Below are 56675 nucleotides of genomic sequence, written 5' to 3' on the forward strand. Positions count from 1 at the left end.
CGTTCAGTTTTCAAAGAACTACTTAGTCGCTCATTTGCGACTTCCTTATGTTAACATCTTCGTTTTTCGATGTCAACTAAGTTTTTTAATTTCTTTTTTGTCGTTTTCTGCGTTTCTGCATCAGCGACGTTTATTAATATAGCATGCAGAAAAACGAAATGCAACATCTTTTGAAAACTTTTTTTAAAACAACTACATTTCTTTTTTAATATCATATACTTAAACGAAATATCTCTTTCATTTCTAAGTAATTCCTACATATATTCTATAGAAAGTCACTCTGTCCAAAAACGTTTCTTTCTATATAAACGTTTTATTCATATACCATATCATACAAGGAGGAATATACATGGACTACACCGATTTATTAATAAAACTAGGTCTCTCCGCTATTTTAGGATTCGCTATCGGTTTAGAACGCGAATTAAAACGTAAACCACTCGGTTTAAAAACTTGTTTAGTTATTTCCATTATTAGCTGCCTCTTAACCATTGTTTCTATTAAAGCAGCTTACAATTTACCACACACTGACCATATGAATATGGATCCACTTCGACTAGCGGCTCAAATTGTGTCAGGAATCGGTTTTTTAGGTGCTGGTGTTATTTTACGAAGAGGAAATGATAGTATTGCAGGACTAACTACCGCAGCTATGATTTGGGGTGCTTCTGGTATCGGCATTGCCGTCGGAGCTGGCTTTTATCTCGAAGCCATTTTCGGGATGTGTTTCCTTATGATTAGTGTAGAACTTATCCCATTAGCTATGAATTTTTTAGGCCCCAGGTCATTACGCCAACGCGATATTGCCGTCAAACTTGTTGTACGAGATATGGACAACATCCCTATTGTCATTGAGGAAATAAAAGCAATGGATATAAAGGTTAAAAATATGAAGCTCAAAACATTAGAAAGTGGTTCTCACTATTTACATCTTAAATTGTCTATCGATCAAAAAAGACACACTGCCGATGTTTACTACGCCCTGCAACACCTCGAAAGTGTTCAACAAACTGAAGTCGAAAGTATGTAACATGAAACGAACTCTCTTTTTAATTAGGGAGTTTTTCTTTTTTCTATAATGGTAACAATGAATGTAGTCCTGCAAAGTAAGGAGGAATACAAAATTGAAATCGCGCCCGAACTTAGTAGATACATTTCGTGATTCCATTATTTTTCGTTTAATTTGTTTTATTATTGTACTTACTACTTTCTCTGGTTTTCTTATACATACACTAGAGCCCACTCACTTTATTACATGGTTCGATGGGGTTTGGTGGTCAATCGTTACAATCTTCACCGTTGGCTATGGTGACTTTGCCCCACATACAACGATAGGGAAACTTATTGGAATAGGCATTATTTTATTAGGAACTGGATTTTGTTCTTATTATATGGTTCTATTTGCTACCGAAATGATTAGTAAACAATATATGAAGATTAAAGGAGAAGAAGCGGCTACTTCTAGCGGACATATGATTATCGTTGGTTGGAATGAACGTGCCAAACACGTTGTGAAACAAATGCATGTATTACAACCAAATCTTGATATCGTTTTAATTGATGAAACACTCTCTTTACTTCCAAAACCATTTCATCATTTAGAATTTATAAAAGGCTGTCCACACCACGATCAAACTTTACAAAAAGCAAACATTACAACAGCACACACAATATTAATAACGGCTGATAAAGAAAAAAATGAAAGCTTAGCAGATACACAGTCCATTTTAAATATTTTAACTGCAAAAGGACTTAATCCAAACATTCACTGTATTGCCGAACTACTTACTTCAGAGCAAATACAAAATGCAACGCGGGCTGGCGCTTCAGAAATTATAGAAGGAAATAAATTAACGAGCTATGTATTTACCGCTTCCCTTTTATTCCCTTCTATTTCCGGTGTATTATTTTCGCTCTACGATGAAATCTCTGATAACAAATTACAACTGATGGAACTAGCTCCATCATGTATAGGACAAACTTTCGCTAATTGCAGCTACACTCTTTTAAAACAAAATATCCTCCTATTGGGTATAAAGCGTGATGAACAATATATGATTAATCCAGTTCATTCTTTTATTATCATTGAAAGTGACGTACTCATTGTTATTCGCCATTAAAAAAATGCTTTTCTAGTTCTTGTACTAGCACTTTACCAATATCGATATACTTTCTTTTCACATCTCCATCTGGATCTTTCGGTTCAGCAAACTGATCTAAGCTCGTCCCAGCAGCTAACGTATTTACTTCATTATCTAGTTCGTCTTGATATACGTGCGAAATAATATACGGTGTTTCAAGACGAACTACTACACCAGGCACATCTAGCTCTCCATCCACAGCCGTAAATGGCACTCGTAAAAATTGGTAACCATCTTCTTCGTCAATTTTGTAATCAAAGCATCCTTTATCATAATCCCAATTGCCACCAATACTATATCCAAGTGGCTTCATAACCTCTTCTAACTTATATAACGCATATGTACGCCCTACTAAATTTGATTGAATCGGAATCAAATCAATCCCTCCTAGACCTTTCCTTTAGCATACCCATTCCATTCTGAATATATATGAGATTCAATCCGGAATGTCGGCTACTCGTCAAAAAATCCCATAAAAAAACTGTTGGGGCTCGTCCCCAACAGTTTTTTTTATTTTAAACGCTCTTCTAATTCTGCTTTTAGTTCTTCGAATCCTGGTTTTCCAAGTAGAGCGAACATGTTTTTCTTGTATGCTTCTACTCCTGGTTGGTCAAATGGATTTACGCCTAATAGGTAGCCGCTCATCGCACATGCTTTTTCGAAGAAGTATACAAGGTAACCGAATGTATACTCGTTTAGTTCTGGAATGTTTACGATTAAGTTTGGTACTCCGCCGTCGCTATGTGCAAGTAATGTACCTTCGTATGCTTTTGTGTTTACGAAGTCTACAGTTTCACCAGCAAGGTAGTTTAATCCATCTAAATCGTTGTCATCTAATTCGATTTTTAGTTCATGTGTAGATTTACCTACTTTAAGAACTGTTTCGAATAGATCACGGCGACCTTCTTGAATGTATTGACCTAATGAGTGTAAGTCAGTTGAGAAGTTTGCTGAAGATGGGAAAATACCTTTTTGATCTTTTCCTTCACTTTCACCAAATAACTGTTTCCACCACTCAGAGAAGTATTGAAGTGCTGGCTCGTAGTTAACAAGCATTTCAATTGTTTTCCCTTTATTGTATAGAGCATTACGAACTACTGCGTATTGGTAAGCTGGGTTTTCTTCAAGTTCTGATGTCGCGAAGTCATCATGACCAGCAGCTGCACCTTTCATCATTTCTTCAATGTTTAGGCCACTTACTGCGATCGGTAATAAACCTACTGGTGTTAATACAGAGAAACGACCGCCAACATCATCTGGAATAACGAATGTTTCGTAACCTTCGTTATCAGCTAATGTTTTTAAAGCACCACGCGCTTTATCTGTAGTTGCATAAATACGTTTGCGAGCTTCCTCTTTGCCGTATTTTTCTTCTAATAATTTACGGAAAATACGGAATGCGATTGCAGGCTCTGTTGTTGTACCTGATTTGGAAATAACGTTAATAGAGAAGTCTTTACCTTCTAGTACGTCCATTAAATCTTTCATGTAAGTGGAGCTAATGTTTTGTCCAACAAATAGCACTTGTGGAGTTTTACGTTGTTCTTTAGAAAGCGTGTTGTAGAAAGAATGGTTTAACATTTCGATTGCTGCACGTGCTCCCAAGTAAGAACCACCGATACCTACAACAAGTAAAATGTCAGAGTCATTTTTAATTTTTTCTGCGCATTTTTGAATGCGAGCAAATTCTTCTTTGTCATATTGAAGCGGAAGCTCTACCCACCCAAGGAAATCGTTCCCAGCTCCAGTTTTTTCGTGGATTGCATGGTGTGATACTTTTACTGCATCACGTAAATAAGTTAGTTCATGTTCACTGATGAAGGATAACGCTTTAGAATAGTCGAACGTTACATGTGTACTCATCTTTTTCCCTCCAATTATGTATATGTATTTCTGTATTCACTTTAGCGAAACTAAAGTTGTAAATCAAGCGATTCAACAATTGTAAACGTAACCATTATTTATTTTTTAGAAAAAGTTCATTTTTTGCATAAAAATTCGTATTTTTCGGTATAGATGTATATACATCCTTTTTTCGTACATTTTTTATGTATAAAAACACCAAAACTACACCATTCTATAAAGGAGTTACATTTTCTTATTAACTCTTCGCTTGCTCATGCTTCACATTAAGGGGGGCTTTTTCATGAGTACTCTGCAACGTATCGCATTAGTCTTCACTGTAATCGGTGCTGTGAACTGGGGACTAATCGGGTTCTTCCAGTTTGACTTAGTGGCTGCCATTTTCGGTGGACAAAGTTCAGCTCTCGCACGTATTATTTATGGCATCGTTGGTATTTCTGGGCTTATCAATCTTGGTTTACTGTTTAAACCATCCGAAAATCTTGGCACTCACCCAGAAACAAATGAAATTCGATAGTCAGTATGTCTTTTTCATCTCCGACATACGAATATGATTGCATGCAATCATATTTGCAAATATATATCATAAGACAAAGTAAAAGAGGAACGCTCATATGCGCTCCTCTTTTACTTTGTTAACTCTGATTCTTCAATCCATTCCGTTAGCTTTTCACGCAGCGTATTGAACCCTTTATCGGTTGGCTTCGGTATAAGAACCCTTCCTTGTTTTCTTTTCGCCGCTTTTAACGATAAACTCATTTTTCTGTGCTCTTCATCAATTGAAAGTACTTTTACTTCTACTGTATCGCCGACCTTTAAAAAGTCATGAATATCCTTTACATATCCATTTGTAATTTCAGATATATGCACAAGTCCTTGTGTTTCTGCATCTAACGCTACAAATGCACCGTAATCTTGAATTCCAGTCACTTTCCCTGTTACAACCACTCCTGTTGTATATTGTTCTGACATATGAAACACTCCCATACGTTTACCATTTTCTCTACAATTGTAGATAGCAAAGCAGATGTATTTATTGTTAAATATCCGATTGGTTAGTACTTATCCTCAGTAAAGCAATCTAGAATAAGTACACCTTATATTAGTAAATTATACCACTATGATAGAACTCATTCAAAATTCATGAAGAAATTTCCTATAATACGTATAATTCTCCAATATTGGGATAGAATACTAACACATGGCTTTCTAGTATTCCCCCCCTTTTATGGACAAAACGTATTATGTTTTGTCCTTTTTTTATTCTCTATGAACCGTTCCATCCTCTTCATTGCTTCCATAAGTTGCTCAAGCGATGTCGCATATGAACAACGAATGAATCCTTCACCACTGTCTCCAAATACACTTCCGGGGACAACAGCCACTTTTTCTTCTAATAATAACTGTTCTGCGAATTCTGCTGAAGATAGTCCAGTTGAAGCAATGGAAGGAAAGACATAAAATGCTCCGCCCGGTACATGACATGTTAAGCCCATTTCATTGAAAGATGTCGTCATAAAGTTGCGACGCTTTTTATAACTATCTCTCATTCGAATTACTTCATCATTTCCTGCACGCAATGCTTCAAGTGCTGCGAATTGAGACATCGTCGGTGCACACATCATTGAATATTGATGGATTTTGAGCATTAATTCTGAAAATTGAACAGGGGCTGCAATCATACCAAGACGCCATCCTGTCATCGCAAACCCTTTTGAAAATCCTGAAATTAAAATCGTATGCTCACGCATATCTTTTATACTCGCGAAACTTGTATACGCTTCGTCATATACGAGCTCTGCATAAATTTCATCAGATAATACGATTAAATTATATTTCTCCACAATGACTGCTAGCTTTTCTAATTCGGATTTATTTAACATTGCACCTGTTGGGTTATTTGGAGAACAAAGTAAAATCGCCTTTGTTTTTGCTGTAATAGCTGCTTCAATTTGATCTGGTTGTACTTTAAATTCATCTTCTAATGAAGTCGCTACTGGAACCGGGACTCCGCCAGCCAACGTAACAAGCGGTGCATACGAAACGAAGCTTGGTTCAATAATAAGTACCTCATCATCAGGATTTACAATAGCGCGCATTGCTACATCTAACGCTTGGCTCGCTCCAACTGTAACAATGATTTCATCATTGGGATCATAAGATACTGCAAATTGTTTTTTTAGATACTTTGCTATTTCTTGACGGAGCTCTAATAATCCTGCATTAGCTGTATATGCTGTATATCCTTGCTCTAAAGAACGGATACATGCCTGCCTTACATTCCAAGGTGTAACAAAGTCAGGCTCTCCCACTCCAAGTGAAATAACACCTTTCATACTTGCCGCTAAATCGAAAAACTTTCGAATGCCGGATGGTTGTAAAGATTCTGCTACTCTAGATAGTTCAAATTGCTTCATGGTGTCACCACAATTCTCTTATCATCATCAGTTTTTTCATAAATAATGCCCTCATGTTTATACTTCTTCAAAATAAAATGAGTTGTCGTAGAAACAACGGATTCAATTGTTGCTAATTTCTCAGAAACAAACATCGCTACTTCGCCCATCGTTTTTCCTTCTAACGTAATAGAAAGATCATATGTACCAGACATTAAATAAACTGATTTCACTTCTGAATAGCGATAAATTTGTTCAGCAACCGCATCAAAACCAACGCCACGCTTCGGTGTAACTTTCACATCAATCATTGCTGTTAAACCAGTATGTTCTTTCACTTTTGTCCAATCGATATGTGTTACATAGTCCACGATAATTTTTTCACTTTCTAATTTCGCAACCATCTTTTTCGCTTCTTCTACATCTATACTTAACAGCTTCGCTAATACTTCTACAGATAAACGACTATTTTTTTCAAGGCAAGCTAACAATTCTAATTCCTTTTCAGTCATCATATAACTCATCCTCTCTTTTGTTTGTGTCTAAATTATACAAATAGCCTTTCCTGTTTGAAAAGAAGATTTTTTTAGAGAATTATGTAAAAATAAAGTGAAACTTTAATCAGTGGGAGGTTCATTCCCACTGATTATTATCCCGCACCAATCGGGATAAAGATGAAAGGGGATGGAACCGTGAAACCAAAAGTATATATTGCTGAGCCAGTTCCAACATTTGTAGAAACTTATTTATCGGAACACTGCGATTACGAAAAATGGGATCAAAATGAGAAAGTACCTCGTGATGTTTTATTAGAAAAAATAAAAGATAAAGATGGATTACTTAATTTCGGCTCAGCCATAAATGAAGAGTTGTTACAAGCCGCTCCTAACTTGAAAGTAGTGAGCAACATTTCTGTTGGTTACGATAATTTTGATTTAAAAGCAATGCAAAGTCGAAATGTCATCGGAACGAATACACCATACGTATTAGATGATACGGTAGCTGACCTCGTTTTCGCTCTTATGTTATCTGCTGGTCGCCGCGTGTGTGAACTCGATTCATATGTAAAAAACGGTGAATGGAATGCTGAAATCGGAAAAGAACACTTCGGACTAGATGTGCACCATAGTACAATCGGTATTATTGGAATGGGGCGAATCGGAGAAGCGGTCGCAAAACGTGCGAAATTTGGATTTGATATGAACGTTCTTTACTATAATCGTCGTCGTAAGGAAGACGCTGAGCAAAAATTTGACGCTACATATTGTGATTTACAAACGCTAATCAAACAATCTGATTTTATTATTCTTCTTACTCCATTAACAGATGAAACGTATCATCTTATCGGAGAAAAAGAATTTTCATTAATGAAAGAAACAGCAATCTTCATTAATGCCTCTCGAGGGAAAACAGTAGATGAAACTGCATTAATTCATGCATTAGCAGAAAAGAAAATATTTGCAGCTGGTATCGATACATTTACACAAGAGCCTATCCAAAAAGATAATCCGCTCTTATCATTGCAAAACGTTGTGACTTTACCGCACATCGGATCTGCAACATTAAAAACAAGACAGCAAATGGCAATGACAGCTGCCGAAAATTTAGTGGCAGGATTACAAGGAAAAACACCACCTAATATTGTGCGTGGATAATAAAGTGAAACTTTAATCATTGGTGGAGTTGTCCATCCACACTGATTATTAGCACGACTCCCACAAATAGCGGGATAAATAAATGTAAGGCAAGATGGCATAGTCATCTTGCCTTTTTTTGTTAACATATTTTTTTCTTACTTGGAGATGATATGAACAAAAATCAATGGAGTGACAAAAAATGAACCATGAATGCAAATGCCCTTACTTCACTTTTTCCACTCGCGGTACTACTATTCATTACGAATTGTATGAACATAATAATATTAATAAAGGGCGACCTACTTTCGTACTCGTTCACGGCTTCCTATCTTCCTCATTTAGCTATCGACGCCTCATTCCTTTATTAATGAAAGAAGGTACAGTAATCGCCCTGGATTTACCTCCATTCGGAAAAAGTGATAAATCTCATCTCTTTAAGTATTCTTATCACAATTTAGCGGCTATTATTATCGATCTGATAGAACATCTAGCTCTCTCGAATATTGTATTAGTTGGTCACTCTATGGGTGGACAAATTTCACTCTATGTAAACCACCTACGCCCTGAATTAATTTCAAAGACGATTTTACTATGCAGTTCTAGTTATTTAGCACGCGCAAATTTGCCTTTACTGTACTCTTCTTATTTACCGTTCTTCCATTTATACGTGAAGAACTGGATTATTCGAAGAGGCATCGTTCATAACTTAATGAATGTCGTTCATGACCATTCATTAATTGATAATGAAATGATGGAAGGCTACGCCGCTCCTTTTTATGATAATCGTATATTCCCTGCCTTAACTCGAATGATAAGAGACCGTGAAGGTGACTTATCTTCAACTGAATTACAAAAAATCGAAACGCCAATATTACTCATTTGGGGTGAAAAAGATCGCGTCGTCCCTTTACAGGTAGGACGTCGCTTACACAAAGATTTACCTAATTCAACATTTATCTCTTACGAAAATACAGGTCACTTACTACCTGAAGAAAAACCCGAACATGTTTATGAAGAAATCATGGCATTTTCTGCGCGATAAAGCGGGGTAAAGTGAAACTTTAATTAATCCGAACGAACTAAAATAAACAAAAAGGCTGTCGGAAATTCCGACAGCCTATAATGAACAACTTCCGCCTTCTTTTAGTACAAGTAATTCCACAGCTAACTTCTCACATTTTTCAAGCGCAGGCACTTCCTCAAAAGACATAAAGTATATATGTTGAATCTTCTTTGCGATATATTTCGGATCGTCAAACACACTTGCAACGTTCACAACATCGCTCGCTTCTGTTTCGTAAAACTCCGGTCCCATTTGAAACGGATCCCAATTTTTCACAACCTCTATCATCTTTTCATATGCACCCATCTGCTTCCCGCCTTTTCACTTTTTAATGCTTTTCTTTATCGTATCACATCCGCTATTCTATAAGAAGAGAGAGAACTTTCATAACTTAACGGTTTTACAGAAGAAAGGGGAAAACATATGCAGCTATTTCATAAAACGGTAAATCGTCGCGGAACACATAGTACAAAATGGGATACATATAAAAACGAAGAACTCATTCACGCTTGGATTGCCGATATGGATTTTGAAGTACCAAAACCAATTCAAACTGCATTACAAAAACGGATAGAACATCCTATTTTCGGCTATACACTTCCTCCCGAAAATATTGGAGATATTATTTGTGATTGGGCACAAAGCCAATACAATTGGGATATACAAAAAGAGTGGATTGTATTTAGCGCAGGCATCGTTCCAGCTCTTAGTACGAGCATACAAGCTTTAACGAAAGAAGGAGAATCCGTACTCGTACAACCTCCTATTTATCCACCATTTTTTGAAATGGTCACAACGAATAACAGGAAATTATGTGAAAGTCCATTACAGAAACAAAATGGCACATATGCGATAGACTTCGAACATTTAGAAACGCAATTTCAACAAGGTGTAAAGCTGATGCTTCTTTGTAGCCCTCACAATCCTATCGGACGCGTTTGGACGAAAGAGGAACTAACAAAGCTCGGTACGTTATGTACAAAATATAATGTAACCGTTGTTGCGGATGAAATTCACGCTGATATTATTTACGCAGGTCATACCCATACACCGTTTGCCTCTTTATCTGAAGAATTAGCAGCGCGCACAATTACTTGTATGGCTCCGAGCAAAACATTTAATATCGCCGGGTTACAAGCATCTATCATTATTATTCCGGATGAAAAACTCCGTAATGCCTTTACGTCTATTCAATATAGACAAGGATTCCACGGATTAAATATATTTGCTTATACAGCAATGCAAAGTGCATATACAGAATGTAATGATTGGCTAAGTGAAATTCGATTATACGTTGAAGAGAACGCTCGATTTGCTTGTGAGTATATTCAAAACCACATACCAACTCTTTCTGTAATGAAACCAGAAGGTAGTTTTTTACTGTGGATTGATTGTTCACGCTTGAACCTTTCTCAAAATGAGCGAACAACATTACTCGAAGAGAAAGGAAAAATCATCGTTGAACCTGGTGAGAAATATGGATTGGGTGGAACTGAGCATATTCGAATCAACATCGGCTGCCCAAGGTCCGTCTTAGAAGAGATTTTAAACAGACTTCGCAATACATTTTCATCGTAATATAACAGAAGCTACCTTAATGGTAGCTTCTATTTTTTCTTCATTTCTGACGCTTTTTTAACAATAACACCGCAAGCAATTCGATTACCAGATTTTCCTGCTGGTTGTGTCATACCATCATCAGGGTTTTCTGTAATTATAATAGACGCTCCATCTTTTCTATGAATCGTCGTTTTCCCTTCTTCAAGTGTTATATGCGGCGCGTCGATTTCCGCTTTAATCTTTCCAGAACCGTCTGCAACTATGTTCGGTAAATCACCGTTTTCTGCACCTTTCGGATTGAGGAGTCCGTGCTTTTTCTTATCTGGATTAAAATGATTCCCAGATGATTCAAAACGAGGTGCTTTACACTCTCCAATTTCGTGTACATGTATTCCATGCGGACCTGGTGTAAAACCTTCCGCTTTAATCTTAATCTTCACTCCACTTGTTTGTTGAACGACTTTTGCAGTCCCAACTTCATCACCTGAAGCATTATGTAATTTCACATCAATTTCTTTCGGCTTTCCTTGGTCACAACCCGCCATCAGAAATAACAAACAACAACTAAAAAAAAGCCGTCTTTTCATTCTATTCCCTCCAAAATACATTCTGCCCTTAGATTGTCCGAGCATAGAGGGAAACATACAAAAATGAATTAGTGTTTCTTCTCAGCTAAAAGCTTCTCTTCTACTTTCTGTAATCGCTCTGCTTCTCGTTTTGATACACGAATGAACATACGCCACGTAGCAACCGCACCGATGATAAATAGAACGCAAACAATACCTGGAATAATATATTCTGTTTTATCTTCCGGAAAATATAAAGGCATCATATGGAACACTCCTTATCAGGGGATTCATAAAAATCAACATCAGAATTTTCTGTCATATTATTTTAAATTATAGTTGAACCCATTCATATTCTCAAGGACATTCCGTGAACGAATGATTTCTTTGACTCCTTCACGCACTTTCCTTACTATTAATTTGAGGTGAAAAATATGAGAGAAACATTTGAAATTGGTGAAATCGTTACTGGTATTTATAAAACTGGAAAATATATCGGCGAAATTACAAATAGCCGCCCTGGCAGTTACGTCGTAAAAGTATTAGCTGTTTTAAAACATCCAGTGCAGGGTGATTTACATAATGTAAAACAAGCTGATGTACCATTTTTCCATGAAAGACGCGCTTTAGCTTTCCGTGAACAGACGAACATTCCAGAGCAAATGGTGAAAAAATATGAAGGAGAAATCCCGGATTATACAGAGTCACTAAAATTAGCATTAGAAACTCAAATGAATTCATTTTCTGAAGATGATTCACCTTTTGCAGGGCGTAGTCTAGAAACACTTCAACAATTGAAGCAAGATTACAAACTCTAAAAAAACAAAACGACCAAATTACATATTGTGCAATTTGGTCGTTACTGTGTACTGACTTTCTTTAACACTTTCGAAAAATCAACAAGCTCCCCTAATGTTGGAGGTGCTGGTTTGACTAAATACTCTTTATCTTTTTCTACTAACTTAAAAATATTATATGTCGTCATCGCATCATCCAGCGCACAATGATGCTTTCCTGTTCCTACTTTTCCATACGCCTCAATCGCTTTCCACAACCCTGTTTGATTTCGCTCCCCAAAAAACTTCTTATACTCAAGCGATAAATCACGGAACTGTCCGAAGAATGGAAATGCTACTCCCGCCATTTCGCAGTTATGCTTCAATACTTTCATATCCATATTTCCCCACGTTACAATTGTCGGTTTGCATCTCTTTTCATATTCGGCAAGTTTCTCAACAAGTTCATGAAAAGAAATTCCTTTGTCCACTACTTCTTGTTTAATTCCTAAAAATTTTTTACATCGATCCGTTAAGGACGGAAATGTTTTTGGCCTGACATGTGACGAATACGTATCCTCCACCTTACAACCAACAACTGAAACGAGTCCTACCTCAATAATTTCTGGGAAAAAACCTTTTGGTTTTTTTCTATGCTGGGGCATCGTAAACTCAAAGTCTAAAAATAAAAATCGTTGTTCATCCATACGATCCCTTCCTTATCATTTTTGTCATTCCTTTCTATTTGGGACTCCTACACGAACAAGCTCGAACGCTGATTCCATTTTAAATATTCGGATTGGATGTATCTTATATATATGTCAAATGCCCGCAAATATTTTAAAAAATAAGAAAAAATGACCTATGCAGAAAATATGACAAAATAGCTCCTTTCATTTACATCCGCCATTTTCCTACTTTATAATGACGTTATGTGTGTTTCTTCTAGAACATTTTTGACACACTAAGAAAAGTGAATGAAAGGAGATGAGAGTTTTGCACGAAACAACGCAAGAGCTCGCAAACTGGCAGTATTATTTTGCTATCGCAGTCTTTTTAATTACATATGCCATTATTATTTCTGAAAAAATTAACCGCGCTGTCATCGCACTTCTTGGTGCAGCACTCATGGTAATTGTGGGTGTCGTTGACTTACACAACGCCTTTACGAAACATATTGAATGGGGAACTATTACGTTACTCATCGGTATGATGATTCTAGTAAACATTACAAGTAAGTCAGGGGTCTTCCAATACGTTGCCATTAAAGCTGCAAAAGGAGCACAAGGAAATCCAATTAAAATTTTAATTTCACTTTCCTTACTTACCGCGCTTGGCTCCGCATTTTTAGATAACGTTACAACAGTACTTCTTGTTGTTCCAGTTACTTTATCTATTACGCGCATACTGCAAGTAAATCCTGTTCCATATTTACTTTCTGAAATTATTTTTTCAAACATCGGAGGAACAGCAACATTAATTGGTGATCCACCAAATATTATGATTGGTTCTGCAAATAAGCATTTAGATTTCAATGCTTTCTTATTAAACTTAGCACCTATCGTAATTATTATCATTGCTGTTACAGCGACAATGCTTTACTTCATGTACCGTAAGCAATTAATTGCTGATCCTGTACAAGTTAAAAAATTAATGAGCTTAGATGAAAAACAATACATTAAAGATCCAGTATTAATGAAGAAATCTTTAACAGTACTTGGACTTACTATTTTAGGTTTCATGACTCATTCCATTTTCCATATTGATGCAGCTATCATTGCCTTAACTGGCGCTACTGTACTTATGCTAATCGGTGTGAAAGAACATGAAATTGAAGAGGTATTCGCTAGTGTAGAGTGGGTAACAATCTTCTTCTTCGCGGGACTATTCGTACTCGTTGGAGGACTTATCGATATCGGTCTTATCAAAATGTTAGCTCAAAAAGTAATTGGAATAACAGGTGGAGATATTTCTCACGCATCTATCCTTATTCTATGGGTATCTGGTATCGCCTCTGCAACAATCGATAACATTCCATTCGTTGCAACAATGATCCCACTTATTAACGATATGGCAGTCGGGCTAGGTTTATCACCTTCTGACGCACAAATCGACGTACTATGGTGGGCATTAGCATTAGGTGCTTGCCTAGGTGGAAACGGAACATTAATCGGGGCTTCCGCTAACGTAATCGTAGCCGGTATCGCTAGCCGTGAAGGGCATAAATTTAGCTACATGGACTTCCTAAAAGTCGGTTTCCCAATTATGATCGTTTCATTAATCATTTCTCACATTTACATTTACTTACGCTACCTTATGTAGTAGAAAAAGCGCCCTGCCAAGCAGGGCGCTTTTTTTCTGGAACAAAGCTCAATATATAAGCGCAATTTCAAATATATCAGCTATTTTCTCATTATATCGACTTATCAACAAAGAATGACAAATCTACTCGTTATACCTCACCGGCTCATTTCGAATAATGAATAAATGAATCGGCAAGAACACCGAAAATGTAATTGTATGAATGATAGTAAATAGTATGGCATTCGTTCCGTATCTATCTAAAATAGCGTAGATGAGATAAATAGACAGCACAATCGACACAGCCATTGCTAGCAAACTTATAATTGGTACATAATTAAAAATAAAGCATGCAACATATATGCCGAATACTTTCCATCCTGCTTCTTCTTTCAAGAAATCCGGCAATTTATCTTTCGCTAAGTCCCCCCACGTCTTACTATTTAAAAAAGGAATAAACGCAAGAACACCATCAGTTGCACCATCATTTTTCGCCATCGTATAAAGTGCAAAAGCCGTTAACAAATACGAAATAATGATCCAAAGTAAAACGACAATAATAAACGCAAAACTAAGAGCAAAGAAACCTGCTAGTACGCCTTGATCTTCCATCTTATCCTCTCCTCTCTCTTCTCAACATATTTCATTAACCTACAAGTTATGTTTTAAAATTCATCCAAACTCTCTGTATAATAATATGAGAAAGATAATAAGAGAGGAGAACGTACTTATGCATCCGTTTGTAAAAGCATTACAAGAGCATTTTACAGTTCATAAAAATCCTGAAAAAGCAGAACCGATGGCACGTTATATGAAAAATCACTTCCCATTTCTCGGTATTCAAACTCCCGAGCGAAGACAATTATTGAAAGACGTCATTCAAATACATACTCTCCCAGATAAAAAGGACTTTCAAATTATCGTACGTGAGCTTTGGGACTTACCAGAACGTGAATTTCAAGCTGCCGCACTCGACATACTACAAAAATATAGAAAACATATAAATGAAACTCATATCCCCTTTTTAGAAGAACTTATTGTTACAAAATCTTGGTGGGATACTGTCGACGGCATCATCCCTACATTTTTAGGTGACATTTTTTTGAAACATCCAGAATTAATTTCCGCATATATTCCAAAATGGATTGCATCAGAAAACATATGGCTACAACGTGCCGCTATTTTATTCCAGCTGAAATATAAACAAAAGATGGATGAAGAACTCCTTTTCTGGATTATCGGACAACTGAACTCATCAAAAGAATTTTTCATTCAAAAAGCGATTGGCTGGGTCCTTCGTGAATACGCAAAAACAAGGCCTGATGTAGTTTTGGAATACGTTCAAACTAACAAACTCGCTCCGTTAAGTAAACGTGAAGCAATTAAGCACATTAAACAAACTTACGGAATAAATAACGAAAAAATAGGCGAGACTCTATCATAGATAGGCACGTTCCTCTATTGTGATTTAAAAAAGAACGTGATAGAATATGTTCATTATTATTAATATAAGTAGCGATGACGGACTTATAAGTACTTGCACAAAAGCGATTCAGGGATAGTGAAAGCCTGAAACCGCAAGGAAACGGCAGTCTCGAGCAATACGTGATGAAAGTGGATGTGCGAAATGCGCATCAACTAGGGTGGAACCGCGGGTATATACAAGCTCGTCCCTAGGCAAAATTGCCTAGGGACGAGCTTTTTTGTATTTAATTTAAAAGCGGAAGCGGCTCGTTCAAAATGTGAGGCGGAAATAGCTCGTTTCACAAGTACCCATCACGTCATCGCCAATACGTTAACTTTCAAAAGGAGGATTTTATTATGTATTCAATGGAACAAGTTGTAAACTTAGCGAAACATCGCGGTTTTGTTTTCCCTGGTTCTGAAATTTACGGTGGTCTTGCAAACACTTGGGATTACGGTCCACTTGGAATCGAATTAAAAAATAACGTTAAAAAAGCTTGGTGGAAAAAATTCATTCAAGAATCTCCATACAACGTTGGGTTAGATGCTGCTATCTTAATGAACCCAAAAACTTGGATCGCTTCTGGTCACGTTGGTAACTTTAATGACCCAATGATCGACTGTAAAAAATGTAAAGCTCGTCACCGTGCTGACAAATTAATTGAAGATGCATTAGATGCAAAAGGCATCGAAATGGTCGTTGACGGTCTTACTTTCGACCAAATGGCTGACTTAATGAAAGAACATGAAGTAAAATGCCCAGATTGCGGTAGTCAAGAATTCACGGAAATCCGTCAGTTCAACTTAATGTTCAAAACATTCCAAGGTGTTACAGAGTCTAGCACAAACGAAATCTTCCTTCGTCCTGAAACAGCACAAGGTATTTTCGTAAACTTTAAAAACGTACAACGCTCTATGCGTAAGAAACTTCCATTTGGTATTGGCCAAATCGGTAAAAGTTTCCGTAACGAAATTACACCTGGTAACTTCACATTCCGTACACGTGAATTCGAACAAATGGAACTTGAATTCTTCTGTAAACCTGGTGAAGATTTAGAGTGGTTCGCATTCTGGCGTGAAACTTGTAAAAACTGGTTACTTTCACTTGGTATGACTGAAGAAAGCATGCGTCTTCGTGACCACGGTGAAGAAGAGTTATCTCACTACAGTAATGCAACAACTGATATTGAATTCAGATTCCCATTCGGTTGGGGCGAACTTTGGGGCGTTGCATCTCGTACAGATTTCGATTTAAAACGTCACATGGAACACTCTAACGAAGACTTTAACTATATTGATCCACAAACGAATGAGCGTTACGTACCATATTGCATCGAGCCATCTCTAGGTGCAGACCGTGTAACATTAGCATTCTTATGTGATGCATATGAAGAAGAGCAATTAGAAAATGATTCTCGTACAGTTCTTCGTTTCCACCCTGCTTTAGCACCATACAAAGCAGCGATCTTACCATTATCTAAAAAGCTATCTGAAGGTGCTACTGAAGTATTCGCAGAACTAGCTAAAGACTTCATGGTAGACTTTGACGAAACTGGTTCTATCGGTAAACGTTACCGTCGTCAAGACGAAATCGGTACACCATTCTGTATCACATATGACTTCGACTCAGTTGAAGACAAAGCTGTTACAGTACGTGACCGTGACACAATGGAACAAGTTCGTATGCCAATTAGCGAACTAAAAGGTTTCTTAGAGAAGAAAATCCAGTTCTAATTATAAAAAAGAGGCAGCTCATAAGAGCCGCCTCTTTTCTATTTTTCACGTTTTTCTTTAATTGCTACTGTACATCTTGAAATACATAATAAATCGTCATTTTCATCAATGATACGAATATCCCAAACCATCGTTGTTTGTCCTCTATGTATCGGTGTTCCGATCGCTGTTACAATTCCATCTTGCTTTGAACGAATATGATTTGCATTAATTTCTAATCCGAAACAAATACATTTTTCTTGATCAATTAAATTGTATGAACCAACACTTGCCACAGTTTCTGCTAAAGCAACAGATGCACCGCCATGTAAAAAGCCAAACGGCTGATGTGTGCGTCCATCTACCGGCATCGTAGCAACTACCTTATCTTCTGTCATTTCTAACAACTCAATTCCAAGCGAATCCATTAAAGTTTTTGACATATCGTTTCCCCCTTCTCTCACTTTTAATTAAATGTATATTTTTACCTATTTACTTTCAAACTACCTATAACACTTATATAAGGAGGTTTCACCTAAATGAAACAAAAATTTTGTATACTACTGCTTATGTTCTCCTTGCTGACTATTGTACCAAATTGTATGCATGCAGCCAAAGCATCCAACCTGACAATTGATGTTAAGACTGTAACACAAAAAGGTAAGAAACCTTATATAGAATATCAAATTAATAGGCCTTCTTTTCACAATTTTTCTGATTCACAATTTCAAAATAAGCTGAATTCCTATTACAAAAATTCTACTGATAAATTTAAAAGTAAGTTAGAGAAAGAAGCGAAGAAATATTATAAAGAAACAGAAGGATCTAGCACACCTTTTCATCCATACGTTGCAAATGTTGACTATAAAGTAGCTTTAAACAAACCACCTTTTCTCAGCCTATATGTGAATTACTATCAATATACAGGCGGAGCGCACGGACTTTATAAGTGGAAGGCAAATACATTTGATTTGAACGAAAAAAAATTATTACACTTAGACGATCTATTTCAACAAGAGGATAAATATAAAGAAATACTTCGTACAGAGATTGTAAGACAAATTAAACAAAATGAAAGCATTTATTTTCCTGACGCAGCCGAAAAGGTAATGAGCGCTGAAAAGTTCCACTACTTTTTAGAACCAGATAATCTCGTTATTTACTTCCCTTTATATGAAATTGCTCCTTATTCAAGCGGAATCCCGCAATTTCGTATTCCATATACATTGCTGAGAGACTATTTAAAGTCTTCTTATCAAAATATTTTGATTGACAACAAGTAAATATTTTCGCTACGATATTGTTAACCTAAACACAACAGGAGGTTAACAATATGAGGAGATTTCATGTTTTAGATCTAGCGTTGGCTGCCATGTTCGTCGCTCTTATGGCTATTGGTGCAAATATTGTATCTTGGGCACCATTCCTACAAATAGCGGGCGTTCCATTATCTATGCAACCATTTTTCGCAATTTTAGCAGGGCTTCTTCTTGGAAGTAGACTTGGGGCATTATCAATGACTGTTTATATGCTTGTTGGAGTAGCAGGTGCGCCAATTTTCGCTAACTTCAAAGCTGGATTTGGAGCACTTTTAGATCCTACTGGTGGTTTTATTATCGCATTTATTATCGTTGCTTACGTATCAGGAAAACTAGTGGAACGAAAAGAAAGACCAACATTCAGCACCTTTGCAATTGCTTCTTTCGTCGGAATCATTTTAACGTATATTATCGGTACTACTTATATGTACGGGGCAGTCAATATTTTCATGGGCGGTAATATGAGTTATAAAGCCGCTTGGATGATTATGATGTGGTTTGCAGTAAAAGATATTGCATTTACAATTATCGGCGCTATTATCGCACCTCGCATATACTATGCTGTACGCCGTTCAGCCTATCAACATTCTCATTCGACGATTTCATAATAAAAAGGAGTTGTTCCCATAGGAACAACTCCTTTTTATTATATTAAGACTCTTGCTTCGTTTGCTCATCTAAAATTTTCTTCATCATGACAAGCATATCATCACGTAATTCTTCGTGCTGCAATGCCATTTCAATTGTTGTTTGAACAAATCCTAATTTTTCACCAACGTCATAACGCTTTCCTTCGAAATCATACGCAAATACACGTTGAATTTCATTTAAGCTTTGAATTGCATCCGTTAACTGAATTTCGCCACCCGCTCCAACTTGCTGCTGTTCCAAGAACATAAAGATTTCAGGAGTTAAAACGTAACGTCCCATGATTGCTAAGTTTGAAGGTGCAGTACCTTGCGCTGGTTTTTCAACGAAATTACGAACTTGATAACGACGTCCCTCTTGCTCTAACGGATCGATAATTCCGTAGCGATGTGTTTCTGCCTCAGGAACAGTTTGTACACCAATAACAGAAGAAAGTGTTTTGTCATACTCGTCCATTAATTGACGTAAACATGGTGTTTCAGCTTGAACGATATCATCACCTAATAATACTGCAAATGGCTCATCACCGATGAATTTACGTGCACACCAAACAGCATGTCCTAGCCCTTTCGGTTCTTTTTGACGGATATAATGAATATCTACCATTTTAGAAGAAGCTTGCACTTTCTCAAGTAGTTCATATTTTTTCTTCTCTAATAAGTTTTGCTCTAGTTCAAATGCGTTATCAAAATGATCTTCGATAGAGCGCTTTGTTTTACCAGTAACGATAATAATATCTTCGATTCCTGATTTCACTGCTTCTTCTACAATGTATTGGATAGTTGGTTTATCTACTATCGGTAACATTTCTTTTGGCATCGCTTTTGTTGCTGGTAAAAAGCGTGTTCCTAATCCCGCTGCCGGGATAATTGCTTTTCTCACTTTTTTCATGACAAATACCCTCGCTTTTCATTCTAATTCTCTTAGTAAGGTGCAAATTTATAACATCAACTCTTAATAATCCTCTACATCATACAAAACTATAAGAAAAGAGGAGGTCGTTCTCCGTTCTCCTCTTTTCTTATCAGTAGTACTCTATTCTATTATAAACGATTCATAATGTCTTCTTTAATAGTAAGTAACTTTTGTTCACTATTTTGTAAGGAATCATCTTGTACACCAAAGTAGAATTTAATTTTTGGCTCTGTGCCAGATGGACGTAAGCAGAACCAAGAACCATCTTCTAATTTATATTTTAACACATTTGATTTCGGTAAGTGAATCTCTTCCTTATTTCCATCTTGTAAAGTTGTAATAATGCTTGCCTTATAATCCTCAACCGCAACGACTGTGAAGCCAGCTACTTCTTTCGGAGGATTTTCACGGAATGTTGCCATCATCTCTTGAATCTGTTCCGCACCGTCTTTTCCTTTTAACGTTAACGATACAAGATCTTCACGGAAGAAGCCATACTTCTCGAATACTTCTAATAGACCATCATATAACGTTTTTCCTTGCGCTTTGTAGTATGCAGCTACTTCACATGCAAATAAGACAGATTGTACCGCATCTTTATCACGGCAGAATGGACGAATTAAATAACCATAGCTTTCCTCATAACCGAATTGGAATTCATATTGTCCACTTTCTTCATACTGTTTAATTTTCTCACCAATAAATTTAAATCCAGTTAACGTATCAACTGTATCCAAACCGTATGCTTTTGCGATTGTGCGGCCAATTTCAGACGTTACGATTGTTTTTAGCACAACACCGTTTGCCGGAAGAGTTCCATTTTCTTTCTTTTGTGATAATAAGTAATCGAGCATTAATGCACCTGTTTGGTTACCAGTTAATACTTGGAACTCACCATCGTGATTACGAACTGCTACGCCTAGACGGTCTGCGTCAGGATCAGTTGCGATTAACACGTCTGCGCCAACTTTTTCACCGTCACGAATTGCATACTCAAACGCTGCATGCTCTTCTGGATTCGGCGATTTTACTGTAGAGAAGTTTGGATCTGGTAACTCTTGCTCTTTCACAACCGTTACATCTGTAAATCCAACTTCTTCTAGGCCACGGCGTACAGAAATATTTGACGTTCCATGTAAGGGAGTAAAGACGATTTTTAAATCTTTACCAACTTTTTGTACCATTTCTTTATTAATAATGACATTGTTCAATTCTGCTGCATATGCATCATCTACTTCTTGTCCAATTATATGTAATAAACCGTCAGCTTTTAATTGCTCCACATCAGCAACTTCAACTGTTAATTCATCTTTCACTGCATTTACGTAGCTAATTAACTCATCCGCTTCTTTTGGAGGCAACTGCCCACCATCTTCACCATATACTTTATAACCGTTATATTCAGGTGGATTATGACTCGCCGTAAGAACGATTCCACTTACTGTATGTAAATGACGAACTGCGAAAGAAAGCACTGGCGTTGGACGTAAGCTTTCAAATACATATGTTGTAATACCGTGTGCACCAAGTGTAGCAGCTACTTCCATTGCAAATTCAGGTGATTTATGACGAGAATCATACGCTACAACAACACCGCTTTTTTTCGCTTCTTCACCTAATTTTTCAATAAATACTGCTAATCCTTTTGTTGCTTTACGAACTGTATATACATTTAAACGATTCGTACCAGCACCAAGTTCACCGCGCATACCACCTGTACCAAACTCTAAGTTTTTATAGAAGCTATCTTCAATCTTCTTCTCATCTTGTCTCATGTTTTCTAGCTGTTCTTTTAATTCTACATCTAATTCTGCATATGAAAGCCATCGACTACATTCTTGTTTCCAATTCATCCTTCTATCCCCTCTCACGTGTCATAACTTCATTATATGAAAAAAACAACCTGTATCTCAATATTTTTTAAACTCCAGCAGGATTTTACTATAAATATTTGTATACACTATGGTTAAATACTCCACCAAAGGGAATGAGGATTATGCATGAATGGGGCTTGTCAGAAGAGCTCAAAATAAAAACAAAGCAGATGATCGAAATTGCCGAAAAAGAATTATCAAATATGAGACAAGCAATCGATAAAGAAGATGAATGTATTTTATGTAAAATGGAAGATATTCATCATATGTTAACGAACGTACAGACGTTAGCGGCTACATATTATATTCAAGCATACTTATCACCTTATACGGAAAGTTCGCATTTTATCACAACAGCTGTTCAACATTTAAGCACCCGAAAACACGGTGCTCTTATTGTTGTGGAACGAAACGATATTCTTGATTCTTTCATTCAAACTGGAACGACACTAAACGCACACTTAACCGCTCCACTACTCGAATCGATTTTTTATCCAGGTAATCCTCTTCATGACGGAGCCGTTCTTATTAAAAATAATCATATTGTCTCAGCTGCTAATATTCTTCCGTTAACAACAAGTACAGAGATTGATTCTGAGCTAGGAACACGCCACCGAGCCGCAATTGGTTTATCAGAGAAAAGCGATTCCCTTATATTAGTTGTCTCTGAGGAAACAGGGCGTACTTCATTCGCTTTAAATGGAACTTTATATACGATTTCTTTATAGAAAATGCAGAACACTATATGTACCTATAAAATAAAAAAACTGTTCCGCAAAGATCAATTATGTCATGACCTTTGCGAACAGCTTTTTTCATACTCTTTATTCTTCTCCGAAACGTTCAACAAGTGTTGCAAGTGTACGAACCATCGCACCTGTTGCTCCAGCCGGGCCTAAATCATGCGCACCTGTTGTTTCAGATGTTCCAGCGATGTCTAAGTGCACCCATGGTGTCTCTTCTGCAAATTCACCTAGGAATGTACCTGCCATAACCGCATGTCCTTCACGACCTGGTGAGTTATTTAGATCAGCAAATTTACTGTTTCGAACACGTTCTTTATCACGCTCAAAAATCGGTAATTGCCAAATCGGCTCATCCGTTTCCATTGATGCTTCTAACACTTGTTCAAACAACTCTTCATCGTTCGTCATTGCACCTGTTGTATGATTTCCAAGTGCAACAATTACACCACCTGTTAACGTTGCAACATCAACAAGGTAATTTGCACCAAGTTTCTTCGCATACGTAATGCCATCAGCTAATGCTAGACGACCTTCTGCATCCGTATTTAATACTTCAATTGTTTTTCCGCTCATAGATGTAATAACATCATCTGGCTTAAATGCTGTACCACTTACAACATTATCAGTTGATGGAATCACAGCAATTACATTTTGCTCAGGGCGAAGTTCACCGATGATTTCCATCGCACCAAGAACTGCTGCTGCACCACCCATATCTCCCTTCATACCAACCATGCTTTCACGAGGTTTTAAAGAGTAGCCGCCTGTATCATATGTAATCCCTTTTCCAACGAATCCAATTACATCCGTCCACTCTTCTTTTCCTTTATAAATAAGAGCGATCATTTTTGGTGGCTCTGTAGAACCTTGGTTTACTGCAAGTAATGCACCCATACCAAGCTCTTCCATCTCTTCTTTCTCAAGAACTTTATAGTCCATATCGTATTTTTCAGCTAATTCAACTGCATACTCAGCAAGCTTTGTCGCTGTTAATACGTTTGGCGGCATATTTACAAGCGTACGAGCTGAATTCGTTGCACGTCCATGCACATATCCAACTGTTAATGCTGCTTCAATTTCTTGCGCATCTTCTGCTGTAATAGCAGTAAGCTTTTCTAGCTCTACACTTTCTTTTTTATCCGTTTTATATGTTTGTAATCCGTATGTGCCAAGGCAATATACTTCAGATGCAATATGAGCTACATCAATCGCGTCTAATTTCTCCGTTACGAAAGAATCAAGTAAGATTGCTGCATCTTGTACTTTTGCCACTTGTAACGATTTAAATGCTTTACTAAGAGCTGCACGTAACGTTTCTGTTGTGTATGACTCTTTCTTACCTAAACCAACAAAATAATAACGTTTAACATTTGTTTTTCCTAAGCTATGTACTTTTGAAATGGCTTTCTTCTTAGTAGAAAGTTCTTTTTCTTCTAATAAAACTTGTAATTGTCCCTCAAACGCTTTGTCCAGCTCTTGTACAAAACTGCTCGTTTTATCTTCTTCAAATAAAGCAACAATTACTGCTTCATGACTTGCTAATTCTTTTTGTACTTGAAACATGTTCAGACCCCCTAAATTTCTCTACGTCTATTATAACTGTATTTTCGATAAAATGCGATAATTCTAACTTCTGTCATCTCATATAAAGATGCTACCTCCAATATATTCTATGGTAAAATAAGACAAGAAAAAAAGTCTAGTGTTATTGCCACTAGACTATCTTTGTTTTAAATATTGACCACGAAACACCTGCATCGTTTCATCTTGGTTTAACATCGTTAACTGTTCTTCTGTAAACTTGCCATCTCCGACTTTCACTACATATACGTTTACTTTTTTCTTGCCCCATTGACTATACACATCTTGAACCGTATCGTAATACAAATCAAGCCTATTTCCTTTAATAGCGCCGCCTTTATCCGCTACAACTCCATATCCGTAACCTGGTACAAATAAAATTGTTCCAATTGGGAATACACGTAAATCAGCAGCTATCGTAGAATATAAATCTCTTTTCGCTTTGACACCTGAATATGTAATACCATACTCTGGATGCCCCGGCCTCTTACCCGTCGACTCAACACCTGATGTATAGCCTGTTGCAGTCATTTCTATAACACGATATTTAGACCAGTCATTTGCCTGTTCTAAAGCATTTATCACTTCTTTACTCGGAGCAACTTTTTTCTCAATTTCTGCTGCATGTACTTCTTTTGCACTCGTTTCTTCATATAATTTTATAATTTCTAATAAAGAAACTCCTGTGAAAGCCTTCCATGTTACGCATAATGCGAATGCAAGTAAACAAGTCATCATAATGCGAATACAATATCGTTTTAACATTTTTATATTCCACACTCCTTCATCGTTAATCATTCCCTATACGATAAAGAAATATGCAAAAGAAAATCCCCAATGAAATTGGAGATTAAAACATTTGATACCCACTTTTCCGAAGTTTCTTTATTACAACTCCCGCTAAAGCTGCTCCTACTAATCCAGTAGATAAAATAAACATATCTGCTTGTCCTAAATGCGATACACTCGTTCCAAATGAAGAAAATGTTTCTTTTGGTTTTGAAAAATAATCCCATACACTTGCTTTATTAATAATAAGCATACAAATAATTGGATAAACAATAACCATTACCCATGTAGCCCGCAAAATCATGTTGAGTAAAAATCCAATGCCAAAAAACAAAATAAAGAATAACATCATTGAAATAAGTAGTACCGGTATACTCACTTCTTCTCCCTCTCCTTCGCATACGCCGTAAACACATGATAAGCCGTGTAACCAAATTGCTCTCCTGGATTTAATGTTTTATCCATCTCAAGATGCGACTCTGCTCTTCCTTCTAATAAATATTTAATGAGTACAGAAGTATTTTGATCATCTGCAATATTTTCTGGACGTAAAAAAGCTACTTCCGACAATTCTTTCTCCTGTACAATAACGTCTTCTCCCTCTGGCTCTAAAAGAAAAATAATCATATTATCGCTAATTTCATTACGAATGACACCCGAACGAATACCGATAATCCCCTTTACATGAGCAACAATGCCTGTCTCTTCTAAAATTTCACGTTTCACAGCTTCATCAACAGTCTCACCTTCATTAACAAAACCAGCTGGTAAAGACCACTGCCCTTTCAATCCACCGTATTTCTTCTTAACGAATAGCCATCTCCCATCTTTTGTAGCTACTAAGCCACTGACAGCTAACCACACTTTCCCTCGCTTCCCCATGACGTAACCTCCTCCACCAAAACGGACAGAATATTCTTTCTTTTTTATATATTATACTATATTTTTAAATACACTGTGACTTTTCCTTTCTTAGAGCATAATATCCCCTTCCATATTTTTGATATAACGTTAATAAAGAACTATACGGAAGGAGAAGCACATATGAAGAAAACGAAACAATGGCTTCACGAATCTGCATTTTCTTTCTCTGGAAACGTAATTATTCTATATGTAATTTCTTTCGCTTCCCTTCAAGCTGGACTCATTTTCGGATTCAGACATTGGATTCATCCACTTCATGACACAACAAGCCTTGAAGACAGTATTGCACCAGTCTTTCTTTCTCTTTTCATCCTCTTTTTATTACTATATCGGAAACGTGTATTATACAAAAAAAAGCAGAAACAGCTCATAGCCGTTTCTGCTTTTTCTACTATACATTAAAAGAACTTTAATTTACCTTTTTTAAGAACTAATAAAGGTCCGCCAAGTAAGAATAGGTAACGGTTATCGATTACTTTCTTCATGAAGGAAGCTTTCCAACCTGTTAACTTTTTACCCATAACAACGCCCATTGCATCGTCATGACCTAATGAACATACAGATCCTTTATTATCAAATGCGAATTTTTTCATTTCACCTTTGCCACGAACTAATACAGTTAAGTTGTGTGCGATGTTATAACCTTGTTGAATTGCAATTTGTGCTGTTGGTGGGTATGGACGGTTAATCTCTTCATTGATGATTAACGCTGCGTCACCAACCATGAATACATCTTCATGACCTGGAGCATGCATAAACTCATCCACTTTAATACGTCCGCGCATTGCTTCAAATCCAGACTCTTCTACAATGCCGTTACCACGTACACCTGCAGCCCAAACTACAGTTTCAGATTTAAGAAGTTCAGAATCCTCACCGTTTGCAACGATAATACCTTCTTCAGTTGCTTCTTTAATTGCTGTACCGATGCGGAATTCTACACCTTTTTTCTCAAGTTGTTTTACGGCGTATTCTACTAGTTCTGGATCAAAACCAGGAAGTGCCGTTGGAGCAGCCTCTACACAGATGATGCGTGCTTTTTCACGTGGAATATCGTACTTTTTGCAAAGTTCAGGAATACGATTTGCAAGCTCACCTACGTACTCGATACCAGTGAATCCAGCACCACCAACAACGATTGTTATTAACTCATCGCGTTTTTCAGTCGCATATTGAGCGAATTTTTCTTCCATATGCTCACGAATTTGACGAGTTGCATTAATGTTAGTGATTGAGAATGCATGCTCTTTTAATCCTTTAATTCCGAACGTTTCTGATTCGAAACCAAGTCCGATTACTAAGTAATCATACTCTAATTCACCATTTTGTAAGATAACACGTTTTTCAGCAGCTTTAATTTCTACTACTGTATCTTGTACAAAGTTTACTTTATTTGTATCGATAACGTCTTGAATATCTAGACAGATTTTATCATCCTGTAATGTACCAGCTGCACTCTCGTGTAACCAAGTTGCTTGGTAGTGATAGCTGTTGTTGTTTACTAACGTAATTTCAGCTTCACTTACAGATAATGTTTTTTGCAGACGAACAGTCGTAATCATCCCACCATAACCTGCACCTAAAACTACGATTTTTGGAGTCTTCACCAAATCACAACCCTTTTCTTTATATAATAGTAATGAAAAAATAATACCAAGTACTAAAATCTCTATTTGTCAAGAATGTGGAATTTATCACATTCTATATCGTAACAAAACGCAGTCAAAAAATCGTACGAAATTTGTCATAGAAAATTAACATAATACTTCCCTATATTAGTCGGTTTTATTCTAGAATTCAAGCATCTGGGGAATTATCAATATTTTAAAATAACATAGCGTTTTCAAGGGTTTTCCATCCTTTTTTTCATGTATTTTCCTTTCGCTATATTTTATACAATTCTAAAACGTCTATGCATAAACTTACTTATAATTCAGTCGTTTTCAGAAGTATTATTAACTGAAGTATGCTATCATTTATTTTGAAAGTGTCATCATTTGCAGGATTTTCGTGTACATATGAACAATATATGAAATCAATATTAATTTTCCATCTATAGGGGGAATAAAAGTGACAGAAAATCAAAAAGTTTACGACATAACAATAATTGGTGGTGGCCCAACAGGACTATTCACTGCATTTTATGGCGGAATGAGACAGGCAAGTGTAAAAATTATTGAAAGCTTACCTCAACTTGGTGGACAATTATCCGCACTATATCCTGAGAAATACATTTATGATGTAGCTGGATTCCCGAAAGTACGCGCACAAGAGTTAGTTGATAACTTAAAAGAACAAATGAAGAAATTCGATCCAACTGTTTGTTTAGAAGAAGCTGTTGATACGCTTGAGAAACAAGCTGATGGCATATTTAAACTTGTTACTAATAAACAAACTCACTATTCTAAATCTGTCATTATTACTGCTGGTAATGGTGCTTTCCAACCACGCCGCTTAGAATTAGAAGGCGCAACAAAATACGATAAGAAAAACTTACATTATTTCGTTGATGATATGAATAAATTTGCTGGAAAACGTGTCGTTGTATTTGGCGGCGGTGACTCAGCAGTAGACTGGACAATGATGTTAGAACCGATTGCAGACAAAGTTACAATCGTCCATCGCCGTGATAAATTCCGTGCACATGAACATAGTGTAGAAAACTTAATAAATTCCCGCGCAGAAGTAAGCACACCGTATGTTCCAATTGAACTTATTGGTGATGACACTATTGAGCAAGTCGTTCTTCAACACGTAAAAACAGAAGAAAAAGTTATTATCGATGTTGATGACGTAATCGTAAACTACGGTTTCGTTTCTTCTCTTGGTCCAATTAAAAATTGGGGCTTAGACATTCAAAAGAACAGCATTCTCGTGAATTCGAAAATGGAAACAAATATTCCGGGCATTTACGCTGCTGGTGACATTTGTACATATGAAGGAAAAGTAAAACTCATTGCTTGTGGCTTCGGGGAAGCACCGACAGCAGTAAACAACGCAAAAGCTTACTTTGATCCAAACGCAAAACTTCAACCAATGCATAGCTCAAGTATGTTTTAATATAGAAATAAAAAGAACTCCTTTCACGTATGGAAGGAGTTCTTTTCTTTCTTATAAAGATTCTTAATCCAAATTATCTCAGTCCTTTAAACTGCTAATAGTAAAGCACTCCCTCTTTTCATACTCTCTCCTAAAAAAATACTACTTTTTCCCAAAAATATGTTACAATAAAACAGAACAAACGTTCCTCATTTGATGAAGGAGGTTTTACAATGAAAGAACCTATTATCGTAAAAAAAGAAGCTTTCCGGGCTATCGGCGTTTCTATTACGACGACAAACGAAGAAGAGGCGTCTACTGAAGGAAAAATTCCAAAGCTTTGGGATCGCTACTTCCAAGAACAAATCATGCATCACATTCCAAATCAACAAACAAAAGAAACATGTTCCTTCTATTCAAACTACGAATCAGATGAAACTGGTACATACAAATTTACAATTGGCATGCCCGTTTCTTCATTAGAAGATGTTCCTGAAAATATGACAGCTTTAACAATACCTGCCGCAACGTATGCAGTATTTACAACAAGAAAAGGCCCTGTATCCGAAGTTATTTGTGAAGCTTGGGAATATATTTGGCAATGGTCGAAAGAAAACAAACGTGCTTTCACAACAGACTTTGAGCTTTATGACGAAAGAGCAATGGATCCAAATAACGCACAAGTAGATATTTATATTGCATTAGCTTAAAAAAAGGTGCCCTTCGGCATCTTTTTTTGTCGTTAAATAGCTACTGGGCAAATTCATTATTATTGTCTACAATGAGAAAGTGCAGTATAGAAATATTAGAAACTGTATAAAACGATTGTTAATAGGTTTTAGTCTAAAATTGGTACATAGAAAGGAAGCAATATGGAGGAACTACAACAAAATAAATCTGCTTTAGAAGGAAGCGGAAAGCCGTTATTGAAAAATACGAATTTCCTTTTTCTTTGGGCAGCTACTCTCTTTTCAAGTTTTGCTTTAGCCTTTTTTACTTTTTCACAAACATGGTACATAGCAAAAACATTAAATCTTGAGGCTTCACTCGGTATTGTTTTCGTGGCACTTAGTGTCCCAAGGCTCGTTTTTATGATTGTCGGCGGCGCAGTAGCTGATAAATTCCCGAAAAAGAACATTATGTTTTACTCTAATATTATTCGTGCTATTCTTGTCGCAACAATTCTCACATGGTTCATCGTCGGTGATGTAACACTATATACATTTGCTTTGTTCGCTTTATTCTTCGGACTTGCTGATGCTTTCTTCTGGTCCGCAGACGGATCTATTCTGCCTGAACTCGTAGAAAAAAGCCGTTTAACACAAGCGAATTCACTTACACAAATGACAAACCAAGGATCGGTTATCTTGGGCCCTGTACTTGGCGGAATTCTCATTAAATTTACGAACTATGAAACAATTTTTTCAATTACAATCCTGCTACTTATTATCGCCGCAATACTCGTTCAAAAAATACAATTTACAGTGCCCGAAAAAACTGAAGCAGATAAAGGCATGTTTACTTCTATTAAAGAGGGAATCTCATATGTAAAAGAATCACCATTTCTTTCAACTTTCCTTATTTGTAGCGCCTTTTTAAACTTATTTTTAATCGGTCCGATGCAAGTAGGCTTCCCACTCTTCGTCAAAAACGTGCTGCACGGTGACTCACTCCAGTTTAGTTACTTAGAAGCAGCTGTTGGTGGCGGGATGGCAATAGGCGCTGTCATTGTCGGATTAAAAAATATTAATCGTAGACGCGGGCTATTTTGTATTATCATGATGCTACTGTCTGGTGTATTCTTCCTATCCATCAACTTTAGCACCGTACTCTGGCAAGCATTATTAGCTGGAATGTTTTACGGCATTACAATTGCAATGGCTATCGTTCCACTTATGGCAATGATTCAATCAACAGTAAAAGAAGAAATGATGGGACGCGTTATGAGTTTACTCATGCTTTCATCAATGGGATTCATCCCGCTCTCTTACGCATTTACATCGCTTGCACTTGGGATAGGCATTCCAATTGTAACAGTTATGAAAAGCGGTGCAATTGCCGTTATCGTCTTCGTACTATTTGTAGCAATTCGTGTTCCAGTTGTAAGGAAATTCGATTAGTCACCGAGAGTCATGTATTATACGCATGACTCTTTTTTAAATGGATCGAATAACGGTATCCCCTTACTCCGCCTCAAAGCCGCTCCCCATTCTAATCCAATTTCTAAAAATAAATCTCGCATCGTACTATACAAAAGCGCTCCAACATCTTTACGAATTTCTCCGTACTTATACGCCCTCACAACACTTTTCACCCGCCAAATTAAATTTCCATGCACTTCTTCATCAGCTAAAATCTGCTCTAATAAAACACATTGCTCTAGTAATCCGCTTTTTTTATAAGCAAGCTCTACTTTACTCCAAAGTGTATTAATCTTCTTCGGATGACTCGTCATCGGTATAAGTGCGTATATAAAAGGCTTTGGTATATCATGGCGACAATACGTCTCATCAAGCTCGTACGTTACTTTTCTTTTCTCTTTTATTTGTGGAATGTTTTTAGAAAGAATTGTTTCCCTCTCATTTTTTTGCTCATTTCCACTACAGCCATCCGTACGATCACCACTTTCACATGCGGACATTTCCATGCGGTCATCCATACGGTCAATCGCAGATTTAAGAAACACATATAAGTTAGCACTATATCCGCCGCGCTTATGCCTCTCTTTTGTCGCAATACGCTTTATAATTCCCATTTCTTCTAACTTTGCAATCGAACGGCGTACAGTACGAATACTCTTTCCGATTTTCGTCGCAATCGTCTCCATTAATGGACAAGCAACACCAACGGTTTCGTTCTTTTCATTAACCGCATACTTTCCTAAAAAATGAATAACGAAAGAATCTGTCTTATTTAGTTGAAATTGATAGCATTTAAAAAGTTGTTTTTGATATGCATTAAACTCCTCTTTACTTCGAAATTCACTATATGGTTTCATTAAGTTATATAAGTTTCCCATTTCTATCACCTCATCTATATGTAGGAAACAGAAATGGAATTTGGCGTGATATTTAATATTTTTTATTGGAGATGAAAATATGATTGTAATTAGCGCTTGTTTAGGTGGGATTGCTTGTCGGTATGACGGCAACGACAATCTCGTTTCAAAAATAGAGGAATTATTACAAAGCGAAGATACGATACTTGTTTGTCCCGAAGTATTGGGCGGCTTACCGACACCTCGTCCTTCAGCTGAAATTATTGGTGGTAATGGCGATGACGTTTTAGATGGAAAAGCAAAAGTGATGACGAAGGAGGGACAAGATGTCACGGAGGCTTTCGTACAGGGTGCTTATAAAGCATTAGAACAAATAAAAGATTTAAATCCAGAATATATTATTTTAAAAGAGCGTAGTCCATCTTGTGGTAGTTCTACTATTTACACAGGAGAATTTAACGGCAATAAACAAACTGGTTACGGGGTAACAACAGCTTTATTTAAAAGAAATGGATTTAAAGTAATTTCAGAAGAAGATTTTGAGAATGAAAAAAGGAATTGACTACGCTCGTCAATTCCTTTTTTCATTCTTTATTTCACACCTAATTTTTCTTTCACTTTCGCAGGAAGCTCGTCTTTCTTCACTTCTTCCCAAGCCGTTACACCTTTTTTATCTGAGTAGTATACGCGTAGAAATGCTTCTTTACGAAGGTTTTTTTGCGCATTAAATTCTAATTCTTTTTCTTTACCATCTTTATCAAAACCAGTTAGCTTATATTGGTAATCTTTATATGACTTACCATTATCAAGTTTACCATGATACTCTTTTCCATCTACTGTAATTTGAACGTAATACTCATCTTTCCCTAAACGGTTAATATCACAGCCAACTAAAAGGCTTGCAAATACGACTAAAATACTAAAAAGTGCAATATATCTCTTCAATTCCTTCACCTCATATGTTTTCTTATATTGTCATATTAAAGCCTTCGCTCTAAAGAAGAAATTCAAAAATATGACATGAACATTACACTTTTGTAAGATAGTAAAAAAATCGTATATACAACCACCCAAGTATAGTTATTTCTTCACTCTAGAAATTGTCATTCCATCACCAATCGGAACGAGTACAGATTCTAAATGTGGATGATTCGCTACCGTTTCATTAAACTTCTTCATAATTTCTGTATAACGTTTCCGCTTCGCACTTTCATCTGCCACACTACCACCAGCTAGAACATTATCTGTAACAATTAAAGCACCCGGCTTCGCAAGTTCAATACAGTATGTTAAATAATTTTCATAGTTCTCTTTATCAGCATCGATAAAAAAGAAATCAAATTGTTTATTATCCACGGCTAATTTTTCAAGACTTTGTAAAGCAGCACCAATCATATACGACACTTGTTACGGATTTTATCATGCGCATTAGTTGAACAACCTAAGGCGGCTTCGGTAGCCATTTTTTTTGTACCAACTGGTAGTTTAGTTTTCAATATGTGAAAAGGGATTTCTAAGTGATGAATTGAATATATATTTACCGTTTACTAATTTTTAGGAATTCCCTTTATGGGAGATAAATTTTACTGTATTGCTGTATATCAAGTGCTTAATGAAGAAAGACTAGGAGCTTCGCACGATTCTATAATAACTTATAGTGATGCTGTAACGGGATTTCCTATAGTGCGATAAGGTATTTTTTAATTCATTTATTATAGAAATTGCAACTCTCTTCCTCAAGAATTATTTCTTTTGGTTGAAAGTTTTTTTATTATATAAGTTTCATTATATCCTAATTTAAAGTTGTCGAGAGGAGAAATAATATGAATCCTATTTTATTAGATGTTCCGTTACAAATAGAAACAGACAGACTCATTCTTCGAGCACCACTTCAAGCTGGTGAAGGGAATGTAGTACACCAAGCTATTAAAGATTCAATTAATGAATTAAAGCAATGGTTGTTTTTATTCCAGTCAATCCCTACTGTTGAAGAAACGGAAATTCTCCTGAGAAATGCGCATATAGATTTTTTGAAAAGAGAAAGCTTTCGCTATCTTATCTATCATAAGGAGACAAATGATTTTGTTGGAACTGCCAGCCTTCACGGAATTAATTGGAGTATTTCTAAATGTGAAATTGGATACTGGATTAACACGCAATTTAGTGGCAATGGATATATGACAGAAACAGTAAGTGCGTTAACAAACCTTGGATTTCAATCATTCAAATTTAGAAGGATTGAAATACGATGTGAATCTAGTAACACTAAAAGTCGTACGATCCCTGAAAAACTAGGTTTTGAGCTTGAAGGGATATTACGTAACGAAGATCTTTCTGCTGATGGTAAAAAACTAACTGATACCTGCATCTATGCAAAGGTAAATTAGATTAAGATTTTAAAATTCCTTGTACAACTACAGCATGCGATAGTTGTACAACGTATCTTAAGGTCGGTTTCCAACTTTGGAAGGCGGCTTTTTTGATTTTTTATAACGAACGGTGTCATAATAAACTACGCAAAAAGGAGTTAAAGTTCACGTATTAAACATAGGACTACTGGAAAATAAGATTGATGGGGCGCTTCTTTATTCAAATACTGTTGGCAGTTGCGGATATTTGGGGCTAGCATTCGCCACCTTTGTAATACACTCTTTCTTGTTTAACGGCAAAAGAAAAGACCTCCCTAACGATTAAAATTCATCGCTAAGAAGGTCATTTTCTATTTCGACTAAAAACTTAGCACTCTTCCGGCTTACCAGCATTCGACGCTGTACGGAAAGATGATCCACATCCGCATGATGCGATTGCGTTTGGATTGTCGATTGTGAATCCACCGCCAAGCATAGATTGTTTATAATCAATTTTTACTCCTTTAACAATTGGAGCACTTTCTTTATCGATAACAAATTCAACACCGAAAAACTCAAGAACTGTGTCGTCTTCTTTTGGTTCTACTTCAAATCCTAAGCCGTAAGAAAGACCACTACATCCGCCGCCGTGTACAGCAAGGCGCACGTACTTCTCTCCATCTTCAGCATCTTTTAACATATCTTTAATTTGAAAAGCTGCTTGTTCTGTTACTTCAATCATGAAATACACCATCCTTTCTGTTCTCATTCTATTATACATCTTTACGCTTCTATCTTGTACTCATACACTCCGCGGCAAATTACTTCCGCAGGTCCCTTCATTAACACATTCCCTTCTTCTGTCCATGCGATCATTAAATCGCCGCCAGCTAAATGAACCGTAATTTCCTTACCACGTTCCATTTTCCCATTTAAAATAGCTGCAACGACTGCGGCGCATGCTCCTGTCCCGCAAGCTTGCGTTACACCAGATCCACGTTCCCAAACGCGGAAGTTCATCTCTTCATCGTTTAAAATCTCGATGAACTCAACATTTACTCGCTCTGGGAACATTTCATGCGTCTCAAGAACTGGACCTAACGTTGTAAGGGGCGCCTTTTCTACATCATCAACAAAAATAACCGCATGCGGATTTCCCATTGAAACAGCTGTAAATGCATAACGGTGATTATTGTATAAGAAGTTTTCACGAATAAATGGTGTTTCTCCTTCACCAAGCATCGGGATCTCTTCACGTGTTAAACGAGGTGCTCCCATGTCAATTTTCGCTAATGTAACTTTTCCATCCTCTACCGTTACTTCTGCGGTAACAATACCAGCTAACGTTTCAATTGTGAACACTGGTTCCTCTACTAGTTTATGCTCATACGCATATTTCGCTACGCAGCGTAAACCATTACCACAGCTCTTTCCTTCTGAACCATCATTATTAAACATGCGCATTTTCACTGGCGCTACATCAGAAGGACAAATTAAAATCATTCCATCTGCGCCAATACCAGTATTAATATTTGAAACCTTTTCCGCTACAAGAGCTAAATCTTCTTCGCGAATTTGTTCTTCAAACATATTTACATATATATAACTATTGCCAAGACCATGCATTTTTGTAAAAGAAAATTGGCTCATTTTTATTCACTCCAAAAATAATTTATTATTTCAAGTATAAAATGCATGCTTTTAGAACACAATATGAATGTCCCCCGTTTCTCATATTTGACAACGTTTTGGCGATAAGCCATTCTTACACAAATCGTGTAAGAAAAAAGCCCTTCTAAAAAGGGCCTTTTTTTGTTTAAACAAACATTACCGCAAATAGCGGAATAAATGGCAAAAGAAAAAGACGTTGCCTATTTGCAACGCCTTAAAACATTGGATTTTCATCCAAATAATCATATACATTATTTACAAGTTCTTCTACTGTTGTACCTTGTACAACTTCACCATTTACAAGTGCAAATGGACCTTCAAAACAAATACCACAATATCCTAAACAACCATATTCCATTACGTCTAAATTAGGATCCTTTTCTAATTTTTCTAAAGCTGCTTGTGAGCCACTTGCAAGGTTACCTACACAAAATTCGATTAATGGTTTAATCAAAACTCTCCCCCCTATATCTCTAAACAAATTACCCTTTACTTTAGCGGGCAATAGCATATACGCCTCAAAACGAAGTACATGCCTAATTGGTGAAAATGGATAAGTAACCTTATCTACTTAATCCCATTTCATTTTATTTATAAGAAGAAAACTAAGCTGTTTCTTGTTGTGTTCGTTATACATTCTAAACTATTTAGTTACTTCACTGTTTCACTTCAAAATAGATGTCCTTTTTTATGTAACATGCTGTTCATAATGAAATAGTAACTAGAAAATGAAAACAGTTTACTTTACTTTTCTTCTTATTGTACAACAGAGTATTCATTCATGCATTGTTATTTGTTCACAAATTCGATATAATTTGATTGAGTAAAGTCAAAATATTTTTTCAATATAAAATTGTATGATTAGGGGATATTTCAACAGAAAAGGGGTAATCCATCATGAAACACCTCGTACTACTAGGTGGCGGCTACGGTGGAATGAGAATTCTTCAGCGGCTACTTCCAAACAATCAGCTTCCAGATGATGTACAAGTGACATTAATCGACAAAGTACCATATCATTGCTTCAAGACTGAATATTATGCATTAGTTGCGGGTACAATTTCAGAAACGCATATTCGCATACCGTTTCCTGAACATCCACGTCTCAATATTCAATATGGTACAGTAACAAATATTGATCTTGAAACAAAAGCTGTTCATCTCGATGGCGGCGAAACAATCCAATATGATGATTTAATTATCGGGCTTGGCTGTGAAGATAAATATCATAACGTTCCTGGGGCGAAGGAATATACACATAGCCTACAATCGATTGAACAAACACGCAAAACATATGAACGATTAAATAGCTTAGAACCAAATGCAACAGTAGCTGTCGTTGGGGCTGGTTTAAGCGGCGTTGAAGTAGCAAGTGAACTTCGCGAGAGCCGTTCTGATTTAAAAATCTATTTATTTGACCGAAAAGATAGAATTTTATTCCCATACCCAGAGAAGTTAAGTAGATACGTAGAAGAATGGTTTGTAAAACATAACGTTACCATTATACGAAACTCTAACATCACAAAAGTGGAACCAAACATTGTATACAACCACGATGAACCACTTGAATGTGATGCAATCGTATGGACAGCTGGTATTCAAGCAAATGTAGTTGTTCGAAATCTTCCAGTTGAACAAGATGGTAGCGGACGGGTTGTTTTAACAAAATATCACAATATTCCAAACAACGAGCACGTTTATGTTGTAGGGGATTGTGCAGCACTTCCACACGCACCATCTGCTCAACTTGCTGAGGGTCAAGGAGAACAAATTGTCCAAATATTATTAAAACGTTGGAATAACGAACCACTTCCTGATGAACTGCCTGTTATTAAATTAAAAGGAGTTCTCGGCTCTCTCGGTAAAAAGCACGGATTTGGTTTACTAGCAAACCAACCATTAATGGGGCGTGTTCCTAGATTATTGAAGTCCGGTATTCTTTGGATGTACAAACATCATAACGGTTAATACTTTAAAGGCTGCCTACTATGTAGGCAGCCTCTTTGCATCAGTTGAAAAATAATTTTTTTATAAAAACAATTATCAGAAATATTTTTCTCAATATAGATTCATAAAATTTTCCATTTCCATATTAAAAACTATCGATGAAAAGTGTATGCTATTTGTAAGTTGTTTTTATTATTTCCTTTAAGACCGAATTCGGTCTTATTTTTTATGTACTAAATACTTTTATTAGGGGGCATTCCGTTTCACTTATGAACTTAACAAAACTAAATAATCGAATAGAAGTGAAAAAGAAAGAATTAATCCACCTCGTTGAAAAATATGGATTTACTCACGATAAAGTCATTTCTCTCAGTCAAGACTTAGATCGTTTGCTAAACTTATTAACGAAGCTAAATACTTCCGTCTCAAGACTCCCTAGCACCACAAGCAAAGAAAAAAGATGTTCCTTCTAAATACACTTTATTTTTCTATTTTTCTCTCTTTTTGATACGATATAACTAGAATCAGAAAGGAGTAAATTATGTTTATATTAAAAGACATCAAATATAAAGATATTCTAAGCATCCCTTACTTACAAATTCATAAAGAAAATATCACTTGTATTATCGGAGAGAGCGGTAGCGGAAAAAGCACGTTACTTCGCATGCTAAATGATTTACAATCCCCAACATCCGGCACAATTGAATATAACGGAAAATCTATTTTAAATTATCCTCCCATTCAATTACGCCGTGAAGTTGTCATGCTCGGACAAACTCCGCCTATTTTTGATGGGACGATTAAAGATAATTTATTAATGGGACTTCGCCTTTCTGAAAAACCATTTCCAAATGACGATTCTTTACAGGGCGCATTAACGACTGTAAGCCTAGATAAACAATTAGAAGATAGCGCCTCCTCTTTATCAGGCGGTGAAAAGCAAAGACTTGCTTTCGCTCGCATTATACTAATGGATCCACCCGTCTATTTATTAGATGAACCAACTTCGGCATTAGATAGTGACACTGAACGCCGCGTAATGAAACGATTTACTGAACTAGCAAGAGAAAAGAAAAAAACAGTTATCTTCATCACGCATTCGCAACAACTTCCAGAAGAAATTGCAGACGATATTATTGAAATTAGTAAAACAAATGGTGCTACTCGAAAGGAAGTGCTCTCAGTTGAAGGGCGTTATTGAACTCCAAATTTGGCAACTTGCCGCTGCATATATTTTCATTCTTATTTTAATCGGACTTGTGAAATTAAAAGGAATACCGCGTGAGAAACAAATTACAATTGCAACATTCCGTATGACCATTCAGCTCGTACTTGTTGCATATATTCTTACATACGTATTTGAAAACAGTAATCCATTTTATACAATTGCTCTCATTACTTCTATTACTACATTTGCAATTTTTAACATTTATAAACGAGTTAATATTCCGATGTCAAAAGAATTAAAACGAGTAGCCGCTATTTCCATGATTGCTGGATCAATCGGGCCGCTTCTACTATTTATCTTTGTTATTATCGGACACGATCCTTGGTATGCTCCGCAATATATCGTTCCAATTACCGGAATGTTAGTCGGGAATGCAATGACGGGAGTTTCCCTCGGAGCAAATACGTTCTTAAACAATATGAAATCGCAAAGAAATCATATTGAAGGTGCACTTATGCTCGGGGCAACTCCAAAACAAGCAGTTGCTCCGCTCATAAGAGACGCTTTTGATTCTGCTATTTTACCGACAATTAATTCCATGGTCGGAATGGGAATTATAAGCCTTCCAGGTATGATGACAGGACAAATTTTATCCGGTGTATCACCATTTACAGCTATTCAATATCAAATCGCAATTATACTTGGCATTTCTGGAAGTACAGCTTTCTCTGTCATTATCTTCTTACAACTTGGATATAAAACGTTCTTTAATAAGCGGTGTCAGTTGAATGAAGTTGAAAGGCACTCATAAAAAAACTAGTATTAAATAAGATGGCTGTAAGTAGGAGGAGCACAATGAAAAGTAGCGAAAATTTATACCATGAAGGGAACTATCGCTTTTGGCTTAACACAAAAACAGGTAGTTTACGAATGAAATTAAACGGTGATAAAGAATTATATACTATACCCAAAAACTCAAAATTGTACGATCGACTTATGAATGACTTTTTTAGCAATTCCGTAAAAATAGAAGAAAGTAAAGCTGACTAATCATAGCTAGCTTTGCTTTCTTCTATTTCCCCATGTCTCCATCCATTCTCCCAAAGACCAATCACACAGTTTATTATCATCCGTAAATTGCTTCAAGTTAACCTTTACCTAAATTAAAAATAAAAAAACATTCCATAAGTAACAGATGTACTTAAAGGAATGTCTTTTCTTTACTAACCTTACGCCTTCTTAACGAACTGTGATTTTAACTTCATAGCTCCGAAACCGTCGATTTTACAATCAATATCGTGATCTCCCTCAACTAGACGGATACTCTTTACTTTCGTACCAATCTTTACAACTGAAGAAGTTCCTTTTACTTTTAAATCTTTAATTACAGTAACAGCATCGCCGTCTTGAAGAACGTTTCCGTTCGCATCTTTTACAACTTTTGCACCTTCATTACTTTCAGCTTCTGCTTCTTTGCCCCACTCATGTGCACATTCTGGACATACGAAAAGAACGCCATCCTCATACGTATATTCTGAATTACATTTTGGACAATTTGGTAAAGTAGCCATAAATTCATTTCCTCCGTTCATTATTTATACGTAAAAATCAAATCTGATTTTTACATGTCGATAAATAAAATTTGTATAGCATTTCTTTATACTGCCATAGTCTCACGTTATTGACAAGCCTACCTCAAATTCTCATTTTTTATTGTATTTTACAAAATTTCAATTAGTATTCCGGTTTTCTACAAATAAAAAGAAGAACCTTCACAAGATTCTTCTTTTCTATTCTAAATAAACGAGTTTTTCTCTAGAAAAACCACATATTTTCTTCAACGTAAATTTGATACTCTTCTTGTTCTTCTTCACTTAATTTCTTATTATTTAAATACACTTCTTGCCATTCGAAGTAATCATCATTTAAATATACAGCGAATTTAATTTTCACATTCTTTTTTTCTTCAAAATCATAGCCAGTAAATTCTACTACATCATAATCTTTTTCTTTCTTAACATACTTCCAATTTGGATTATCCGTTATAGTTTCTAAAGCATCTCCTTCAAGACTTAAACGAACAACGTTTTTAATATTCGGTTCAGTTGGTAAATAAGATAAGCCAAAACTAATTGCACCAAATACCGCAATTACTATCGCTTGTAAACCAAGCATAACTCCGATATGAGCGCCGCCCTTTGATTGTAAATAATACTCTTTCTTATAATCAGGCACATCTTCTGCCTTATGTAAAATACGAACGATATGCTTATAATATAAACGATTTCCCTGCCATCCAGTAAATAGCATGGTTCCAACATATATTATAAAATCTATCCACATTGGCATATCAATAAAAACAGGTGTAATTAAAGTAGGTACTCCTATTAATGTAAGTATAATAAATAACTTATACATTTTACGATAAGCTAACCAAAAATGCGGAAAGATAAATGCTACCCAATTCCACGTATTTTCTTTCTCAGGATTCTTCACTTGTCCCCATTTAAAGTCGTAATACGCCGTATTCTTGCGCACAACTTTATGTAATTCTGGCGAAGAAATTTTTCCCTCTACAGCAGTTTCCTTCACGTACATCATCCTTCTCTTATTTCTATATAATTTTATTGTAAAGAAATAAAAAGAAGGAATCTAACAAAAAGTAGCCATATTTCATGAAAATGAACAGAAATTGAATATATTCCGACAATTCCTCATTTTATATTCCATTTTACCATTGAATATATTAAAATACTTATATATAAAACATTTAATACACCATGTTAAATATTTTATATGTTTAACAAAAAAGAACCCCTTTTAGAGTTCTTTTCCCTATTTTAATTACAGATACTTATGTCAAATTACTATTCCACCATTGTACCCCAACCGTCTATTGCATAATGTTTCACATGAAACTATCCATATTCCGGATTCTCTCTCGACCACTTTCGACTGGTTTCAAACATGGGCTTCATATAAAAATTTAATAAAGACAACTATACATTCCATGACTCCTGTACTAGCTGTCGTTCCGATATTACAAGAAAAAGCATTTTTGCTTCTTACTTGTTTTTCTTTCTACAAATTAAAACAGTACGAACAAGCTAATCGCTACTTACAGCAATACTTGCATTGTGCTGTTCATCTTAATACCGAGGAGAAAGAGCTAGTATTCTTTCATGAAGTTGATATGTATATGAAAAAACTAGTAGAAAACGCAATGTAACTTCACATTGTGCTTTCTACTAGTGCTTTATATTCCTCTTGTAACTTTTTAAATTGTTCTTCGTACTTTTGCATCTTTACCGTATCCGTTTTCGAATTAAGGAATGGTCTTCTTCTTCCGATCACCATTATATTTTTCCCATCTATTGCATCGTTCATATGTACATAAGGTTTAAAAAACTCACATTCCGTATACGGCAATGCTACAGATAGTTTCGCATACTCTTCCACCTTAAATTGATTAGATAAGCTTAACTCCCGCAAATTTTTTAATTGTATTAAAGGTTCTAACGAATCATCTTTAACCTTTAAGTTCATAAGAGTAAGCTTTTTCAAATGCTGTATTTCAGCGAGTGGTTGTAAAGTTTGTACTTTCATCGTTGTATTTATCCCACCGCCCATATAAAAGGTATTGAGTTGTGGACACTTACTTAAAGCACTTAAATCTTCTAGCTTAGAAAAATCATCAATTAGTAAGGATTTGAGTTTTTTATTATACGCGATATCCCATAACGTCTTCGCTTTTGTATTCCAGCACATATACAACTGTTGTAAATCTAATAATTTCTGAAGGCTACTTAAATCCTCTACCCGCATTTCGTAAACATATAATATATTGGGACGAGCATACGTAAGAATATGTTCAAACTGCTTTTGATTTACTGCGAAAATCCATAACTTCTTAACTTGTAAAGATGCTAGTCGTTCTATATTTTTTGTTTTTCCCTCAATCGCTAATTCTTCTAAATTAGCAGTAACATTTTCCAAGTCCTTTATAATCCTCGGCTGCTCACCAATCGGAAACATTTTATCCTCCCCTACAACTCCCAAGTAATATTCATCTCTTCAAATGAATCCTTACACACTTCCAATCCTTCGTCATCATCCGTTCCAATCATCGCTACCTCTTCTTTAGACAACATAATTTCCTCGGTTGGATTTTGAATTTTTCTCTCATACACTACTTGTAAAAGCTCTATTTGCTCCTCTGTCATTTCATACTCTTCTTCCAATCTTTCAATTGCGGATTCTATATCAAGTAGTGGAATTTCTAATAAAAATCCACCGTGTTCTTCCATCTCTTCAAATGAATCGATTGAATACGCACCGTTATCATCAATCCAAAATGCTGTTGTAATGAAAGGAACTGTTTCCCCCTCTACCTCTTCTAATACGTATTGGAGTGCTTCCTCTTTAGCAATTTCCATCACTTCCGAAGGTGCCCCTTCAAAATAATTTACCGCATCAATCCACTCGTCAATTCTCCCACTATTCACATCTTGAAGACATACGATTATGTACTTCGGATGAAAAGTAATTGTACCTCTTCCGCCTTGACTATCTTGCATACTATAGTTAAAACCATCCCACGAACTTTCATGTGAGAAATCAGGAGCATTAGCTACAAAAATTGCAGCTGCAATTGACTTTAAAATGCATCCTTTCCATAGTTGTTCTTTACTTATACGAAAGTTATATTTACTCATTCTCTTCCCCCAGCATATATGTTTTTAATATTATCTTTCGATTTCTCATTCTTTGTAAAGCGTTTTTTCATTATATAAAAATAACAAAAGCATCCTTTATATGAAGGATGCTTTTACTATTCACCTACCACTTCTCCCTGCACTCCTCAATCAAACACAGCAAATACCTCTTCGTCATATCAGCCCGTCTCCAACGAGAGAACTTTTTCTTTTCTTCTGGATTATGCCGCATTCGCTCTACCTCTTTCAATAAAGGCTCCCATTCTTTCGCTGAACGTTCTAATAAGTATTGTAATCCTCTATCTTTTGAAACGATTTTTTTATGATCTAACGTATATAAAATGCGTCCCATCGTAACGACTGCTGATTCCACCCATTCTTCTATAAAAAATAAATAGGGTCTCTTCGCTTTTTCACTCCAGTACTGTTCTACGTTGTATTTCATTGTATTTACTACATCGTCCCATTTTATTTGAACGGAAAGGTCTTCTGCTTCTCTCCCGGTAACTGTAATACCTTGATTTTTCAATGTCCACCATGTGACCGCATTAATGTCCCAATGGCCAGTATCCGCCTTACCATCTGCACAATACACGTACTCATTCATTTCATGATTGTATTTCCCTAAGTCAGCAAGCGGAATATACATACCATCCATTCTTTTACCTAACGTACTTTTACTAAACTTTTTATGCAGTTCTATAATTTGTTGTTTTTCAGCTTCATTCATGGAATCACTTATTACCGTAACAAAATCAACATCGCTCGTTTCTATATGAAATGCCCCTAGTGCGATTGATCCGTAAATGTATACCCCGACTATTTTTTCATCCGAAAAAATTTCTTTTAACTCTACTATGTACTGCTCCGTTAACTGTTTTACTTCTTCTGGTAGAGCCTGCTTTATTCCGTTCTCCACATCTATCCCTCCATATAAAAAAGCCTTCGCAAATTCGCAAAGGCTTCATGCTTTATAAATATTTCTCGATTTCTTCATAAACATCCTTCAAACGTGGATTTCCTTCTCCAACGATTTCACCATTTACAAGAACGACTGGATAAAACAAATCTTCTTCCACTACTCTCTCTGCGAATGCTTTTTTATCTTCATCTTCTTGCTCTTCTTGAAAATCAACATACTCGAAATTAAATTTATTTTCTTGTCCCTCATATTTACGACCAATTGCCGCTTGTAACCACTCAAACGTTTCTGTTGAAGATGGCATTCCAACGCAGCTCGCACAAATTACTTTCGTCCCATACACTTGAACATTAACCATTTCTTCTCCCCCACTTCTTGTTTCAACAGCATATTCAGATGTCTTAGTACACAAGCACATCATTTTACAAACTTATTCCATACCCCTATACTGAAAAAACACGTTGTACACACGATACAATATTTCGACAATAAAACAAGAAGAGAAAAAATAGATTTTCCCCTCTATCTTGATTATAATAAAACTGATGAAAGGAGTCGATAAAAATGGAAAACCCACATATGCAAGAACAAGTATTAGAAGTATTAGATAAATTACGTCCATTCTTACTTCGCGATGGCGGAGACGTTGAATTAGTAGACATTGAAGAAGGTATCGTAAAACTACGCCTTATGGGTGCATGCGGAAGCTGCCCAAGTTCTACAATCACACTAAAAGCTGGTATCGAGCGCGCACTACTTGAAGAAGTACCAGGCGTTATTGAAGTAGAACAAGTATTTTAATTTAAAAGCAGAAGCGGTTCGTTTAGAATCGCTTCCTAAAAAGAGACCAATGTTGGTCTCTTTTTTTTATTCAAATAACGCTTCTCCTTTAACATCATAAAACAAAATTGGAAATCCTTCTCAAAAAATGCGATAATTAATACTAGATAGTAAATCGTTCACACATACAAAAAACATAGGGGGACGACACATGCCAAAAATTATAAATATCTCTTCTACACTTCAAGAATTAGAACAGAAAAAAGAATATTTATTAAGCCTTTCACCCGTTATACCGACATGGAATACGAGCTATCAATTTTTATTTAAAGAAATTCAGCAAGAATTATTAAATAAGGTAAATGAGAAAATTGAAAGACATCAACTCATTTTAAATATATGTACAGATCAAAAAGTAGGAGCATAATTTATTACATAAAATTGCGGTATAAAAAAGAGACCTCAATCGGTCTCTTTTTTATATTTTTAAGATAGCCAATCTAATTTCCTAATCCCTAACTTATCAACTGGTAAGCGAAAGGATTCATAAAAATGCTTCATAAATTGCTCAGAACGGTTCACATCGTGTAAAATGGCTTCTAAGCGATCTCTATATACGCTTTTTTGCTCTTCGTTTCCTGTTTGATAATATCGTTCGACTGTTTCAAAATAGTGAAGCGGGAACAGGAGCCTTGCGAATAATAAGCGCCAACCAAATGAGGATAGCGAATAATTACGTTCATAATCTGTAATGAATTGAACTACCGTTTGCTCCCAGTCTTGCTTTTTTTCTATCATCATGTAGCGAATCCATTCTGCTATATCTCTACTTGGGTGATCGTACACCCAATCAAAAGGAAGTTTGAGACGCTTCGTTTGATGCCATAATAAAGGTGTAAATCGTTCCTGGCAAATGGTTGCTGCGTCAGTTATTTGTGGTGTATCATCCATTTCTGTATCGACAACATATTGAATAGCATTTTCTGCAACTCCTAAGTAATACGGGAAGGATTCAATAAACAATTGATCGAATACATCTGAAGGATGGTTCATCACTTGCGATTGCCAAAACTTTTCTAATTGATCGAGCCTTTTTTCCCATAACGCTTTCCATTCACCAATGCGGCTTAATTGCTCAACTTCTTCTGGAAAGAATGCACCACGTTTATGGAATATAGAAAGCTCGCTTCCTAATGATGTAGCATGTCGCTCTAACATACGCATACCTTTTAATAAGCAATAATTTTTTTCTTCTATCTCACTCACATAGTAGCCGTGTATAGTCGGAACGAAAGTCGCAACAGTTATATCCCCTTGCTGGTTCATATAATCACTGAGCTTTTTCATCTCTACAAGTACTTCTTCCTCCATTTCTCCAATTGGAACAAGTACATAAATTTTGTTGCGAATCCAAAAGCTTTTATAGGGGCCAAGGGGGATTAATTCTTTAACATGCATGTGATAATGCTCATAAATATGCTGAATCATCGCAGTCGCCACCTATGGTTTTTCTATATATATATGAGCTTGTGCTCGCCTTTCATTCCTATGCACATGATAAAGCAACGAAACGTATATAAATACTAAAAAGAAAAAAAGGTGATAAACATGAAAGAATCAAATCAACTACAAGAAAGAGCATTACAACTATTACAAGAACGCGGTGTAACAATTGACGATATTGCTGAACTTGTTCATTTTCTTCAAAAAACATACCATCCAAAATTAGAGATGTCAGAATGTCGCTATAATGTTGAGCGTGTACTATCCAAACGCGAAGTACAAAACGCACTTATTACAGGCATTGAACTTGATGTCCTTGCTGAAAAAGGAATGTTAAGCGCACCGTTACAAGATATCGTAAAACGTGATGAAGGCTTATACGGAATTGATGAAGTTATCGCACTTTCAATCGTTAACGTGTACGGTTCTATCGGTTTCACGAACTTTGGATATATCGATAAATTAAAACCGGGTATTTTAGAGTACTTAAATGATAAATCAACTGGAAAGGTGCACACATTCCTTGATGATATCGTTGGCGGAATCGCTGCCGCTGCTTCAAGTCGTTTAGCGCACCGAGCTGAGCATTCGGAATAAAGTGAAACTGTAATCAGTAGGGTTTTGTTCCTTCACTGATTATTAGCCCGCATCACTCCGGCATTAACCGGATAATAACATTTTCTAGGCCGCCAGTTTCATACTGACGGCCTTTCATATTCCATAAGCATAAACTCTCTTCCCCGACTCAAAAAAATAGGCCCTGGTTGAAATCCAATTGTTTTATATAGCCTAATCGCTCTTTTATTAAATGTCGCCACACTCAGTCGAAACATTTTCGAATTGAATTCCTCAGCAGCAAATGCTATCCCTGCTTGAAAAAACATTTCCCCCATCCCTTTCCCTGTTAACTCCGGCTTCATTCCAATTCCGATATCTACTACATCTTCGCCCTCATATAAATTGGCATCTCTTCCGCCTGGCACTTGTGCATTTTCTCCAAAGCAAAAATAGCCGATTAAGTCTCCCTTCTCATCACAACAACCGTAATATGTCCCATCTAATAATTCTTCTATTACTTCAGCATCTCCTGAAAAGCTATATAACGTATACGGTTCCTCGTATACCCACGCATTTATTTCGTTTGCTTCTTCTCCTGTTAACTTATGTATATCCATTCATCTCACTCCTTATCAACTACTCTACTGATTTACATATATTTACTCATTCATTTTTCACAATTGATTCTCCTCTAATCGTAATATGCATAATTACATACGCACTTCCATTTGAAAAGTGCTATAATTTATGTGAATCGCTGTTGCTACACTTCTTGATTAAAGAAAAGGCGTTAAACGGAAATTAGCGTCTTATCAAACTCAAGCAATTGACACATTATGTCATCGAAAAAGACACTCGAAAGAGTGTCTTTTTTTCTATATTTCACTATTTCTTTCTTAACAGGACTTGCTCATTCATTAAAATAAATGCATACAGTAATATGACTCTTTAAACACATTAATCCCTCTATATAGGTTTTGAAGTCAATTGCTACAGATTCGGATAATAAAAAGCACTCCAGCCAGAGTGCTTTTTACTTTCAAACAAGGAGGTTACATATATGGATACTACTCTTGTATTCAACTTTGGTATCGGTATTATCATCATTTTATTCGTCTTCTTTGTTCTTTGTATGAGTGGAGTATAGAAAGGCGATTTTTGAATATATCGACCGCAACTCAAATTATATCAGCGATTTTTAATATATATCGATTTACCGACAAAAAATCACAACAGTAGCAACTTAATAATAAAAGAAAGCTGCTCCAAATTTTGGAACAGTTTTCTGCATTACATCTTCTCAATCCACTCCGTCAAGTTATGCACAACTTGCGTCGGTTGTACTTCATATTCTGTTAACTTCTCCACAGTTGTTACTCCAGTGTGGACAATAAGGGTATGCATACCAGCATTTATCCCCGCTAAAATATCTGTATCGTAGTTATCCCCAACCATTAATGCTTCTTCTTTTCCTACACCAAGCACTTTTAACGCTTGTTCCATAATGATTGATTCTGGTTTTCCAATAAAGATTGGATCCACACCTGTTGATACTGCTACAACTGATGTTAATGAACCGTTACCTGGTAATAATCCGCGCTCAGTCGGAATAACAATGTCCCCATTTGTTGAAATAAACGTTGCACCGTTACGCACTGCAAGGCATGCTTTCGCTAATTTTTCATATGTGATATCGCGATCTAATCCAACAACGACGAAATCAGGATTTTCATCCACAAGTTTAAATCCTTTTTCCACAAGTGCATCATGTAAGCCCTCTTCACCAATCATATATACAGTTGCATCTTGTTTGCGCTCATAAATAAAGTTCGCTGTAGCCATACTCGTTGTAAATACTTGTTCCGCTTTCGCTGGAATATCGAAACGAACAAGTTTTTCTGCAACTTGTTCTGGTTTACGAGTTGAGTTATTTGTAACAAATAAATACGGAATGCCGCGTTCTCCTAACGCTTTTACGAAGTCGCTCGCTTCTTCAATTTGTTCTTCCCCGCGATACATCGTACCGTCTAAGTCAATTAAATAGCCTTTATACATCTATTATGTCTCTCCTTCTATGCTAGAGTTCTACATCTCTCATACCACTCTTATATTAACCCCTTTTTCAAAAGAAAAAAACGCTTTACCCTAAAGCGTCCCATAACGTTCATTTTTTCTCTTTTATTTGGTACGAGCAATTACAATCGCCTTCACACATATTTGCTAACGTTTTCACATTTGCACCTGCAAATAACCGCTTATACATATCTTTTTCCTCTTCACACACTTGCGGGAATCTCTCTGCAATTTCCTTTAACGGACAGTTTTGCTTTTCAAGTATGAAAGAATGCTCCCCATCTCTCTTTATTTGAACCATATAACCGTTTCGCTCTTGTATAGCAGCTATTTCCTGTACTTTATAGGCTAAATGACTTTGATTACTTATCTTCTTTTGCAACTGTTCTTCCATTCGTTTCGTTCTCTCTTGTAAAACGTATCGAAGTATTTTTTCATCGCCCATTCGAGCTAAATCTTCTAGCATATCAATAGCAAATTGCTTATACTCTTTCGGGAATGTATCTTCTCCCTTTTGACTTAATCCATACAAATATGTTGGTCGTCCAACATGCTGTCTTACCATCTTTGAATAGATTAGCTCATCTTTCTCCAGTTTACTTAAATGTCGACGGATCGCCATCTCAGTAATCTCTAAAGCTTCAGCTAAGTCTGCTACAGTATGCTCGCCCTTTACCTTCAATAATTGTATAATCTCTTCTTTCGTAGTACGTGCTTCTCCCATATTTCACCCTTCTCCCTTTTCCTTCTCATATACAATATAAGATCCCCAAAAGGTCTTTTGGGGATCTTATAAGCACAATTATTCTGGTACAAATGCAGATACAGGTCCTAATTCCTTTTCTAAATAACTGCGAATATTCGCTGGGTATTTCTCTACCACTGCGATATGTTTTTGAATCGTCTTATATAATTCATCATGATTCATTTGAATATAATCTTGCATAAGCATTTTTCGAAGAAGAATAATCTCTTTAATGTCTTTTCCCTCTTCTCCACTTATGACTCTCTCGTCCATTAAAATATCAATAATATCTTCATAACTTCCTGGATCTCGCATAATAAATCCATCAATCATTGCATTTCCTACATCTAATATACAATCAATAATAAGATGCGACATGCGCTCTAATGCGTAAAATTCAAACTCGGTTTCATATGTCTTTTTCTCTTGAAATGTATTTGTTGCCTGTTCTAAACATACTAGCATTTGTTCAATTTTCTTTCTGTCTACAAAGTACATGAATGTCACCTACCTGGAAATTAAAGCATTTACATTTTTATTGTAACGCTTTCTTCTGAAAAAATCGACAATTTTTCGAATTCACCTTTTCCTCGTTATTTGTTATAGTTATATTTGTATGATTTTTGAAATTGGAGGAATGCAACCTTGGAACGTGAACTCGCACTAGAAATTGTCCGTGTAACAGAAGCAGCAGCCTTAGCATCCGCACAGTGGATGGGCCGCGGAAAGAAAAACGAAGCAGATGATGCTGCAACTACAGCTATGCGTGATATGTTCGATTCAGTAAACATGGCAGGTACAGTTGTAATCGGTGAGGGAGAACTTGATGAAGCACCGATGTTGTATATTGGTGAAGAACTAGGAACAGGTAACGGTCCAGAAGTAGATATCGCCGTTGATCCATTAGAAGGTACAAACATCGTTGCAAAAGGTCTTGCAAATGCAATGGCAGTTATCGCAATCGCAGATAAAGGAAACCTTCTTCATGCTCCTGATATGTACATGGAAAAAATCGCGGTTGGTCCAAAAGCAGCTGGTAAAATTAGCTTAGATGATCCAATTGAAAAAACAATTGAAATTGTAGCAGAAGCAAACAATAAAAAAATTCGTGACCTAACGGTTATCGTCCAAGAACGTGAACGTCATCAAGATATTATTGACCGTGTTCGTGCAAAAGGTGCACGCGTAAAACTATTTGGTGATGGAGATGTTGGTGCATCAATCGCAACAGCTTTACCTGGAACAGGTATCGACTTATTCGTAGGTGTTGGCGGCGCTCCAGAAGGCGTTATCTCTGCAGCTGCATTAAAATGCCTTGAAGGCGAAATGCAAGCTCGCTTAGTTCCAATGAACGAAGAAGAAGAAGCTCGTTGCCGTGAAATGGGATTAGAAGATCCTCGTCAACTTCTTATGTTAGATGACTTAGTATCTGGTGATGACGCAATCTTCTCAGCAACAGGTGTATCTGCTGGTGAATTATTAGACGGCGTGAAATTCCTAGGTGGAGATTTAGCTGAAACATATTCTATCGTTATGCGTTACAAAACAAGAACGGTACGATTCATTAAAACACATCACCATTTAGACCATAAGCCTCACTTAAACTTAGATATTTAAAAAGGAGCCATGTGTATGGAAGAACGTTTCTTTCTGTACGACGATACAGTCGCTACAAAAACTCGTTTCGTTAGCTTTATGGGGGAAAATGAGCGTCATGATTTAGCGCTTTTATACTCCGATCGTCATTACGGTAAAACGATTGTCCTTGATATGCAGCGCAATAAATTTGCTATCATCGGTCCTGACGATTTAAACGAACCAGGCTACTTAGAGCACGCATTTTCTATGTCTGAAGAAATTGCAGAAGAATTACGCTCATTTTTATTTGAACTTATATAATTTATCTTATACACCAGCTAGTTTAGCTGGTGTTTTTTCATTATAATAGTTTTGAATTTTCAATCTTTTGTGTTATAATTATGAGAAAATCTATTTGGATAGAAAGGACGTTATCTACGTATGCCAACATTTACTTTGTAATGGACCAGCAATTGGATAGCATTACTCTCAAAAAAGCACCGTGCTTTTTAAAGGGAGTAGTCTGCCCATTCCCATTACAAAGGAACGTGACGCATCTGTAGTATGACGTTTACGGAGGTTCCTCTTTTGGGAGCCTCCTTTTATTTTTTTCTACTTCTTATGTCTTCATACTACAAGACATCCAAATAGCTGTATTACGTTCCTTTGCCACTAATATAACTAATATAAGAGGTGAAGGAAAATGCAGAATGTACAACTTTCTTGGAATTTATATGAAAACGAGCAAAGCATAATCGAAAAGTATTGTAAAAATTGCGGATGTACTACCCTTTTTACTGATACGAATATTCGCAGACATAATGCAAACGGAAAGAATATATACCGGTTTGCAATTTATAAGTGTCCGAAAAATCATACGTGGAATCAAAAACTTCATATTTATAAATCATTTACTGATCATGTCGAAACAGTCGATATGACTGAGCAAGAACAACATGAAACAAACAACAATATTTCCATTACACACTACAAAGAAAATGGTATAGCCGAAATAACAATCGTAATAGACATTCTTTTCGGCTCCCACCGAATTGATAAAGTGTTATCCAAATATATTTCAGATTGGAGCCGTACTATCATTGTGGATAAAATTAAAAGTGGTCATATTCAATTAAATGGCCAACAAATGAAGCCAAAGAAAACTCTTTCTGAAGGTGATTATATTTCAATTTGCTTGTAAGGGGGCTTTCATGTTAAAGGTGAGAAAAAGTACGGTTGCTTTACAGGTAATCCCGTTTCATTAAGCCTATACGAAAAAAACAATTATATTTGCCGCGGTGCTGTTTATTTTGCAAGTAAACAGCCTCCTCATAATTGGTACAACTGCTATAAAAAAATCCTCTTACAATCGTAAGAGGATTTTTTTATTTCTTCACTTTTCGTAATACAAAATGTGCACAACCGAAGTTACAGTACTCATATAAATACTCTGATAAAGTACTAATTTTCGTATCATATGTCGAACGTTGATTACTATCATCAAAGAATCCACGCAATCTAAGTTGCTCATAACCCCAATCTCCAACGATATAATCATATTTATTTAAAATTTCTGCATAACGCTCTTTAAATGCTTCTTCACTAAAACCATCACGAAAGTTTTTAATTACTTCGTACTGAACATTATTAACGCTCACCGTAGCATGAATCTCTTGCTTTTGCTCCATCATTAACTTCCTCTCTAAGCATTCTTCTTTTTATCGTATCACAAAGCATAACAACCAACAATTTCAAATACAAAAAATTGAAAATTAGTGCATGCTATGGAGAAGGAGGTGATACATCGTGAAAAAGCAAATTATACTCTCTCTTCTCACTCTTTCCTTATTTGCAGGCTGCCAAACAACTAATAAAGCCGAAATGGAGCGTGAAGAAGGAAGTCGTGTTCTCGTTTCCAACAAAAACGACATGTATCATACTGAAAACACAAATACAAGATTAACGAGAGTCGGTTATTCTTCTAAACAAAAACATGAAGTACCTAACAAACAAGTAGGAGCAATTAACCGTGAGAAAGTCGCTGAAATGATTACAAGCATGACAGTCAAACTTCCTGACGTCACCAATGCGGCTACACTCGTTACCGATGATGAAGTGTTTGTTGTATACCGCGCAAACACAACTGACCCAGCACTCGTAACAGATCAAGTATATAAAACAGCTTTGTCCATCGTCCCTCGCTATTATAAAGCATATGTATCAACAAACCAAAAGTTGATTTCTCAAATTCAAGGCCTTCAATCAGGTAGCTTAAACGATAAAGAATATGAACAAAGTCTTGATATGCTAAAACGGGAAATGAGCAAAAATCCTCATTTGAACAATACGGGGGATCAAACTTTGAATAATATGATTAAAAAATAAAAAAGGTGGAGAAAGCCTCCACCTTTTTTGAATTCATTGAACAAATAACTATTTAAATGAAATTATATTAACGATTATTTCATTTTTTATTACGATCCGCATAAACCTCCATCGCATCACACATAAACTGTGCTAAACCTTCACCAAACTTATCAATATTTTTTGTAAAGCGCTCATCAGCGACATACATTTGACCTAATCCTTTAAAGGCTTCTAATGAATATTCACCGAAGTTTTGCAAGTAACTGTACCATACTCCAATTGCGTCTTGCGCCTCTCTAGAATCAGGTGCGCCGTGTCTAAGCGCCGCTAGCTCTCTATAAATATTATTAAACTCTTCCTGTTTCTCTTTAGACATACCTTTTGCAGTCTCATTCGCTTTATCCACAGCTGTATCTTCCCATCGTTCACGTGCTTCTTCTTCATATGGGTTATGACTAAAATCAAATCCTTCAAATTTCTCTTTATTCGTCATCTCAATCTCTCCTTTTGTATGCTTAATTGTTTTATCAATCGTCGCAATCACCTTATCCAATCTAGCTCGCTTTTCAAGAAGCATTTTCTTATGAAGCTGTAATGCCTCTTCACGGTCGAATGAAGGACTCATGATAATTTCCTTAATTTTCTTCAAAGGGAAGCCAAGCTCTTTAAAAAATAAAATTTGCTGCAACGTTTCTAAATTTTCATCGGAATACAGACGATATCCAGACTCTGTTGTCTCATCTGGGGTTAACAACCAAATTTCATCGTAATGATGCAGTGTGCGCACACTAATTCCAACTAAATCAGCTACTTCTTTTACCCTCATTGTCATGCGTATCTCCCCCTTAATACATACGATAAAGTATGACGCAACGTTAGAGTCAATAAAAACTTCATTATTCTTTTGAAAGATTCATCTCTCCACATTCTCCTACATTTCATGCATAATATATATGTACATACATTAGAAAGCGGTGAAAGTATGGTTTCAAATACTGTAATTGCCAGTATCATCATTCAGCTCGTTCTCTCGATTTTGATCCCAATTATTGTACTCGTTTATTTTCGCAAGAAATATAATATTAATTGGAAAATAGTTGGCGTTGGTGTCCTTATCTTTATCGGGTTTACCCAAATTCTTGAAACACCATTCCACCTATTTATGCGAGGAAATCCAGCAACAGCTGCGGTTTTAGAAAACCCATTTATCTTTGCGATTTACGGTGGGTTAACTGCTGGTATTTTTGAAGAATTAGGGCGCTTTGTTGCCTTTTACTACTTACTGAAAAAATATCGAGAGTATAAAGACGGGCTTGCATACGGAATTGGTCACGGTGGTATTGAATCAATTTTAGTCGGTGGCTTTTCTGCCCTACAAACATTAATCTTTGCTACTTCCATTAACAACGGAAGTTTCGCTCAAATGGTTGAAAAAATGCCTGAGCTCAGCCGTTTACAGGACATATTAATTCAGCAACCTGCCTACTTATACTTACTCGGTAGCTTAGAAAGAATTATGGCACTCGTTCTGCAAATTGCTTTCACAATGCTTGTCGTATACGCGGTAAAACAAAAGAAATACATTTTCCTCGTATACGCTATACTATTCCACGCACTTGTGGACTTTTTCGCAGCACTTTACCAAACAAAAATAATTAACATCTTTGTCGCAGAAGGAACTACTCTTCTCTTCGCAATTGGCGCTTTCGTTCTTATTCGCAAAATGAAAGAGAAATTAGTGAGTGCTTCAGAGTAAAAATAAACCACCAAAATTGGTGGTTTATTTTTTATGTGGATTATCGCAATGTTGATAACTTTTTCCGCCTAGAAGCTCCTTCTTTGTTTCTGCATCTATAACGATATACTTATAAAACTCCTCTACTTCATCTTGAGAAAAGGAAGCAAAAAAGTACACTTGGCGATCAGGATGAACAAACGAATCTCGAATCACCACTCTACTGCGACAGCCGACATCTGTTTTTTTCGG

The 56675-nt window shown here is 36.3% G+C and carries 68 protein-coding genes and 4 pseudogenes (1 of these 72 running past the window's edge); 34 read left to right on the plus strand and 38 right to left on the minus strand.

Annotated elements, in window-relative coordinates; translation table 11 throughout:
- Positions 1-349 precede the first annotated feature (349 nt).
- Entirely contained in the window at positions 350-1030 is a 681-nt protein-coding gene (locus VK90_RS22160; RefSeq protein WP_002173983.1) for an MgtC/SapB family protein, read from the plus strand.
- A gap of 94 nt (positions 1031-1124) precedes the next feature.
- Positions 1125-2120, plus strand: a complete 996-nt coding sequence (locus tag VK90_RS22165; protein ID WP_048375273.1) for a potassium channel family protein — start codon at positions 1125-1127, stop codon at positions 2118-2120.
- Here VK90_RS22165 and VK90_RS22170 read toward each other — a convergent pair.
- Positions 2107-2517, minus strand: a complete 411-nt coding sequence (locus VK90_RS22170; protein WP_048375275.1) for a YugN-like family protein — start codon at positions 2515-2517, stop codon at positions 2107-2109. The genes VK90_RS22165 and VK90_RS22170 overlap by 14 nt on opposite strands.
- A gap of 134 nt (positions 2518-2651) precedes the next feature.
- Positions 2652-4004, minus strand: a complete 1353-nt coding sequence (locus VK90_RS22175; protein ID WP_002173986.1) for a glucose-6-phosphate isomerase — start codon at positions 4002-4004, stop codon at positions 2652-2654.
- Positions 4005-4287: 283 nt separating this feature from the next.
- Here VK90_RS22175 and VK90_RS22180 point away from each other — a divergent pair, with 283 nt between their 5' ends.
- Complete coding sequence (locus VK90_RS22180) at positions 4288-4521, plus strand: DUF378 domain-containing protein (RefSeq protein WP_048375277.1); 234 nt, start codon at positions 4288-4290, stop codon at positions 4519-4521.
- Positions 4522-4631: 110 nt separating this feature from the next.
- Here VK90_RS22180 and yugI read toward each other — a convergent pair whose 3' ends face one another.
- The 3 genes from yugI to VK90_RS22195 form a co-directional block, all read right to left on the minus strand.
- Positions 4632-4976, minus strand: coding sequence for a S1 domain-containing post-transcriptional regulator GSP13 (gene yugI / locus VK90_RS22185; protein ID WP_002173990.1), 345 nt, complete (start codon positions 4974-4976; stop codon positions 4632-4634).
- A 254-nt stretch (positions 4977-5230) separates the two neighbouring features.
- Positions 5231-6421, minus strand: coding sequence for an aminotransferase (locus VK90_RS22190; protein ID WP_048375279.1), 1191 nt, complete (start codon positions 6419-6421; stop codon positions 5231-5233).
- Positions 6418-6915: an Lrp/AsnC family transcriptional regulator gene (locus VK90_RS22195; protein ID WP_002173992.1), complete on the minus strand. Its 498-nt coding sequence runs from the start codon at positions 6913-6915 to the stop codon at positions 6418-6420. Before VK90_RS22195 ends, VK90_RS22190 begins: the two co-directional genes overlap by 4 nt.
- 159 nt (positions 6916-7074) lie before the next feature.
- On the opposite strand from VK90_RS22195, the gene VK90_RS22200 reads away from it, so the two are divergent.
- Both VK90_RS22200 and VK90_RS22205 read left to right on the plus strand, forming a co-directional pair.
- Positions 7075-8055 carry a 2-hydroxyacid dehydrogenase gene (locus VK90_RS22200; RefSeq protein ID WP_048375281.1) on the plus strand — a complete coding sequence of 327 codons (981 nt, stop codon included), beginning with the start codon at positions 7075-7077 and terminating at the stop codon, positions 8053-8055.
- Between the two features lie 181 nt (positions 8056-8236).
- Positions 8237-9079: an alpha/beta fold hydrolase gene (locus tag VK90_RS22205; RefSeq protein ID WP_048375282.1), complete on the plus strand. Its 843-nt coding sequence runs from the start codon at positions 8237-8239 to the stop codon at positions 9077-9079.
- A 75-nt stretch (positions 9080-9154) separates the two neighbouring features.
- Here VK90_RS22205 and VK90_RS22210 read toward each other — a convergent pair whose 3' ends face one another.
- Positions 9155-9406, minus strand: coding sequence for a YugE family protein (locus tag VK90_RS22210; RefSeq protein WP_048375283.1), 252 nt, complete (start codon positions 9404-9406; stop codon positions 9155-9157).
- A gap of 117 nt (positions 9407-9523) precedes the next feature.
- Here VK90_RS22210 and VK90_RS22215 point away from each other — a divergent pair, with 117 nt between their 5' ends.
- A complete protein-coding gene (locus VK90_RS22215; protein WP_048375286.1) occupies positions 9524-10678 on the plus strand; it encodes a MalY/PatB family protein in 1155 nt (384 codons plus the stop codon).
- Between the two features lie 29 nt (positions 10679-10707).
- Here VK90_RS22215 and VK90_RS22220 read toward each other — a convergent pair whose 3' ends face one another.
- Positions 10708-11247: a superoxide dismutase family protein gene (locus VK90_RS22220; RefSeq protein ID WP_048375288.1), complete on the minus strand. Its 540-nt coding sequence runs from the start codon at positions 11245-11247 to the stop codon at positions 10708-10710.
- 68 nt (positions 11248-11315) lie between these two features.
- Positions 11316-11492 (minus strand): hypothetical protein, encoded by a 177-nt coding sequence (locus VK90_RS30330; RefSeq protein WP_002173998.1) that lies wholly within the window; start codon positions 11490-11492, stop codon positions 11316-11318.
- A 168-nt stretch (positions 11493-11660) separates the two neighbouring features.
- Here VK90_RS30330 and VK90_RS22225 point away from each other — a divergent pair, with 168 nt between their 5' ends.
- Positions 11661-12044 carry a kinase-associated lipoprotein B gene (locus VK90_RS22225; protein ID WP_001209324.1) on the plus strand — a complete coding sequence of 128 codons (384 nt, stop codon included), beginning with the start codon at positions 11661-11663 and terminating at the stop codon, positions 12042-12044.
- A 41-nt stretch (positions 12045-12085) separates the two neighbouring features.
- Here VK90_RS22225 and kapD read toward each other — a convergent pair whose 3' ends face one another.
- Complete coding sequence (gene kapD, locus VK90_RS22230; protein WP_048375290.1) at positions 12086-12709, minus strand: 3'-5' exonuclease KapD; 624 nt, start codon at positions 12707-12709, stop codon at positions 12086-12088.
- 289 nt (positions 12710-12998) lie between these two features.
- Here kapD and VK90_RS22235 point away from each other — a divergent pair, with 289 nt between their 5' ends.
- Positions 12999-14324: an ArsB/NhaD family transporter gene (locus VK90_RS22235; RefSeq protein WP_048375292.1), complete on the plus strand. Its 1326-nt coding sequence runs from the start codon at positions 12999-13001 to the stop codon at positions 14322-14324.
- 123 nt (positions 14325-14447) lie between these two features.
- Here the strand turns inward: VK90_RS22235 and VK90_RS22240 are convergent, their stop codons facing one another.
- Positions 14448-14915: a hypothetical protein gene (locus VK90_RS22240; RefSeq protein ID WP_048375293.1), complete on the minus strand. Its 468-nt coding sequence runs from the start codon at positions 14913-14915 to the stop codon at positions 14448-14450.
- Between the two features lie 118 nt (positions 14916-15033).
- On the opposite strand from VK90_RS22240, the gene VK90_RS22245 reads away from it, so the two are divergent.
- Together VK90_RS22245 and VK90_RS22250 are read left to right on the plus strand one after the other, a co-directional pair.
- Positions 15034-15747 (plus strand): DNA alkylation repair protein, encoded by a 714-nt coding sequence (locus tag VK90_RS22245; RefSeq protein WP_048375295.1) that lies wholly within the window; start codon positions 15034-15036, stop codon positions 15745-15747.
- A gap of 377 nt (positions 15748-16124) precedes the next feature.
- Positions 16125-17501 (plus strand): glycine--tRNA ligase, encoded by a 1377-nt coding sequence (locus VK90_RS22250; protein WP_000287156.1) that lies wholly within the window; start codon positions 16125-16127, stop codon positions 17499-17501.
- A gap of 38 nt (positions 17502-17539) precedes the next feature.
- Here VK90_RS22250 and VK90_RS22255 read toward each other — a convergent pair whose 3' ends face one another.
- On the minus strand, positions 17540-17923 hold the full coding sequence (locus VK90_RS22255) for a hotdog fold thioesterase (RefSeq protein ID WP_002174004.1): 384 nt from the start codon (positions 17921-17923) through the stop codon (positions 17540-17542).
- A gap of 96 nt (positions 17924-18019) precedes the next feature.
- On the opposite strand from VK90_RS22255, the gene VK90_RS22260 reads away from it, so the two are divergent.
- Entirely contained in the window at positions 18020-18763 is a 744-nt protein-coding gene (locus VK90_RS22260; RefSeq protein WP_048375299.1) for a DUF3298 and DUF4163 domain-containing protein, read from the plus strand.
- Positions 18764-18813: 50 nt separating this feature from the next.
- Positions 18814-19407 (plus strand): biotin transporter BioY, encoded by a 594-nt coding sequence (locus tag VK90_RS22265; protein WP_048375301.1) that lies wholly within the window; start codon positions 18814-18816, stop codon positions 19405-19407.
- Positions 19408-19450: 43 nt separating this feature from the next.
- On the opposite strand, the gene galU is transcribed toward VK90_RS22265, so the two are convergent.
- The gene (gene galU, locus VK90_RS22270) at positions 19451-20338 is read right to left on the minus strand and encodes a UTP--glucose-1-phosphate uridylyltransferase GalU (protein WP_048375303.1); all 888 of its coding nucleotides are present in this window, start codon (positions 20336-20338) and stop codon (positions 19451-19453) included.
- Positions 20339-20490: 152 nt separating this feature from the next.
- A complete protein-coding gene (locus VK90_RS22275; protein ID WP_048375305.1) occupies positions 20491-22215 on the minus strand; it encodes a phospho-sugar mutase in 1725 nt (574 codons plus the stop codon).
- Positions 22216-22358: 143 nt separating this feature from the next.
- Here VK90_RS22275 and cdaS point away from each other — a divergent pair, with 143 nt between their 5' ends.
- Positions 22359-22964, plus strand: coding sequence for a sporulation-specific diadenylate cyclase CdaS (cdaS, locus tag VK90_RS22280; RefSeq protein ID WP_002174009.1), 606 nt, complete (start codon positions 22359-22361; stop codon positions 22962-22964).
- Between the two features lie 96 nt (positions 22965-23060).
- Here the strand turns inward: cdaS and pepA are convergent, their stop codons facing one another.
- From pepA to VK90_RS22300, 4 genes are all read right to left on the minus strand, one after another.
- Positions 23061-24545 (minus strand): cytosol aminopeptidase, encoded by a 1485-nt coding sequence (gene pepA, locus VK90_RS22285; RefSeq protein WP_048375307.1) that lies wholly within the window; start codon positions 24543-24545, stop codon positions 23061-23063.
- A 156-nt stretch (positions 24546-24701) separates the two neighbouring features.
- Complete coding sequence (locus VK90_RS22290; RefSeq protein ID WP_048375469.1) at positions 24702-25328, minus strand: 3D domain-containing protein; 627 nt, start codon at positions 25326-25328, stop codon at positions 24702-24704.
- A gap of 85 nt (positions 25329-25413) precedes the next feature.
- Positions 25414-25731, minus strand: coding sequence for a YuiB family protein (locus tag VK90_RS22295; RefSeq protein WP_002174012.1), 318 nt, complete (start codon positions 25729-25731; stop codon positions 25414-25416).
- Positions 25728-26234: an NUDIX hydrolase gene (locus VK90_RS22300; RefSeq protein ID WP_025149562.1), complete on the minus strand. Its 507-nt coding sequence runs from the start codon at positions 26232-26234 to the stop codon at positions 25728-25730. Before VK90_RS22300 ends, VK90_RS22295 begins: the two co-directional genes overlap by 4 nt.
- Positions 26235-26396: 162 nt before the next feature.
- Here VK90_RS22300 and VK90_RS22305 point away from each other — a divergent pair, with 162 nt between their 5' ends.
- Positions 26397-26678 carry a hypothetical protein gene (locus tag VK90_RS22305; protein WP_048375311.1) on the plus strand — a complete coding sequence of 94 codons (282 nt, stop codon included), beginning with the start codon at positions 26397-26399 and terminating at the stop codon, positions 26676-26678.
- On the opposite strand, the gene VK90_RS22310 is transcribed toward VK90_RS22305, so the two are convergent.
- Positions 26675-27883, minus strand: a complete 1209-nt coding sequence (locus VK90_RS22310) for an NAD(P)/FAD-dependent oxidoreductase (RefSeq protein ID WP_048375313.1) — start codon at positions 27881-27883, stop codon at positions 26675-26677. The two genes, VK90_RS22305 and VK90_RS22310, sit on opposite strands and share 4 nt — an antisense overlap.
- Positions 27884-28346: 463 nt before the next feature.
- On the opposite strand from VK90_RS22310, the gene VK90_RS22315 reads away from it, so the two are divergent.
- The 3 genes from VK90_RS22315 (at position 28347) to VK90_RS22325 (ending at position 31435) form a co-directional block, all read left to right on the plus strand.
- Positions 28347-29336, plus strand: coding sequence for an NAD(P)/FAD-dependent oxidoreductase (locus VK90_RS22315; RefSeq protein WP_025149563.1), 990 nt, complete (start codon positions 28347-28349; stop codon positions 29334-29336).
- A 212-nt stretch (positions 29337-29548) separates the two neighbouring features.
- On the plus strand, positions 29549-30025 hold the full coding sequence (locus tag VK90_RS22320) for a GyrI-like domain-containing protein (RefSeq protein ID WP_048375316.1): 477 nt from the start codon (positions 29549-29551) through the stop codon (positions 30023-30025).
- A 162-nt stretch (positions 30026-30187) separates the two neighbouring features.
- The gene (locus VK90_RS22325; RefSeq protein ID WP_048375318.1) at positions 30188-31435 is read left to right on the plus strand and encodes an MFS transporter; all 1248 of its coding nucleotides are present in this window, start codon (positions 30188-30190) and stop codon (positions 31433-31435) included.
- Positions 31436-31452: 17 nt separating this feature from the next.
- Here the strand turns inward: VK90_RS22325 and VK90_RS22330 are convergent, their stop codons facing one another.
- Positions 31453-32334, minus strand: a complete 882-nt coding sequence (locus tag VK90_RS22330; protein WP_048375319.1) for a helix-turn-helix domain-containing protein — start codon at positions 32332-32334, stop codon at positions 31453-31455.
- A 79-nt stretch (positions 32335-32413) separates the two neighbouring features.
- On the opposite strand from VK90_RS22330, the gene VK90_RS22335 reads away from it, so the two are divergent.
- Positions 32414-32875 (plus strand): DUF523 domain-containing protein, encoded by a 462-nt coding sequence (locus tag VK90_RS22335; protein WP_048375322.1) that lies wholly within the window; start codon positions 32414-32416, stop codon positions 32873-32875.
- Positions 32876-32904: 29 nt separating this feature from the next.
- On the opposite strand, the gene VK90_RS22340 is transcribed toward VK90_RS22335, so the two are convergent.
- Entirely contained in the window at positions 32905-33258 is a 354-nt protein-coding gene (locus VK90_RS22340; protein ID WP_048375324.1) for a YxeA family protein, read from the minus strand.
- A 135-nt stretch (positions 33259-33393) separates the two neighbouring features.
- Positions 33394-33720 (minus strand): annotated as a pseudogene (locus tag VK90_RS22345) (O-methyltransferase); the annotation flags it as partial.
- 416 nt (positions 33721-34136) lie between these two features.
- Here VK90_RS22345 and VK90_RS22350 point away from each other — a divergent pair.
- Positions 34137-34700, plus strand: a complete 564-nt coding sequence (locus tag VK90_RS22350; protein ID WP_048375326.1) for a GNAT family N-acetyltransferase — start codon at positions 34137-34139, stop codon at positions 34698-34700.
- A 349-nt stretch (positions 34701-35049) separates the two neighbouring features.
- On the opposite strand, the gene VK90_RS22355 is transcribed toward VK90_RS22350, so the two are convergent.
- From VK90_RS22355 to VK90_RS22365, 3 genes are all read right to left on the minus strand, one after another.
- Positions 35050-35403 (minus strand): HesB/IscA family protein, encoded by a 354-nt coding sequence (locus VK90_RS22355; RefSeq protein ID WP_000573821.1) that lies wholly within the window; start codon positions 35401-35403, stop codon positions 35050-35052.
- Positions 35404-35444: 41 nt separating this feature from the next.
- Positions 35445-36311 carry a diaminopimelate epimerase gene (dapF, locus tag VK90_RS22360; RefSeq protein ID WP_048375328.1) on the minus strand — a complete coding sequence of 289 codons (867 nt, stop codon included), beginning with the start codon at positions 36309-36311 and terminating at the stop codon, positions 35445-35447.
- Between the two features lie 235 nt (positions 36312-36546).
- Positions 36547-36786, minus strand: a complete 240-nt coding sequence (locus VK90_RS22365; protein ID WP_025149573.1) for a YuzB family protein — start codon at positions 36784-36786, stop codon at positions 36547-36549.
- A 443-nt stretch (positions 36787-37229) separates the two neighbouring features.
- Between VK90_RS22365 and VK90_RS22370 the strand changes: the two genes are divergently transcribed.
- The 5 genes from VK90_RS22370 (at position 37230) to VK90_RS22385 (ending at position 40497) form a co-directional block, all read left to right on the plus strand.
- On the plus strand, positions 37230-38300 hold the full coding sequence (locus VK90_RS22370) for an NAD(P)/FAD-dependent oxidoreductase (protein WP_048375329.1): 1071 nt from the start codon (positions 37230-37232) through the stop codon (positions 38298-38300).
- 248 nt (positions 38301-38548) lie between these two features.
- A complete protein-coding gene (locus VK90_RS27725) occupies positions 38549-38752 on the plus strand; it encodes an aspartyl-phosphate phosphatase Spo0E family protein (RefSeq protein WP_053081453.1) in 204 nt (67 codons plus the stop codon).
- 68 nt (positions 38753-38820) lie between these two features.
- A complete protein-coding gene (locus VK90_RS22375; protein WP_048375330.1) occupies positions 38821-39480 on the plus strand; it encodes an ABC transporter ATP-binding protein in 660 nt (219 codons plus the stop codon).
- Positions 39464-40258 (plus strand): ABC transporter permease, encoded by a 795-nt coding sequence (locus tag VK90_RS22380; RefSeq protein WP_048375332.1) that lies wholly within the window; start codon positions 39464-39466, stop codon positions 40256-40258. The genes VK90_RS22375 and VK90_RS22380 overlap by 17 nt, the downstream gene beginning before the upstream one ends.
- Positions 40259-40302: 44 nt before the next feature.
- Positions 40303-40497 (plus strand): hypothetical protein, encoded by a 195-nt coding sequence (locus VK90_RS22385; RefSeq protein ID WP_002174030.1) that lies wholly within the window; start codon positions 40303-40305, stop codon positions 40495-40497.
- 179 nt (positions 40498-40676) lie between these two features.
- Here VK90_RS22385 and phnA read toward each other — a convergent pair whose 3' ends face one another.
- On the minus strand, positions 40677-41018 hold the full coding sequence (gene phnA, locus VK90_RS22390; RefSeq protein ID WP_000212734.1) for an alkylphosphonate utilization operon protein PhnA: 342 nt from the start codon (positions 41016-41018) through the stop codon (positions 40677-40679).
- A gap of 244 nt (positions 41019-41262) precedes the next feature.
- Positions 41263-42048: a DUF2628 domain-containing protein gene (locus tag VK90_RS22395; RefSeq protein WP_276561276.1), complete on the minus strand. Its 786-nt coding sequence runs from the start codon at positions 42046-42048 to the stop codon at positions 41263-41265.
- A 286-nt stretch (positions 42049-42334) separates the two neighbouring features.
- Here VK90_RS22395 and VK90_RS22400 point away from each other — a divergent pair.
- Positions 42335-42676: pseudogene (locus VK90_RS22400) on the plus strand (DUF4304 domain-containing protein); the annotation flags it as partial.
- Between the two features lie 2 nt (positions 42677-42678).
- On the opposite strand, the gene VK90_RS22405 reads toward VK90_RS22400, so the two are convergent.
- The 4 genes from VK90_RS22405 to VK90_RS22420 form a co-directional block, all read right to left on the minus strand.
- Positions 42679-43482: a hypothetical protein gene (locus VK90_RS22405; RefSeq protein ID WP_048375334.1), complete on the minus strand. Its 804-nt coding sequence runs from the start codon at positions 43480-43482 to the stop codon at positions 42679-42681.
- Positions 43483-43493: 11 nt separating this feature from the next.
- Positions 43494-44162: a hypothetical protein gene (locus VK90_RS22410; RefSeq protein WP_048375336.1), complete on the minus strand. Its 669-nt coding sequence runs from the start codon at positions 44160-44162 to the stop codon at positions 43494-43496.
- 124 nt (positions 44163-44286) lie between these two features.
- On the minus strand, positions 44287-45087 hold the full coding sequence (locus tag VK90_RS22415; protein WP_331457118.1) for an aminoglycoside adenylyltransferase domain-containing protein: 801 nt from the start codon (positions 45085-45087) through the stop codon (positions 44287-44289).
- A 46-nt stretch (positions 45088-45133) separates the two neighbouring features.
- Complete coding sequence (locus tag VK90_RS22420; RefSeq protein WP_048375340.1) at positions 45134-45442, minus strand: YuzD family protein; 309 nt, start codon at positions 45440-45442, stop codon at positions 45134-45136.
- 206 nt (positions 45443-45648) lie between these two features.
- Here VK90_RS22420 and VK90_RS22425 point away from each other — a divergent pair, with 206 nt between their 5' ends.
- Both VK90_RS22425 and VK90_RS22430 read left to right on the plus strand, forming a co-directional pair.
- Entirely contained in the window at positions 45649-45885 is a 237-nt protein-coding gene (locus tag VK90_RS22425) for a NifU family protein (RefSeq protein WP_000431159.1), read from the plus strand.
- Positions 45886-46075: 190 nt separating this feature from the next.
- Positions 46076-46291, plus strand: coding sequence for a hypothetical protein (locus tag VK90_RS22430; protein WP_048375342.1), 216 nt, complete (start codon positions 46076-46078; stop codon positions 46289-46291).
- 59 nt (positions 46292-46350) lie between these two features.
- Here the strand turns inward: VK90_RS22430 and yutH are convergent, their stop codons facing one another.
- Complete coding sequence (yutH, locus tag VK90_RS22435; protein WP_048375344.1) at positions 46351-47352, minus strand: spore coat putative kinase YutH; 1002 nt, start codon at positions 47350-47352, stop codon at positions 46351-46353.
- A gap of 120 nt (positions 47353-47472) precedes the next feature.
- Here yutH and VK90_RS22440 point away from each other — a divergent pair, with 120 nt between their 5' ends.
- Positions 47473-47964, plus strand: a complete 492-nt coding sequence (locus VK90_RS22440) for a phosphatidylglycerophosphatase A family protein (RefSeq protein ID WP_048375346.1) — start codon at positions 47473-47475, stop codon at positions 47962-47964.
- A gap of 98 nt (positions 47965-48062) precedes the next feature.
- Here the strand turns inward: VK90_RS22440 and VK90_RS22445 are convergent, their stop codons facing one another.
- From VK90_RS22445 to VK90_RS22460, 4 genes are all read right to left on the minus strand, one after another.
- On the minus strand, positions 48063-48542 hold the full coding sequence (locus VK90_RS22445; RefSeq protein ID WP_048375347.1) for a GNAT family N-acetyltransferase: 480 nt from the start codon (positions 48540-48542) through the stop codon (positions 48063-48065).
- Positions 48543-49215: 673 nt separating this feature from the next.
- On the minus strand, positions 49216-49980 hold the full coding sequence (locus VK90_RS22450) for a TIGR01457 family HAD-type hydrolase (protein WP_048375349.1): 765 nt from the start codon (positions 49978-49980) through the stop codon (positions 49216-49218).
- A gap of 109 nt (positions 49981-50089) precedes the next feature.
- Entirely contained in the window at positions 50090-50722 is a 633-nt protein-coding gene (locus VK90_RS22455; protein WP_048375351.1) for a helix-turn-helix transcriptional regulator, read from the minus strand.
- Between the two features lie 78 nt (positions 50723-50800).
- A complete protein-coding gene (locus tag VK90_RS22460; protein ID WP_025149589.1) occupies positions 50801-51241 on the minus strand; it encodes a DUF86 domain-containing protein in 441 nt (146 codons plus the stop codon).
- A 147-nt stretch (positions 51242-51388) separates the two neighbouring features.
- On the opposite strand from VK90_RS22460, the gene glpX reads away from it, so the two are divergent.
- The 4 genes and pseudogenes from glpX to VK90_RS29195 all read left to right on the plus strand — a co-directional run.
- Complete coding sequence (gene glpX / locus VK90_RS22465; protein WP_000439096.1) at positions 51389-52360, plus strand: class II fructose-bisphosphatase; 972 nt, start codon at positions 51389-51391, stop codon at positions 52358-52360.
- Positions 52361-52375: 15 nt separating this feature from the next.
- Positions 52376-52642, plus strand: a complete 267-nt coding sequence (locus tag VK90_RS22470) for a DUF3055 domain-containing protein (RefSeq protein ID WP_000392608.1) — start codon at positions 52376-52378, stop codon at positions 52640-52642.
- A 382-nt stretch (positions 52643-53024) separates the two neighbouring features.
- Entirely contained in the window at positions 53025-53522 is a 498-nt protein-coding gene (locus VK90_RS22475) for a cytoplasmic protein (protein WP_048375354.1), read from the plus strand.
- A gap of 36 nt (positions 53523-53558) precedes the next feature.
- A pseudogene (locus VK90_RS29195) lies at positions 53559-53696 on the plus strand (GNAT family N-acetyltransferase); the annotation flags it as partial.
- A gap of 10 nt (positions 53697-53706) precedes the next feature.
- Here the strand turns inward: VK90_RS29195 and VK90_RS22480 are convergent.
- Positions 53707-54009: a YutD family protein gene (locus tag VK90_RS22480; protein WP_002174050.1), complete on the minus strand. Its 303-nt coding sequence runs from the start codon at positions 54007-54009 to the stop codon at positions 53707-53709.
- A gap of 118 nt (positions 54010-54127) precedes the next feature.
- On the opposite strand from VK90_RS22480, the gene VK90_RS22485 reads away from it, so the two are divergent.
- Positions 54128-54706 (plus strand): YhcN/YlaJ family sporulation lipoprotein, encoded by a 579-nt coding sequence (locus VK90_RS22485; protein WP_048375356.1) that lies wholly within the window; start codon positions 54128-54130, stop codon positions 54704-54706.
- A gap of 79 nt (positions 54707-54785) precedes the next feature.
- Here VK90_RS22485 and VK90_RS22490 read toward each other — a convergent pair whose 3' ends face one another.
- Positions 54786-55520 carry a MerR family transcriptional regulator gene (locus VK90_RS22490; protein ID WP_048375358.1) on the minus strand — a complete coding sequence of 245 codons (735 nt, stop codon included), beginning with the start codon at positions 55518-55520 and terminating at the stop codon, positions 54786-54788.
- A gap of 108 nt (positions 55521-55628) precedes the next feature.
- Between VK90_RS22490 and VK90_RS22495 the strand changes: the two genes are divergently transcribed.
- Positions 55629-56444: a YhfC family intramembrane metalloprotease gene (locus VK90_RS22495; protein WP_048375360.1), complete on the plus strand. Its 816-nt coding sequence runs from the start codon at positions 55629-55631 to the stop codon at positions 56442-56444.
- A 24-nt stretch (positions 56445-56468) separates the two neighbouring features.
- Here the strand turns inward: VK90_RS22495 and VK90_RS22500 are convergent.
- Positions 56469-56675 (minus strand): annotated as a pseudogene (locus VK90_RS22500) (hypothetical protein) (it continues 236 nt past the right edge of the window).

This window comes from Bacillus sp. LK2 (assembly GCF_001043575.1).
In the GTDB taxonomy this organism is placed as follows: domain Bacteria; phylum Bacillota; class Bacilli; order Bacillales; family Bacillaceae_G; genus Bacillus_A; species Bacillus_A paramycoides.

Coding starts and splice junctions, on each gene's coding strand:
- VK90_RS22255 (WP_002174004.1), bottom strand. CDS start 17,923: ATGTCAAAAACTTTAATGGATTCGCTTGGAATTGAGTTGTTAGAAATG.
- cdaS (WP_002174009.1), top strand. CDS start 22,359: ATGCATGAATGGGGCTTGTCAGAAGAGCTCAAAATAAAAACAAAGCAG.
- VK90_RS22320 (WP_048375316.1), top strand. CDS start 29,549: ATGAAAGAACCTATTATCGTAAAAAAAGAAGCTTTCCGGGCTATCGGC.
- VK90_RS30330 (WP_002173998.1), bottom strand. CDS start 11,492: ATGATGCCTTTATATTTTCCGGAAGATAAAACAGAATATATTATTCCA.
- yugI (WP_002173990.1), bottom strand. CDS start 4,976: ATGTCAGAACAATATACAACAGGAGTGGTTGTAACAGGGAAAGTGACT.
- VK90_RS22460 (WP_025149589.1), bottom strand. CDS start 51,241: ATGTACTTTGTAGACAGAAAGAAAATTGAACAAATGCTAGTATGTTTA.
- dapF (WP_048375328.1), bottom strand. CDS start 36,311: ATGAGCCAATTTTCTTTTACAAAAATGCATGGTCTTGGCAATAGTTAT.
- VK90_RS22450 (WP_048375349.1), bottom strand. CDS start 49,980: ATGTATAAAGGCTATTTAATTGACTTAGACGGTACGATGTATCGCGGG.
- VK90_RS22430 (WP_048375342.1), top strand. CDS start 46,076: ATGCCAAAAATTATAAATATCTCTTCTACACTTCAAGAATTAGAACAG.
- kapD (WP_048375290.1), bottom strand. CDS start 12,709: ATGGATGAACAACGATTTTTATTTTTAGACTTTGAGTTTACGATGCCC.
- galU (WP_048375303.1), bottom strand. CDS start 20,338: ATGAAAAAAGTGAGAAAAGCAATTATCCCGGCAGCGGGATTAGGAACA.
- VK90_RS22245 (WP_048375295.1), top strand. CDS start 15,034: ATGCATCCGTTTGTAAAAGCATTACAAGAGCATTTTACAGTTCATAAA.
- VK90_RS22210 (WP_048375283.1), bottom strand. CDS start 9,406: ATGGGTGCATATGAAAAGATGATAGAGGTTGTGAAAAATTGGGATCCG.
- VK90_RS22385 (WP_002174030.1), top strand. CDS start 40,303: ATGAAAAGTAGCGAAAATTTATACCATGAAGGGAACTATCGCTTTTGG.
- VK90_RS22275 (WP_048375305.1), bottom strand. CDS start 22,215: ATGAATTGGAAACAAGAATGTAGTCGATGGCTTTCATATGCAGAATTA.
- VK90_RS22470 (WP_000392608.1), top strand. CDS start 52,376: ATGGAAGAACGTTTCTTTCTGTACGACGATACAGTCGCTACAAAAACT.
- VK90_RS22195 (WP_002173992.1), bottom strand. CDS start 6,915: ATGATGACTGAAAAGGAATTAGAATTGTTAGCTTGCCTTGAAAAAAAT.
- VK90_RS22410 (WP_048375336.1), bottom strand. CDS start 44,162: ATGAGTAAATATAACTTTCGTATAAGTAAAGAACAACTATGGAAAGGA.
- VK90_RS22490 (WP_048375358.1), bottom strand. CDS start 55,520: ATGACAATGAGGGTAAAAGAAGTAGCTGATTTAGTTGGAATTAGTGTG.
- VK90_RS22325 (WP_048375318.1), top strand. CDS start 30,188: ATGGAGGAACTACAACAAAATAAATCTGCTTTAGAAGGAAGCGGAAAG.
- phnA (WP_000212734.1), bottom strand. CDS start 41,018: ATGGCTACTTTACCAAATTGTCCAAAATGTAATTCAGAATATACGTAT.
- VK90_RS22265 (WP_048375301.1), top strand. CDS start 18,814: ATGAGGAGATTTCATGTTTTAGATCTAGCGTTGGCTGCCATGTTCGTC.
- VK90_RS22375 (WP_048375330.1), top strand. CDS start 38,821: ATGTTTATATTAAAAGACATCAAATATAAAGATATTCTAAGCATCCCT.
- VK90_RS22335 (WP_048375322.1), top strand. CDS start 32,414: ATGATTGTAATTAGCGCTTGTTTAGGTGGGATTGCTTGTCGGTATGAC.
- VK90_RS22445 (WP_048375347.1), bottom strand. CDS start 48,542: ATGGATATACATAAGTTAACAGGAGAAGAAGCAAACGAAATAAATGCG.
- VK90_RS22455 (WP_048375351.1), bottom strand. CDS start 50,722: ATGGGAGAAGCACGTACTACGAAAGAAGAGATTATACAATTATTGAAG.
- VK90_RS22425 (WP_000431159.1), top strand. CDS start 45,649: ATGGAAAACCCACATATGCAAGAACAAGTATTAGAAGTATTAGATAAA.
- VK90_RS22305 (WP_048375311.1), top strand. CDS start 26,397: ATGAAGAAAACGAAACAATGGCTTCACGAATCTGCATTTTCTTTCTCT.
- VK90_RS22240 (WP_048375293.1), bottom strand. CDS start 14,915: ATGGAAGATCAAGGCGTACTAGCAGGTTTCTTTGCTCTTAGTTTTGCG.
- VK90_RS22475 (WP_048375354.1), top strand. CDS start 53,025: ATGCAGAATGTACAACTTTCTTGGAATTTATATGAAAACGAGCAAAGC.
- VK90_RS22190 (WP_048375279.1), bottom strand. CDS start 6,421: ATGAAGCAATTTGAACTATCTAGAGTAGCAGAATCTTTACAACCATCC.
- VK90_RS22160 (WP_002173983.1), top strand. CDS start 350: ATGGACTACACCGATTTATTAATAAAACTAGGTCTCTCCGCTATTTTA.
- VK90_RS22395 (WP_276561276.1), bottom strand. CDS start 42,048: ATGATGTACGTGAAGGAAACTGCTGTAGAGGGAAAAATTTCTTCGCCA.
- VK90_RS22290 (WP_048375469.1), bottom strand. CDS start 25,328: ATGTTAAAACGATATTGTATTCGCATTATGATGACTTGTTTACTTGCA.
- VK90_RS22405 (WP_048375334.1), bottom strand. CDS start 43,482: ATGTTTCCGATTGGTGAGCAGCCGAGGATTATAAAGGACTTGGAAAAT.
- VK90_RS22495 (WP_048375360.1), top strand. CDS start 55,629: ATGCATAATATATATGTACATACATTAGAAAGCGGTGAAAGTATGGTT.
- VK90_RS27725 (WP_053081453.1), top strand. CDS start 38,549: ATGAACTTAACAAAACTAAATAATCGAATAGAAGTGAAAAAGAAAGAA.
- VK90_RS22260 (WP_048375299.1), top strand. CDS start 18,020: ATGAAACAAAAATTTTGTATACTACTGCTTATGTTCTCCTTGCTGACT.
- pepA (WP_048375307.1), bottom strand. CDS start 24,545: ATGTTTCAAGTACAAAAAGAATTAGCAAGTCATGAAGCAGTAATTGTT.
- VK90_RS22250 (WP_000287156.1), top strand. CDS start 16,125: ATGTATTCAATGGAACAAGTTGTAAACTTAGCGAAACATCGCGGTTTT.
- VK90_RS22225 (WP_001209324.1), top strand. CDS start 11,661: ATGAGAGAAACATTTGAAATTGGTGAAATCGTTACTGGTATTTATAAA.
- VK90_RS22200 (WP_048375281.1), top strand. CDS start 7,075: ATGAAAGGGGATGGAACCGTGAAACCAAAAGTATATATTGCTGAGCCA.
- VK90_RS22370 (WP_048375329.1), top strand. CDS start 37,230: ATGAAACACCTCGTACTACTAGGTGGCGGCTACGGTGGAATGAGAATT.
- VK90_RS22420 (WP_048375340.1), bottom strand. CDS start 45,442: ATGGTTAATGTTCAAGTGTATGGGACGAAAGTAATTTGTGCGAGCTGC.
- VK90_RS22355 (WP_000573821.1), bottom strand. CDS start 35,403: ATGATTGAAGTAACAGAACAAGCAGCTTTTCAAATTAAAGATATGTTA.
- VK90_RS22480 (WP_002174050.1), bottom strand. CDS start 54,009: ATGGAGCAAAAGCAAGAGATTCATGCTACGGTGAGCGTTAATAATGTT.
- VK90_RS22180 (WP_048375277.1), top strand. CDS start 4,288: ATGAGTACTCTGCAACGTATCGCATTAGTCTTCACTGTAATCGGTGCT.
- VK90_RS22215 (WP_048375286.1), top strand. CDS start 9,524: ATGCAGCTATTTCATAAAACGGTAAATCGTCGCGGAACACATAGTACA.
- VK90_RS22350 (WP_048375326.1), top strand. CDS start 34,137: ATGAATCCTATTTTATTAGATGTTCCGTTACAAATAGAAACAGACAGA.
- VK90_RS22205 (WP_048375282.1), top strand. CDS start 8,237: ATGAACCATGAATGCAAATGCCCTTACTTCACTTTTTCCACTCGCGGT.
- VK90_RS22440 (WP_048375346.1), top strand. CDS start 47,473: ATGAAAGAATCAAATCAACTACAAGAAAGAGCATTACAACTATTACAA.
- VK90_RS22220 (WP_048375288.1), bottom strand. CDS start 11,247: ATGAAAAGACGGCTTTTTTTTAGTTGTTGTTTGTTATTTCTGATGGCG.
- yutH (WP_048375344.1), bottom strand. CDS start 47,352: ATGATTCAGCATATTTATGAGCATTATCACATGCATGTTAAAGAATTA.
- VK90_RS22330 (WP_048375319.1), bottom strand. CDS start 32,334: ATGGGAAACTTATATAACTTAATGAAACCATATAGTGAATTTCGAAGT.
- VK90_RS22175 (WP_002173986.1), bottom strand. CDS start 4,004: ATGAGTACACATGTAACGTTCGACTATTCTAAAGCGTTATCCTTCATC.
- VK90_RS22300 (WP_025149562.1), bottom strand. CDS start 26,234: ATGGGGAAGCGAGGGAAAGTGTGGTTAGCTGTCAGTGGCTTAGTAGCT.